At 68.0% G+C, this 40833-nt stretch carries 47 protein-coding genes, 1 tRNA gene, 3 pseudogenes and 1 riboswitch; of the genes and pseudogenes, 26 read left to right on the top strand and 25 right to left on the bottom strand.

All coding sequences use genetic code 11. The features are described from left to right. Nucleotides 1-247: 247 nt before the first annotated feature. From WMK75_RS10285 to WMK75_RS10275, 3 genes are all read right to left on the bottom strand, one after another. On the bottom strand, nt 248-895 hold the full coding sequence (locus tag WMK75_RS10285; RefSeq protein WP_347267588.1) for a pseudouridine synthase: 648 nt from the start codon (nt 893-895) through the stop codon (nt 248-250). Next, the gene (locus WMK75_RS10280) at nt 892-1518 is read right to left on the bottom strand and encodes a LysE family translocator (protein WP_347267587.1); all 627 of its coding nucleotides are present in this window, start codon (nt 1516-1518) and stop codon (nt 892-894) included. The genes WMK75_RS10285 and WMK75_RS10280 overlap by 4 nt, the downstream gene beginning before the upstream one ends. Before the next feature lie 62 nt (nt 1519-1580). Continuing rightward, nucleotides 1581-2036: a GAF domain-containing protein gene (locus WMK75_RS10275; RefSeq protein ID WP_347267586.1), complete on the bottom strand. Its 456-nt coding sequence runs from the start codon at nt 2034-2036 to the stop codon at nt 1581-1583. A gap of 160 nt (nt 2037-2196) precedes the next feature. Between WMK75_RS10275 and WMK75_RS10270 the strand changes: the two genes are divergently transcribed. Both WMK75_RS10270 and WMK75_RS10265 read left to right on the top strand, forming a co-directional pair. After that, nucleotides 2197-3252, top strand: coding sequence for an aldo/keto reductase (locus WMK75_RS10270; RefSeq protein WP_347267585.1), 1056 nt, complete (start codon nt 2197-2199; stop codon nt 3250-3252). A 77-nt stretch (nt 3253-3329) separates the two neighbouring features. After that, nucleotides 3330-4289, top strand: coding sequence for a nitronate monooxygenase family protein (locus tag WMK75_RS10265; RefSeq protein ID WP_347267584.1), 960 nt, complete (start codon nt 3330-3332; stop codon nt 4287-4289). A 6-nt stretch (nt 4290-4295) separates the two neighbouring features. Here WMK75_RS10265 and WMK75_RS10260 read toward each other — a convergent pair whose 3' ends face one another. After that, on the bottom strand, nt 4296-5099 hold the full coding sequence (locus WMK75_RS10260; RefSeq protein WP_347267583.1) for a response regulator: 804 nt from the start codon (nt 5097-5099) through the stop codon (nt 4296-4298). 94 nt (nt 5100-5193) lie between these two features. Between WMK75_RS10260 and WMK75_RS10255 the strand changes: the two genes are divergently transcribed. Genes WMK75_RS10255 through WMK75_RS10245 form a run of 3 tightly spaced genes read left to right on the top strand, consistent with a single transcriptional unit; the run spans nt 5194 to nt 7744 of the window. Beyond that, on the top strand, nt 5194-5340 hold the full coding sequence (locus WMK75_RS10255; protein WP_347267582.1) for a NepR family anti-sigma factor: 147 nt from the start codon (nt 5194-5196) through the stop codon (nt 5338-5340). 4 nt (nt 5341-5344) lie between these two features. After that, nucleotides 5345-5938, top strand: coding sequence for an RNA polymerase sigma factor (locus tag WMK75_RS10250; protein ID WP_347267581.1), 594 nt, complete (start codon nt 5345-5347; stop codon nt 5936-5938). A gap of 12 nt (nt 5939-5950) precedes the next feature. Then, entirely contained in the window at nt 5951-7744 is a 1794-nt protein-coding gene (locus tag WMK75_RS10245; protein ID WP_347267580.1) for a histidine kinase dimerization/phosphoacceptor domain -containing protein, read from the top strand. On the opposite strand, the gene WMK75_RS10240 is transcribed toward WMK75_RS10245, so the two are convergent. The 5 genes from WMK75_RS10240 to WMK75_RS10220 form a co-directional block, all read right to left on the bottom strand. Beyond that, on the bottom strand, nt 7745-8632 hold the full coding sequence (locus WMK75_RS10240; protein ID WP_347267579.1) for a YihY/virulence factor BrkB family protein: 888 nt from the start codon (nt 8630-8632) through the stop codon (nt 7745-7747). A 52-nt stretch (nt 8633-8684) separates the two neighbouring features. After that, complete coding sequence (dnaQ, locus tag WMK75_RS10235; RefSeq protein WP_347267578.1) at nt 8685-9395, bottom strand: DNA polymerase III subunit epsilon; 711 nt, start codon at nt 9393-9395, stop codon at nt 8685-8687. Next, nucleotides 9388-9984 (bottom strand): dephospho-CoA kinase, encoded by a 597-nt coding sequence (gene coaE / locus WMK75_RS10230; RefSeq protein WP_347267577.1) that lies wholly within the window; start codon nt 9982-9984, stop codon nt 9388-9390. The genes dnaQ and coaE overlap by 8 nt, the downstream gene beginning before the upstream one ends. Continuing rightward, nucleotides 9981-10832, bottom strand: coding sequence for a shikimate dehydrogenase (locus WMK75_RS10225; RefSeq protein WP_347267576.1), 852 nt, complete (start codon nt 10830-10832; stop codon nt 9981-9983). The genes coaE and WMK75_RS10225 overlap by 4 nt, the downstream gene beginning before the upstream one ends. An 83-nt stretch (nt 10833-10915) precedes the next feature. Continuing rightward, nucleotides 10916-11365 (bottom strand): Rrf2 family transcriptional regulator, encoded by a 450-nt coding sequence (locus WMK75_RS10220; protein WP_347267575.1) that lies wholly within the window; start codon nt 11363-11365, stop codon nt 10916-10918. A gap of 498 nt (nt 11366-11863) precedes the next feature. On the opposite strand from WMK75_RS10220, the gene WMK75_RS10215 reads away from it, so the two are divergent. The 7 genes from WMK75_RS10215 to WMK75_RS10185 all read left to right on the top strand — a co-directional run bounded on the left by WMK75_RS10215 (nt 11864) and on the right by WMK75_RS10185 (nt 19086). Continuing rightward, nucleotides 11864-12310 carry a CopD family protein gene (locus WMK75_RS10215; protein ID WP_347267574.1) on the top strand — a complete coding sequence of 149 codons (447 nt, stop codon included), beginning with the start codon at nt 11864-11866 and terminating at the stop codon, nt 12308-12310. 119 nt (nt 12311-12429) lie between these two features. Further along, nucleotides 12430-13701: a transcription termination factor Rho gene (gene rho, locus WMK75_RS10210; protein ID WP_347267573.1), complete on the top strand. Its 1272-nt coding sequence runs from the start codon at nt 12430-12432 to the stop codon at nt 13699-13701. A gap of 16 nt (nt 13702-13717) precedes the next feature. Next, nucleotides 13718-14977, top strand: coding sequence for a tRNA uridine-5-carboxymethylaminomethyl(34) synthesis GTPase MnmE (mnmE, locus tag WMK75_RS10205; protein WP_347267572.1), 1260 nt, complete (start codon nt 13718-13720; stop codon nt 14975-14977). A gap of 8 nt (nt 14978-14985) precedes the next feature. Continuing rightward, complete coding sequence (gene mnmG / locus WMK75_RS10200; protein ID WP_347267571.1) at nt 14986-16845, top strand: tRNA uridine-5-carboxymethylaminomethyl(34) synthesis enzyme MnmG; 1860 nt, start codon at nt 14986-14988, stop codon at nt 16843-16845. Beyond that, the gene (gene rsmG / locus WMK75_RS10195) at nt 16845-17426 is read left to right on the top strand and encodes a 16S rRNA (guanine(527)-N(7))-methyltransferase RsmG (protein WP_347267570.1); all 582 of its coding nucleotides are present in this window, start codon (nt 16845-16847) and stop codon (nt 17424-17426) included. The genes mnmG and rsmG overlap by 1 nt, the downstream gene beginning before the upstream one ends. Beyond that, nucleotides 17419-18195 carry a ParA family protein gene (locus tag WMK75_RS10190; protein WP_347267569.1) on the top strand — a complete coding sequence of 259 codons (777 nt, stop codon included), beginning with the start codon at nt 17419-17421 and terminating at the stop codon, nt 18193-18195. Before rsmG ends, WMK75_RS10190 begins: the two co-directional genes overlap by 8 nt. Nucleotides 18196-18204: 9 nt before the next feature. Beyond that, complete coding sequence (locus WMK75_RS10185; RefSeq protein ID WP_347267568.1) at nt 18205-19086, top strand: ParB/RepB/Spo0J family partition protein; 882 nt, start codon at nt 18205-18207, stop codon at nt 19084-19086. Nucleotides 19087-19164: 78 nt separating this feature from the next. Here WMK75_RS10185 and WMK75_RS10180 read toward each other — a convergent pair whose 3' ends face one another. Further along, a complete protein-coding gene (locus tag WMK75_RS10180) occupies nt 19165-19716 on the bottom strand; it encodes a nucleotide exchange factor GrpE (protein ID WP_347267567.1) in 552 nt (183 codons plus the stop codon). After that, nucleotides 19713-20768: a heat-inducible transcriptional repressor HrcA gene (gene hrcA / locus WMK75_RS10175; protein WP_347267566.1), complete on the bottom strand. Its 1056-nt coding sequence runs from the start codon at nt 20766-20768 to the stop codon at nt 19713-19715. Before hrcA ends, WMK75_RS10180 begins: the two co-directional genes overlap by 4 nt. 86 nt (nt 20769-20854) lie before the next feature. On the opposite strand from hrcA, the gene rph reads away from it, so the two are divergent. The 10 genes from rph (at nt 20855) to mobA (ending at nt 27995) form a co-directional block, all read left to right on the top strand. Continuing rightward, the gene (rph, locus tag WMK75_RS10170) at nt 20855-21568 is read left to right on the top strand and encodes a ribonuclease PH (protein WP_347267565.1); all 714 of its coding nucleotides are present in this window, start codon (nt 20855-20857) and stop codon (nt 21566-21568) included. Further along, nucleotides 21565-22170 carry an RdgB/HAM1 family non-canonical purine NTP pyrophosphatase gene (gene rdgB, locus WMK75_RS10165; RefSeq protein WP_347267564.1) on the top strand — a complete coding sequence of 202 codons (606 nt, stop codon included), beginning with the start codon at nt 21565-21567 and terminating at the stop codon, nt 22168-22170. The genes rph and rdgB overlap by 4 nt, the downstream gene beginning before the upstream one ends. After that, a complete protein-coding gene (locus WMK75_RS10160; protein WP_347267563.1) occupies nt 22163-22537 on the top strand; it encodes a RidA family protein in 375 nt (124 codons plus the stop codon). The genes rdgB and WMK75_RS10160 overlap by 8 nt, the downstream gene beginning before the upstream one ends. Nucleotides 22538-22545: 8 nt before the next feature. After that, nucleotides 22546-23730, top strand: a complete 1185-nt coding sequence (hemW, locus tag WMK75_RS10155) for a radical SAM family heme chaperone HemW (protein WP_347267562.1) — start codon at nt 22546-22548, stop codon at nt 23728-23730. Then, entirely contained in the window at nt 23731-24084 is a 354-nt protein-coding gene (locus WMK75_RS10150) for a YbaN family protein (RefSeq protein ID WP_347267561.1), read from the top strand. It begins immediately after the preceding gene. 77 nt (nt 24085-24161) lie between these two features. After that, the gene (locus tag WMK75_RS10145) at nt 24162-25289 is read left to right on the top strand and encodes an S-(hydroxymethyl)glutathione dehydrogenase/class III alcohol dehydrogenase (protein WP_347267560.1); all 1128 of its coding nucleotides are present in this window, start codon (nt 24162-24164) and stop codon (nt 25287-25289) included. An 80-nt stretch (nt 25290-25369) separates the two neighbouring features. Further along, on the top strand, nt 25370-26008 hold the full coding sequence (locus WMK75_RS10140) for an ATP-dependent Clp protease proteolytic subunit (protein ID WP_347267559.1): 639 nt from the start codon (nt 25370-25372) through the stop codon (nt 26006-26008). Then, entirely contained in the window at nt 26005-26535 is a 531-nt protein-coding gene (locus WMK75_RS10135; RefSeq protein ID WP_347267558.1) for a GNAT family N-acetyltransferase, read from the top strand. The genes WMK75_RS10140 and WMK75_RS10135 overlap by 4 nt, the downstream gene beginning before the upstream one ends. Beyond that, on the top strand, nt 26519-27358 hold the full coding sequence (gene fghA / locus WMK75_RS10130) for an S-formylglutathione hydrolase (RefSeq protein ID WP_347267557.1): 840 nt from the start codon (nt 26519-26521) through the stop codon (nt 27356-27358). The genes WMK75_RS10135 and fghA overlap by 17 nt, the downstream gene beginning before the upstream one ends. A gap of 25 nt (nt 27359-27383) precedes the next feature. Next, a complete protein-coding gene (gene mobA, locus WMK75_RS10125) occupies nt 27384-27995 on the top strand; it encodes a molybdenum cofactor guanylyltransferase MobA (protein WP_347267556.1) in 612 nt (203 codons plus the stop codon). On the opposite strand, the gene WMK75_RS10120 is transcribed toward mobA, so the two are convergent. From WMK75_RS10120 to WMK75_RS10070, 11 genes are all read right to left on the bottom strand, one after another. Beyond that, on the bottom strand, nt 27983-28714 hold the full coding sequence (locus tag WMK75_RS10120; protein ID WP_347267555.1) for an ABC transporter permease: 732 nt from the start codon (nt 28712-28714) through the stop codon (nt 27983-27985). The two genes, mobA and WMK75_RS10120, sit on opposite strands and share 13 nt — an antisense overlap. After that, entirely contained in the window at nt 28711-29496 is a 786-nt protein-coding gene (locus tag WMK75_RS10115) for an ATP-binding cassette domain-containing protein (protein WP_347267554.1), read from the bottom strand. The genes WMK75_RS10120 and WMK75_RS10115 overlap by 4 nt, the downstream gene beginning before the upstream one ends. Next, complete coding sequence (gene tenA / locus WMK75_RS10110) at nt 29493-30158, bottom strand: thiaminase II (RefSeq protein ID WP_347267553.1); 666 nt, start codon at nt 30156-30158, stop codon at nt 29493-29495. The genes WMK75_RS10115 and tenA overlap by 4 nt, the downstream gene beginning before the upstream one ends. Further along, nucleotides 30155-31093 (bottom strand): ABC transporter substrate-binding protein, encoded by a 939-nt coding sequence (locus WMK75_RS10105; RefSeq protein WP_347267552.1) that lies wholly within the window; start codon nt 31091-31093, stop codon nt 30155-30157. Before WMK75_RS10105 ends, tenA begins: the two co-directional genes overlap by 4 nt. Continuing rightward, nucleotides 31090-32049, bottom strand: coding sequence for a HesA/MoeB/ThiF family protein (locus tag WMK75_RS10100; protein WP_347267551.1), 960 nt, complete (start codon nt 32047-32049; stop codon nt 31090-31092). Before WMK75_RS10100 ends, WMK75_RS10105 begins: the two co-directional genes overlap by 4 nt. Continuing rightward, on the bottom strand, nt 32046-32642 hold the full coding sequence (locus tag WMK75_RS10095) for a thiamine phosphate synthase (protein WP_347267550.1): 597 nt from the start codon (nt 32640-32642) through the stop codon (nt 32046-32048). The genes WMK75_RS10100 and WMK75_RS10095 overlap by 4 nt, the downstream gene beginning before the upstream one ends. Further along, entirely contained in the window at nt 32639-33403 is a 765-nt protein-coding gene (locus tag WMK75_RS10090; protein ID WP_347267549.1) for a thiazole synthase, read from the bottom strand. The genes WMK75_RS10095 and WMK75_RS10090 overlap by 4 nt, the downstream gene beginning before the upstream one ends. Before the next feature lies 1 nt (nt 33404). Next, on the bottom strand, nt 33405-33602 hold the full coding sequence (gene thiS, locus WMK75_RS10085; protein WP_347267548.1) for a sulfur carrier protein ThiS: 198 nt from the start codon (nt 33600-33602) through the stop codon (nt 33405-33407). Beyond that, complete coding sequence (locus WMK75_RS10080) at nt 33586-34563, bottom strand: FAD-dependent oxidoreductase (protein ID WP_347267547.1); 978 nt, start codon at nt 34561-34563, stop codon at nt 33586-33588. Before WMK75_RS10080 ends, thiS begins: the two co-directional genes overlap by 17 nt. Beyond that, nucleotides 34560-35381 (bottom strand): bifunctional hydroxymethylpyrimidine kinase/phosphomethylpyrimidine kinase, encoded by an 822-nt coding sequence (thiD, locus tag WMK75_RS10075; protein ID WP_347267546.1) that lies wholly within the window; start codon nt 35379-35381, stop codon nt 34560-34562. The genes WMK75_RS10080 and thiD overlap by 4 nt, the downstream gene beginning before the upstream one ends. Before the next feature lie 72 nt (nt 35382-35453). Then, nucleotides 35454-35557: riboswitch (TPP riboswitch) on the bottom strand. Nucleotides 35558-35614: 57 nt separating this feature from the next. Continuing rightward, nucleotides 35615-36781 carry a nucleotide sugar dehydrogenase gene (locus WMK75_RS10070; protein ID WP_347267545.1) on the bottom strand — a complete coding sequence of 389 codons (1167 nt, stop codon included), beginning with the start codon at nt 36779-36781 and terminating at the stop codon, nt 35615-35617. Between the two features lie 127 nt (nt 36782-36908). Between WMK75_RS10070 and WMK75_RS10065 the strand changes: the two genes are divergently transcribed. The 4 genes and pseudogenes from WMK75_RS10065 to WMK75_RS10050 all read left to right on the top strand — a co-directional run bounded on the left by WMK75_RS10065 (nt 36909) and on the right by WMK75_RS10050 (nt 40178). Further along, nucleotides 36909-37535 carry an HAD family phosphatase gene (locus tag WMK75_RS10065; protein ID WP_347267544.1) on the top strand — a complete coding sequence of 209 codons (627 nt, stop codon included), beginning with the start codon at nt 36909-36911 and terminating at the stop codon, nt 37533-37535. 219 nt (nt 37536-37754) lie between these two features. Then, a pseudogene (locus tag WMK75_RS10060) lies at nt 37755-37969 on the top strand (ABC transporter ATP-binding protein); the annotation flags it as partial. Nucleotides 37970-38011: 42 nt separating this feature from the next. After that, nucleotides 38012-38209, top strand: a pseudogene (locus tag WMK75_RS10055) (transposase); the annotation flags it as partial. A 259-nt stretch (nt 38210-38468) separates the two neighbouring features. Continuing rightward, on the top strand, nt 38469-40178 hold the full coding sequence (locus tag WMK75_RS10050; protein ID WP_347267543.1) for a peptidoglycan-binding domain-containing protein: 1710 nt from the start codon (nt 38469-38471) through the stop codon (nt 40176-40178). A 76-nt stretch (nt 40179-40254) separates the two neighbouring features. On the opposite strand, the gene ykgO is transcribed toward WMK75_RS10050, so the two are convergent. The 3 genes and pseudogenes from ykgO to WMK75_RS10035 form a co-directional block, all read right to left on the bottom strand. Further along, entirely contained in the window at nt 40255-40380 is a 126-nt protein-coding gene (gene ykgO / locus WMK75_RS10045) for a type B 50S ribosomal protein L36 (RefSeq protein WP_010392221.1), read from the bottom strand. Nucleotides 40381-40463: 83 nt separating this feature from the next. Then, nucleotides 40464-40538 (bottom strand) — tRNA-Val (locus WMK75_RS10040). Between the two features lie 113 nt (nt 40539-40651). Continuing rightward, nucleotides 40652-40833, bottom strand: a pseudogene (locus WMK75_RS10035) (IS5/IS1182 family transposase); the annotation flags it as partial.

Here is a 40833-nt window from a genome sequence, read left to right as displayed (position 1 = left end):
ACAGGTTCAGAATAAGGCCGCGCAACCATTACGTCGAATGCCGATAACCGCCATCAGGATAACAACGTGTTACTCAAACGCCCACCCACCGGGACCAGGCCCACAGAGCGCAGCGCCGGCAAGAGGCCATGCGCCATGGCGCAGCGCCGGCTCAGCGTGAATGCGGCCATGGCCGTTGCCCCCTGCTGGCATCCCCAGTGCATCCCCTGCGGGCAAACACCGGCGGCGGGGTCAGGGTTCCATGCGATCAGAACGGGACGGGGGCCGACCAGCTTTGCATGATCCCGGTCTCGGGGTGCTTGAAGCGCAGGCTTTCGGCATGCAGCATCAGGCGCGGAAAATCCGCCGCCGCGCCCGAGGCATAAAGCGGATCGCCCAGGATCGGATGGCCGAGCGAGGCCATGTGCACGCGCAGCTGGTGGCTGCGCCCGGTGACCGGCATCAGCCGCACCCGGGTCTCGTCACCGCCGGCCCGGATCACCCGCCAGTCGGTCTGGGCCGGACGACCGTTCTGGTGATCGACGATCTGGCGCGGCCGGTTCGGCCAGTCCACGGCCAGCGGCAGGTCCACCCGGCCCGTCACCGGCGCCAGCCGGCCCCAGAGCCTGGCGACATAGGTCTTTTTCGTGCGCCGGTCCTCAAACTGCCGGGACAGGTGGCGCTGCGCATGCGCGGTCAGGGCAAAGACCATCACCCCCGAGGTGTCCAGGTCCAGCCGGTGCACCAGCAGCACGGTCGGAAAGGCGGCGCGCAGCCGCGCGATCAGGCAGTCGGCGCGGTCCTCGCCGCGGCCGGGCACCGACAGCAGCCCGGCCGGCTTGGCGACCACCAGCAATTCGTGATCGGCATGGATCACCTGCGGCTGTTCGGCGGTGGGCTGGTAGACAAAGCTCATTTCCACACCAGGCGCAGCGCCAGTCCGGCAAACATCAGCGCCGCGATGCGGTTGACGATGGTCAGGCGCCGGCCCAGCACCTGGCCGGCATGGCCCGCCGCCAGGCCATAGCCCATGGTGACCAGCGTCCCCGACAGCGCGAACATCAGCCCCAGCCCCAGGAACTGCTGCCAGACCGGGCCATAGGCGGCGCGGGTGAACTGCGGCAGGAAGGCCAACAGGAACAGCACCGGCTTGGGGTTCAACAGGTTCGAGAGCGCGCCGCGGCGGATGATGTTCCAGGCGCTGCGGGCGGCGCGGGCGCCGGGTGCGGTCGCGGGCGCGCGCCAGCTTTTCCAGGCAAGGATCAGCAGATAGGCGGCGCCGGCGTATTTCACCGCCGCCAGCGCCCCCGGCCAGGCAGCGACCAGCGCGCCCAGGCCCAGCGTCGCCATCAGCACATGGCAGACTACCCCCAGGCCGACGCCGAACCCGGCCAGCGCCCCGGCCCGCGGCCCGCCCTGGATGCCGCAGGCCGAGGCAAAGAACACGTCCTGCCCCGGCGCAAAGTTCAGGACCAGCGCCCCGGCCATGAAGGCGCCCAGTTCCCCGGCCGGAAAACTCGCCAGCGTGTCCCAGATCATCGCGCACCCCCGTTCCCGCCGCATATCGGCCGGCGGCGGCGCGGCGTCAACGGGCGGCGGGTTCAGACCCCGGCGAATGTGGCGTCAAGGATGGCCTGCAGCCGGATCGCGTCCTCGGGGCGGAAGGCGTCGGGGCGGTTGCTGTCGATGTCCAGCACCCCGATCAGCCGCCCGCCGGCGCCGATGACCGGGATCACCAGTTCCGAGCGCGTCGACGAGGCGCAGGCGATATGGCCGGGAAAGGCGTTCACATCGGGAACCAGCTGGACCTCGCGCGTGCGGGCCGCGGCACCGCAGACACCGCGCGCAAAGGGGATCACCAGGCAGCCGTGCCCGCCCTGATAGGGGCCGATCTTCAGCACCCCGGGCGCGGTCACCCGGTAGAACCCCGTCCAGTCGAAACGGGCGTCGGCATGGTGGATCTCGCAGGCGAGCGTCGCCATCAGCGCGATCTCGTCCGTCTCTCCCTGGGTCAGGCTGCGGATGCTGCGGGCAAGGGCGTCATAATCGGCGGTCATCGGCGCTTTCCGTGGCTCGGTCACCGCCGCGGTCGCGCCGGCTACCCCGCTAGCAGCACAGTTGCCGCGAAAGCACAAGCCGAACGCCGCCTGCGGCTTGTGCCGGGGCGGGTTTCGGCATAGCTGCGGGTTTTTCGCCGCAATCGGCATGGGGGAAGGCATGGAGAGGATCAGACTGGGCGGCAGCGGCCCCGAGGTCAGCGCGGTCAGCCTGGGCACGATGACCTTCGGCAACCAGACCCCGGCCGCAAGTGCCCATGCCCAGCTGGACCGGGCGCTGGAGGCCGGCATCACCCTGATCGACACCGCCGAGGTCTATCCGGTGAACCCGATCCGGCGCGAGACCGTCGGCTTGACCGAATCGATCATCGGCGCCTGGCTTGCCGCCCGCGGCGGCCGCGACCGCGTGCAGATCGCCACCAAGGTCACCGGCCCCAGCGACAAGGTCCGGCGCGAGGGTTTTGACGGCGCCAGCCTCGGGCAGGCGATCGACGATTCGCTGCGCCGCCTGCGCTGCGACTGCATCGACCTTTATCAGCTGCACTGGCCGCTGCGCGGCAGCTATGCCTTTCGCCAGAACTGGCGTTATGATCCGTCGGGGCAGGATCGCGACGCGACGCTGGCGCATTTCGAGGACGTGCTGGCGGCGCTGGCGCGCGCGCGGCAGGCCGGCAAGATCCGCGCCGTCGGCCTGTCGAACGAATCGGCCTGGGGCACGCTGCGCTGGCTGGACCTGGCCGGGCGCCTGGGTGCGCCGCGCATGGTCAGCATCCAGAACGAATATTCGCCGCTGCACCGCGCCTTCGACACCGACCTGGCGGAACTGGCGGTGAACGAGGCGGTGACGCTGCTGGCCTATTCGCCGCTGGCCGCCGGGCTGTTGACGGGCAAATACCGCGACGGCGCGCGCCCGGCGGGCAGCCGCATGGCGGTGGACCGCGACAGCGGCGGGCCGGGCGATCTGGGCGGGCGGCACACGCCGCGCGCCGATGCCGCGGTCGCCGCCTGGCACCGGCTGGCCGGCGATCTGGGCCATGACCCGATCCACATGGCCATCGCCTTTGTGCGCCAGCGCCCCTTCGCCAGCATCCCGATCCTGGGCGCCACCGATCTGGCACAGCTTGCGCATCTGCTGGCGGCGTTGGAACTGCGCCTGTCCGGCGAGGCGCTGGCGCAGATCGACAGGCTGCACCGCCTGCATCCGCTGCCCTTCTGAGCGCCGACGCCACGGCAGGCTTGGCAATCGCCGCCGGGGGCGCGCAAAAGGGGGGCAGCACCTGACACGAGGTTTCCATGCTGCCCCCGATCCTCGCGCATCTGCGCATTCCCGTCGTGACCTCGCCCATGTTCATCGTCTCGGGGCCGGAGCTGGTGATCGCGCAATGCAAGGCCGGCATCGTCGGCAGCTTTCCGGCGCTGAACGCGCGCGAGAAGCCGGGCGAGCCGCCGCTGCTGGAGCGCTGGCTGACCCGTATCGCCGAGGAACTTGACCGCCACAACCAGGCCAATCCGGACCTGCCGGCGGCGCCCTTTGCGGTGAACCAGATCGTGCACCGTTCGAACACCCGGCTCGAGCGCGACATCGAGATCTGCCACCGCCACCGCGTACCGATCTGGATCACCAGCCTTGGCGCCCGCCCCGAGGTGAATGCCGCCGCCCATGACTGCGGCGCCCTGGCGCTGCATGACGTGATCACCGACAGCTTTGCCCGCAAGGCCATCGCCAAGGGCGCCGACGGGCTGATCGCGGTGGCGGCCGGCGCCGGCGGCCATGCCGGGCCGCAGTCACCCTTTGCCCTGCTCCAGGAGATCCGCGCCTGGTTTCACGGACCGCTGCTATTGTCGGGGGCGATCGCCACCGGCCGCGCCGTGCTGGCGGCACAGGTCATGGGCGCGGATCTGGCCTATGTCGGCAGCCCGTTCATCGCCACCGACGAGGCCAATGCCCAGTCCGATTACAAGCGCATGATCGTCGAATGCGGCGCCGAGGACATCGTCACCTCGTCGCTGTTCACCGGCGTCTCGGGCAATTACCTTGCGCCCTCGATCCGCAGGGCCGGCCTGGACCCGGCGCATCTGGAGCCGGGCGATGCCGCGGCGATGGATTTCGCCAAGGCCAAGGCCTGGAGCCAGATCTGGGGCGCGGGCCAGGGCATCGGCGCGGTCCGTGCCCAGGTGCCGACCGCGCAGCTGGTGGCGCGGCTGGCGGCGGAATATGCACAGGCGCGCCGTGAGGTGGCGCAGCTGCCCTGAGCCGGCTCAGAGCGGGTCCAGCCCCTCGGTCGAGGCAAAGAACATCGCCTGGCTTACCGCCGAGCGCACCTGTTCCTCGGCATAGGGCTTGGAGATCAGGAAGGCCGGCTCGGGCCGGTCGCCGGTCAAGAGCCGCTCGGGGAAGGCGGTGACGAAGATCACCGGCAGCTCGCCCAGCTCGGCCAGCAGTTCGTTCACCGCGTCGATGCCCGAGGAGCCGTCGGCAAGCTGGATGTCGGCAAGGATCAGATCGGGCCGGCTCTGGCGCGCCAGGTCGACGGCGGCGGCATGGGTGCGGGCGATGCCGGTCACCTCATGGCCCATGGCCTGCACGATGCCCTTGAGATCCATGGCGATGATGGTCTCGTCCTCGATCACCATGACCTTGCCGCACAGCGCCCGCGACATCTCGGCCAGCGCGATGGCGACCAGTTCCTCGGCCTCGGCGGGCGGGCATTGCATGATCTCGGCGATCTGGTCGAAGCGCAGTTCCTCGATGGTGCGCAAGAGCAGCGCCTCGCGCGAGTTCGGCGTCAGCCCGCGCAGATGCGCCTGGGCGCGGGCCTCGCGCGGGGTGGGCGCCGCAGGATCGACCGGCTGGCCCGAGCTTTGCCAGATGGCGTGGAAGGTACGGTAAAGCGCGATGCGGCTGTCGCCGCCCGCCATCAGGCCGCGGTCGCCCAGGATCGCCTCGAGCGTGGCGGCGGCGTAATTGTCCCCGGCGGTCTGGCTGCCGGTCAGGGCGCGGGCGTAACGGCGCAGAAAGGGCAGCTCGCGGCTGATGGACTGGGCAAGATCGGCTGCGGCCATGGCTACCTCGAGAAAAGATGTCGGTCGTCGGAACCTGAACGGATACCTAGCTGTTGCACCGGGTGGACACAAGTTTCTCGGGAATAAACAATAAATGAGCACCAAGCGCGAAGAGCGCCCGCAGGGCGCCATCGAGAAACAGATCGACGAGAACCTGCGCCGCGCCTATGATCAGGACAGGTCACAGGAAATTCCTGCCCGTTTCCTTGAATTGCTTGCCAGGCTGCGCGAGCAGGAGTGAGCGCATGAGCGATCGCAAACAGGCGCAGGGCGCGCAAGCCGCCCGCCCGTCCGATCCGCGCGACGAGCTGGTCCAGCACCTGCCGGCGCTGCGCGCCTTCGCGCTGTCCCTGACGCGCGAGGGGGCCTCGGCCGACGATCTGGTGCAGGATACCATCGTCAAGGCCTGGACGCATATCGACAAGTTCCAGCCCGGCACCAATCTGCGCGCCTGGCTGTTCACCATCCTGCGCAACACCTTCTATTCCGCCCGCCGCCGCACCCGACGCGAGGTCAATGACAGCGACGGCATCCATGCCGCCCGCCAGGCGACGCGGCCCGACCATGACGGCCGCCTGGCGCTGAACGATTTCCGCGTCGCCTTTGCGAAACTGGCCGACGAACAGCGCGAGGCGCTGATCCTGGTCGGTGCCTCGGGCTTTTCCTATGAGGAGGCGGCGGCGATGACCGGGGTCGCGGTCGGCACCGTCAAGTCGCGCGCCAATCGCGGCCGGCGCCGCCTGGCCGAGCTGCTGCAGCTCGAGGCCGGCGAGGAGGTCGAGATCACCGACGCCACCACCCTGGCGGTCATGGCGCAGAACACGCCGGTCCTGCGCTGAGGGCCGGCGACCTTGCTGCTGCGCCGCTATCTGGAGGGGCTTGAGTTCACCCGGGGGCTGGGGTTCCGGCTGGCCGCCCTGCTGTCGGTGGCGATCCTGCCCATCGGCCTGATCTCGGTCATCCAGACCCTGCACCTGTCGCGCGAATACGAACGCTCGGCCGAGATCGCGCTTCTGGGGCGCACCGCGACCGCCGCTGCCGGCGAGCGCGCGCTGCTGCAAAGCGCGCTTGGCACCGCCGACGCGCTGGGACCGACGGTGCTGGAGACCATGGACCGGCCGCAGGCCTGTTCCGACATCATGCGCAGCCTGGTGCAGCGCACGGCAAATTTCGTGCATGCGGGGTTCACCCGGCTGGACGGGGTGACGGAATGCTCGTCGGTCCGGGGCGTGCATGACCTCAGCCAGGACCCGGCGTTCCAACGCTTCATCGCCAGCCCCGGCACGCTGGTCACCACCAGCCAGAAGGCGCCGCCCGAGGGCAGATCGGCGGTCGAGGTCATCCAGCCGCTGTATCGCGGGGCGGAACTGCTGGGCTTCATCTCGGTCTCGGTGTCCTATGAGCTGCTGCGCGAGACGCATCTTGCGGGCCTGGGGACCGAGGGCGCGCGCATCCTGACCTTCAACAACCATGGCGAGGTGATCTCCTCGGACCTCGAGGACGACCGCGATCCGGACGAGATCGCGCAGCTTCTGCCGCGCGACAAGACGCTGACCGCGCTGCTGGCGCGCAGCGAGACCACCTTCAGCGACTATGCCAATTCGGGCGAGCGGCGGGTGTTCAGCGTCGTGCCGGTGGTGCCGGGGCTGGTCTATGCGCTGGGGTCGTGGAACCGCGCCGAATCCGGCATCGCCGGCATAGACATCACCCGGCGCACGGCGCTGCTCTTGCCGCTGCTGCTGTGGGCGGCCTCGCTGGTGGTGGCCTATTTCGCGGTGTTCCGCCTGGTGCTGCGCCATATCCGCGAATTGCGCGGGCAGATGCGCCGCTTTGCCATCGGCGACCGCTCGATGCCGCCGCCGGTGCTTGAGGATGCCCCGGCCGAGATCGCCGATGTCAGCCAGACCTTCCACAACATGGCGCGCATCCTGATCCGCGACGAGGAGGCGATGGAGGCCGCGGTGAATGAAAAGACCGTGCTGCTGAAAGAGGTGCACCACCGGGTCAAGAACAACCTGCAGCTGATCGCCTCGATCCTGAACATGCAGATCCGGGTGATCGGCGACGAGGATGCGCGCCGGGTGCTGCGTTCGGTGCAGGACCGGGTGGCGTCGCTGGCGCTGATCTATCGCAACCTCTACCAGGCCGAGCACCTGGATTCCGTGCAGGCCGACCGGCTGATCGGCGACATCGTGAACCAGATGGCCAATGCCGGGGTCGGGCCCGGCGCCGGCCTGCGCATCGAGACGCGGCTGGCGCCCTTGGTGCTGATGCCCGACCAGGCGGTGCCGCTGACGCTGCTGGCCACCGAGGCCTTCACCAATGCGCTGAAATATGCCGGCACCCCCGAGCCCGGCGCCCAGCCCTGGGTCCGGGTCGTGCTGGCCCCCGACGGTCCCCGCCGGGCCCTGTTCGAGATCGAGAATTCGACCGGAATCCACGGCCCGGCCGAAAGCACCGGGCTGGGCAGCCAGCTGATCGAGGCCTTTGTCGCCCAGCTTGAGGCCGAATTCACCCAGGAGGCTGGCGCCGGGCGGTTCCTGCTGCGCCTGCGCTTTGCCGTGCAGAACCTGTCCAGGCGCGAGGGGACGGTGCCGCCGCGGCCGGTTCTGACCTCGGCGGCGCGGCCGGGGGCGCAGCACTGATCAGGCGCCGCCCCCATCCGCCGGTTCGCTGCCGCGCGCCGCGGCACGCGTCTTGCGCGCCGCCAGGAAACGCCGGCGCCGCGCCAGTTCCAGGTTGATCAGCGCCCCGAGCATCACCGAAAACCCGCCCAGCCAGAACCACATGAGCAGCGCGATCACCGCGCCGATCGAGCCGTAGATGCGGTTGTAGCTGTTGAAGCTGGCCAGATAGGCGGAAAAACCCCAGGAGGCCACCGCCCAGGCCAGGGCGGCAAAGATCGACCCCCAGGTGAAGATCGCCGTGCGCGGCGTCTTCACGTTCGGGCCATAGCGGTAGAGGATGCCGATCACCACGAGCACGATGACGAAGATCGTCATCCATGGCGTGGCGCCGATCAGCCACTCGCGCATCGGCACGTCGGGCAGGAAGTTGAAGGCCAGCGGCACCAGCACGATCGTCGCCAGCCCCAGTGCCACCACACCGACGATCACCAGCGTCAGCACATAGGCCAGCAGGAACCCGGTCAGCGTCGAATGCGAACGCACGCCATAGGCGGCGTTCAGCCCGCGCACCAGCCCGTCCACCCCGGCCCGCGCCGCGACGGTGGCGACGACGAAGGAAACCCCGGTGGTCCAACCGAGCTGCGTGCGCCCGGCCGCGACCAGCGGCCCGATCTGGCCATAGATGATCTCGGCGGCGCTGGTCGGGATGAAGTCGTCGGCGGCATGGACATATTGCTCGATCATCTGCGGGTCCAGCCAGAGGCCCCAGAGCGCGAAAAGCGCCGCAAGGCCCGGAAACACCGCGAACATGGCGTAGAAGGCGACACCCGCGGCAATCAGGCCGAGGTGGATCTTGTCCATCCTCTCGAAGATCGCCATCACGAACTGCCACCAGCCGCTGATCACCGTCGCGCCCTCCTGCCCGCTGCCATCCCCTGCCGCGCCTTGCGCGGTTCCGTCAGGGCCTGTCCGTCATGTCATAGCGCAGCCATAGCGCCTTTTCGCCCAGTTTCTCGACCATGGCGGCATGGGCCGCGGCCTCGGCCGCGGTGAGGCGCGGCGCCAGCGGGCGCGGACGCGGTCCGCGCGGTGCCCGGGGTCCGGCCTCACCCGCGGCAGCCGCCCCCGGCCCGGTGCTTTCCAGCACCAGCCCCGGCTGGCGGCCGCCGCGCAGCGCCAGATAGACCTCGGCCAGAAGTTCGCTGTCCAGAAGCGCGCCATGCAGCGTGCGGTTGGAATTGTCGATGCGAAAGCGCCGGCAGAGCGCGTCGAGCGAGTTCTGCGCCCCGGGAAACTGGCTGCGGGCAATCTCCAGCGTGTCGATGGCGCGCGCCGCCGGCATCACCGCCTTGCCGCAGCGCCTGAGCTCGGCATTGAGGAATTTCATGTCGAATTGCGCATTGTGGATGACCAGCCGCGCATCGCCGATGAAGGCGATGAAGCGATCTGCCACCTCGGCGAATTTCGGCTTGTCGCGCAGGAAATCGTCGCCCAGCCCATGTACCTCGAAGGCCTCCTGCGGCATCGGGCGTTCCGGGTTCAGATAGACATGGAAGCTCTGGCCGGTGGGCAGATGGTTTTGCAGCTCGAGCGCGCCGATCTCGACGATGCGGTCGCCGGTATCGGGGTCAAAGCCGGTGGTCTCGGTGTCGAGGACGATCTCACGCATCGGGGTTTTCTGCCATGATCCGGGCGCAGATGTCCATGATCGCCGCACGCGCGCCGGCCATGGTCTGCGAGGGGATCACCCAGTCCGCCCGCGCCCGTTTGTCGGCATCCGGCATCTGCCGCGCCAGAATCAGGCGGAAATTTTCCTCGGTCATGCCGGGCCGGGCCATGACGCGGGCACGCTGCAACCCGGCCGGGGCCGAGACCACCGCCACGCCGTCCATGCCCGCCTCGGCCCCGGTTTCGTAAAGCAGGGGGATGTCGAGGACCAGGATCGGCGCCTTGGGTCGCGCGGCAATGAAGGCCTGGCGATCGGCGGCCACCAGCGGATGCACGATGGCCTCGAGCCGGGCATAGGCCGCCGGGTCCCCGGCCAGCGCGCCGCGCAGCCGGGCGCGGTCGATGCCGCCGTCATGCAGCACCCCGGGAAAGGCCGCGGCGACCGGCGCCACCGCCGCGCCACCCGCGGCATAGAGCCGGTGCACGGCCTCATCCGCGTCCCAGACCGGATGGCCCAGCTCACGGAACATGGCGGCGGCGGTCGACTTGCCCATGCCGACGCTGCCGGTCAGGCCGAGCAGGAAGCTCATGCCAGCACCGCGCGGCGCAACTCGTCGTCGACCTCGGGGCGCTGGCCGAACCAGCGCTCGAAACCCGGCGCCGCCTGATGCAGCAGCATGCCGAGCCCGTCGACGACCTGGCAGCCACGCGCCGCGGCCGCGATCAGGAAGGGCGTCATCAACGGCGTATAGACAAGGTCGGTGACCAGCGCGCCCGGCGCCAGCGCCGCAAGCGACAGGGGCACCGCCGGGCTGCCATCCATGCCCATCGAGGTGGCATTGACCACGGTCAGCGCGCCGCCAAGCATGCTGTCGGCCTGCGCCCAGTCATGGACCACGACGCGGGCACCGAATTCGCGGCAGAGCTGTTCGGCGCGCAGGCGGGTGCGGTTAGCGATGCGCAGTTCCGGCACCCCCGCCTCGAGCAGCGCGACAACCACCGCCCGCGCCGCGCCCCCCGCGCCGATCAGCGCCGCCGGCCCGCGTTCCGGCGCCCAACCCGGTGCCTGCTGGCGAAGATTGGCGATGAAGCCGTGCCCGTCGGTATTGTCGGCATGGATGCGGCCATCCGCTTGAAAGACCAGGGTATTGGCCGCCCCGATCCGCGCCGCGCGTTCGGTGACGACATCGGCCAGCGCCAGCACCGCCTGCTTGTGGGGAATGGTGACATTGGCGCCGACAAAGCCCATGCGCGGCATGGCGCGCAGCACCTCGGCCAGATGTTCGGGGGCGACGGGCAGGGGGACGTAATGGCCGGCGATGCCATGGCGCCGCAGCCAGTGCCCGTGCAGGCGGGGTGAGCGGGAATGTGCCACGGGCCAGCCAAGCACCCCGGCCAGCGGGGTGTCTTTGGGCGCGGCGGAGGGGCTGTCGGTCATGGCCGGAACCTGCAAGCTGACGATCTGCACCAGAACTGCTATGAGCGGGCGGGCCGGGTCAAGCGGTCGCGCGCAGGCAGGACTTAGCCCTGACCCGGATCGGGAAGCCCGCCCCGGGCCAGCACATCCTCGAGCGTCAGCGATTCGACAAGCAGCAGATAGGACCAGAACAGCTGCCCGAACATGCGGCGCAGGCGACAGTCGGCCTCGCCTTCGCGGCAGTCCTCGCAGGGCTGGTAGGAATGGCGCGAGAGGCAGGGCAGCGGCGCGATCGGCCCGTCCACCTGGCGCAGCAGCGCACCAATCGAGATCTCGGCGGGGCGCCTGACCAGAGCGTAGCCGCCCGACCGGCCGCGGCGAGAGTCGACATGACCCATCTTGCGCAGATCCAGCATGATATGTTCGAGAAAGCGCTTGGGGGCGCCTGAACGCTGGGCGATCTCCTCGATGGTCAGGGCGCCACCTCCCGCCGCCTGCTCATCGGCCAGGACCATCAGCGCCTTGATCGCGTATTTCGTCTTTTGCGAGATCATGCGCAATCCATAGTCACCGCCCGCTTGCCGCGCAATGGCTGCGGCTGATGCGCTGGCGGCAGGACCGGGCATGGCTGGCGGTCGAGCTTCAAGGGTTGGGCACATCATCCACAGACGTTTGTGGAAAACAGGGCGCGACTCGGCGGGCGCAGGATGTGGACAGATCGGGGCGGCCCGATTCCGGTGCGTTTCCAGCCTGGCAGCGAGCCTGAGTCGCGCCCGGTTTCCCACATGTCGAGAAGTTTGCGCAAAGCATTCACATGCTGTGGAAAAGAAAAGTTCTCACAAACTTATCCACAGGTAGGTTTCTTCCAGATATTTGTTTTAGAACAGGTTTTCTGGCGAAGAACGGCTGCTGGCATTTTCTTCCCCAACCGGTTCAACCTGGGGAATGGCGCCATGAAACAGGGTTTTCCCATCATCCACAGGCCCTACCACAACAACATCATCCTTTATCTTTCTCTTTTCTTTTAAGTAATGAGGAGGCGGAGGTGCCTGATGACCGATTTCCTCGCGCTGGCTTACCCTTGGATGAAATCGCTGCATGTCATGGCGGTGATTTCCTGGATGGCCGGACTGTTCTATCTGCCCAGGCTGTTTGTCTATCACGCGGAACGCGCGGGGATCGGCCCAGAGCCGGTGGAATCGTTCAGGATCATGGAACAGAAGCTGCTGATGATGATCATGCGCCCGGCCATGGTCGCCAGCTGGATCGCGGGGCTGGCGCTGGTGCTGACGCCGGGTATCATCGACTGGTCGATGCTTTGGCCCTGGTGCAAGGCTGCGGCCATCCTCGCCATGACCTGGTTTCATTTCTGGCTGGCCGTGCAGCGCAAGGAACTGCTGGCCGGCCGCGGTCTGAGCGGGCGGCGCTACCGAGTGATGAACGAACTGCCGACGCTGCTCATGGTGATCATCGTGCTTTCGGTGATCGTGAAGTTCTGAGAATTGACTCGTGGGCGGAATCTTCCTATGTCCGCCGCATCCGCCGTCCGGTGGATTCCTTCCTGACGAATTCATTGCGCGCTCAGAAACCTCTCGGGCGCCGCAGCCATGGGCCTGACATGACCGAAGAACGCCTGAACCTTTCCGATCTGAAGGCCAAGAGCCCGGCTGATCTGCTGGCCATGGCCGAGGAATGGGAGGTCGAGAATGCCTCGACCATGCGCAAGGGCGAGATGATGTTCTCGCTGCTGAAGGAACATGCCGAGGAAGGCTATGAGATCGGCGGCGATGGCGTGCTTGAGGTGGTCCAGGACGGTTTCGGCTTCCTGCGCTCGCCCGAGGCGAACTATCTGCCCGGCCCCGACGACATCTACGTAAGTCCCGACATGATCCGGCAGCATTCGCTGCGCACGGGCGATACCGTCGAGGGCGTCATCCGCGGGCCGGGCGAGAACGAGCGCTATTTCGCGCTGACCCGCGTCGAGCGGATCAATTTCGAGGACCCCGACCGGGCGCGGCACAAGGTGGCCTTCGACAACTTGACGCCGCTTTACCCGAACGAGCGGCTGAAGATGGAGATCGAGGATCCGACGATCAAGGACCGCTCGGCACGGATCATCGATCTGGTGGCGCCGATTGGCAAGGGACAGCGTTCGCTGATTGTGGCGCCGCCGCGCACCGGCAAGACGGTGCTGCTGCAGAACATCGCGCATTCGATCGAGAAGAATCATCCCGAATGCTATCTGATCGTGCTGCTGATCGACGAGCGGCCGGAAGAGGTCACCGACATGCAGCGCTCGGTGAAGGGCGAGGTGATCTCCTCGACCTTTGACGAACCGGCCAGCCGCCATGTCGCGGTATCGGAAATGGTCATCGAGAAAGCCAAGCGGCTGGTTGAACACAAACGAGATGTTGTGATCCTTTTGGATTCGATCACAAGGCTTGGTAGGGCATTCAATACTGTGGTGCCTAGCTCGGGCAAAGTTCTGACGGGTGGTGTCGATGCCAATGCCCTGCAGCGGCCGAAGCGCTTCTTTGGTGCCGCGCGCAATATCGAGGAGGGCGGTTCGCTGACCATCATCGCCACGGCGCTGATCGACACCGGCTCGCGCATGGATGAGGTGATCTTTGAGGAGTTCAAGGGCACCGGAAACAGCGAGATCGTCCTGGATCGCAAGGTGGCCGACAAGCGCGTATTCCCGGCCATGGACATCCTGAAGTCCGGCACGCGCAAGGAAGAATTGTTGGTGCAATCCAAGGACTTGCAGAAAACTTACCTGCTGCGGCGCATCCTGAATCCGATGGGAACCACGGATGCCATCGAATTCCTGATCTCGAAGCTGAAACAGACCAAGACGAATGGCGAGTTCTTTGATTCGATGAACGCCTGACGGCGCGGAGGATGTGGTGGACACGATCTTTGCCGTGGCGACGCCTCCGGGACGCGGAGGCGTTTGTGTCGTTCGACTGAGTGGACCCGAGGCGCGAGCTGCGCTTGAATCCCTTGCCGGTCGTGTCGAGGTCCCGCGGCGCGCGAGTCTGCGCGCCTTGCGGGATGGCGAGGATCTGATCGACCATGCCCTGGTGATCCGCTTTGAGGATGGGCACAGTTTCACCGGCGAAGAGGTGGCGGAACTGCATCTGCACGGGGCGCCAATCATCGCCGAACGTCTGGCGAAAGCGCTGCTCGTCCGTGGGCTGCGGCGCGCCGAGGCCGGAGAGTTCACCCGCCGTGCCTTTCTGAACGGCCGCATCGACCTGGCCGAGGCGGAGGGTCTGGCTGATCTGCTCGCCGCCGAAACCGAAGCGCAGCGCAAGCTGGCCATGCGGGTTGCGGACGGGGAGCTTGGCCGCAAGGTCGAGGCGCTGCGGGCAGACCTGATCCGGGCGGCCGCTCTGGTCGAGGTGAGCATCGATTTTGCCGATGAGGATGTGCCAGAGGATGTGCCAGATGAGGTCTTCGACCTGATCGCACGGGTGCAGGCCGAACTGGCAGGCATGCTGACCAGCTATCCTGCGACAGAGCGGCTGCTGCATGGCTATGAGGTTGCGATCATCGGACCGCCGAACGCCGGAAAATCGACGCTGCTGAACCAGATCGGACAGCGCGAGATTGCGCTGGTGTCTGAGTTACCTGGAACCACGCGGGACATCCTGGAACTGCGCACCGACCTGCGCGGCCTGCCGGTGACCTTCCTGGATACCGCCGGTCTGCGGGACAGTTCCGATCCGATCGAGGCCATGGGTATCGCGCGTGCCCGGCAACGCGCCGAACAGGCGGACCTGCGCATCCATCTGTCCAGCGACGGAGAAGCTGCCCACGGGCTTCGCGACGATGATCTGCAGGTGCGTTCAAAGGCCGATCTGAACGAGGCTGCGGGGCTGGCGATCTCGGCACGGACCGGAAAAGGAGTCGCCGAGCTTCTCGACCTGGTCTATGATCGCTTGCGCAACAGGGCGGCGGGCTTGGGGCTGGTTGGACACAGGCGGCAAGCTGAGGCGCTGCAGCGCGCGAATGCAGCGCTTTTGTTTGATCGCGGCGCACCGCCCGAGTTTCTGGCAGAAGCGCTGCGTCAGGCCATGCAGGATCTGGCGGCGATGATTGGCAGGGTCGGGGCAGAGGACTATCTGGACGAGATCTTCAGCTCGTTCTGTATCGGGAAGTAGGGTTTCACGTGAAACAATTCGATGTCATCGTGATCGGCGGCGGGCATGCCGGAGTCGAAGCCGCGCTGGCGGCGGCCCGTATGGGCGCGGAAACGGCGCTTCTGACCATGTCTGCGGACGACATCGGCACCATGTCGTGCAACCCGGCCATTGGCGGCCTTGGCAAGGGGCATCTGGTGCGCGAAGTTGACGCATTGGACGGGGCCATGGGCCGAATCGCCGATGCCGCCGGCATTCAGTATCGCCTGCTGAACCGGCGAAAGGGGCCGGCGGTTCAAGGGCCGCGTGCGCAAGCCGATCGGCGGCTCTATCGGGCCGCGGCACAAAGAATCGTGCAAGATCAGCCCGGAGTGACCATCATCCTTGGAGAGGCGGTGGATCTGCAGCGGGATGCGGCCGGCGTCACCGGACTTCGACTTGCGAATGGCGACGAACTGCGTTCGGCGCAAGTCGTCCTGACTACCGGGACATTCCTGAACGGCCGAATCCACATTGGCGATGTCACACGGGCCGCTGGCCGCTGGGGCAATGCGGCATCATCGCAATTGGCGCAATCGCTGCGGCCGCTGAACCTGCCGCTGGGACGGCTCAAGACCGGAACGCCGCCGCGCTTGCATCGGGCCAGCATCGACTGGGATCAACTGGAACAGCAGGCCGGGGATGAGACGCCGGTCATGCTGTCTTACCTCAGCAATAGTCCGACGGTGCCGCAGGTCACATGTGCAATCACCCATACGAACCAGGCGACGCATGATCTGATTCGTGACAATCTCTCCAGGTCCGCGATGTATGGCGGCCAGATCGCGGGACGTGGTCCGCGCTATTGCCCGTCCATCGAGGACAAGGTGGTGCGGTTCGGTAACAAGATCTCGCATCAGATCTTTCTGGAGCCTGAAGGCCTGGATGCTAATCTTGTCTATCCCAACGGCATTTCGACTTCTCTGCCGGAAGACATCCAGCGCCTTTATGTGCGTTCGATCGTCGGGCTGCAGGAGGCCGAGATTGCCCAGCCAGGTTATGCGGTTGAATATGACTATGTAGATCCGCGCGCATTGACGCCGGCGCTGGAAACCAAGGCGGTGGCAGGGCTATTTCTTGCGGGGCAGATCAACGGGACCACCGGTTATGAGGAGGCTGCCGCCCAAGGCCTGGTGGCCGGATTGAATGCGGCACTGCGGGCGCAGGGACGACCGGCCCAGCATTTCAGCCGCTCACAAAGCTATATTGGCGTGATGATCGACGATCTGGTGACCCGCGGCGTCAGCGAGCCCTATCGCATGTTCACCTCTCGGGCCGAGTTTCGTCTGTCCCTGCGCGCGGATAATGCCGACCAACGCCTGACGCCGCTGGGACTGGAACTTGGCTGTATAGGACCGGAGCGTAGGGTAGCCCATACTGAAAAAATGATCCGCTATGGCGCGGCGCGGCAACATGCTGAGCGCGTCAGCTTCACGCCGTCGACTCTCGCCAAAGCGGGCATAGAGGTTCGTCAGGACGGCGTTCGCCGCAGCATTTTCGCACTGTTGGGGCAGCAAGACATCTCTCTGCAGCGGATTGTGGAAATTGATCCGGAGTTTTCCAGTTTCGACGCAGGCGCGGCCCAGCAGGTCGCCATCGACGCGCTTTATGCTCAGTACACGGAACGCCAGAGTCGCGACGCCGAGATGTTGCGGAAGGAGGAGGCGACGAGCCTGCCGCCGGATTTCGACTACGACACGCTCTCTGGCCTGTCGAGTGAGTTGAAGAGCAAGCTGACCCTGGAGCGTCCGGCGACCCTTGCTGCAGCAGCAGGGATAGAAGGCATGACGCCGGCCGCACTGACGCTGTTGCTGGCGGCTATTCGCTCTATGTCACGCCGCAGCGCCTGATGACTGTTTCACGTGAAACAGAGTTGCTGGACAGCTACGCCGAATTGCTGCGAAAATGGAATTCGTCGATCAATCTGATCGCAAAATCCACACTGCAGGAGATCGAGACCCGGCATATTGCCGACAGCCGGCGTCTGGCTGAACTAGCCCGAGCTGCGGATGGGCCATGGCTTGACCTCGGTAGCGGTGGTGGCTTTCCCGGACTCGTGCTGGCAATCCTGCGATCCGATCTTTCGGTCAGCCTGATGGAGAGCGACCAACGCAAGGCTGCGTTCCTGCGCAGCGTGATCCGCGAACTGAAATTGCCCAATGCAACCGTCATTTGTCAGCGTATCGAACATGCGCAGCCGCAACGGGTCGGGAATGTCAGTGCCCGCGCTCTTGCCCCGCTTCCGCTTCTCATGTCATATGTCACGCGGCATCTGGCCTTCGGCGGCACGGCATGGCTGATGAAGGGCCGCAACTGGCAAAAGGAAGTGGATGATGCGCGGCGTGAGTGGCGGTTCCACCTCAGGGATCATCCCAGCGCGACGGATCCCGAAGCGACAATTCTGGAGATCACGGGAATAGAACATGCATGAAACGCGCATTATTGCGGTCGCCAACCAGAAGGGTGGTGTGGGCAAGACCACGACGGCGGTCAACCTTGGTGCGGCGCTTGCCGAGCGCGGCCAGAAGGTGGTGGTCATCGATCTAGATCCGCAGGGCAATGCTTCTACCGGCCTGGGTGTGCCGCTCGAGGCGCGCGAACTGACCTCCTACGACCTGCTCGCCGGCGAACAGCAATTGGCCGATGTGCTGCGGGCGACGCCGATTGCCAATCTCAGCGTCGTGCCCTCGAACCGTGATCTTGCTTCTGCAGATTTCGAACTTTCCGGTCGCAGTGGCCGCAGCCAACTGCTGCGGCGCAAGCTGTCACTGCCATCCGGTTTCGACTTCATCCTGATCGACTGCCCGCCGGCGCTTGGTCTGCTGACCGTCAACGCCATGGTCGCGGCGCATGGCGTCCTGGTTCCCTTGCAGGCCGAATTCTATGCGCTTGAAGGCCTGTCGCAGCTGTTGATGACCGTGCGCGAGGTGCGCCAGACCGCCAATCCGGATCTGCGCATCGACGGGGTTCTGCTGACCATGTCGGACAATCGCAACAATCTGTCACAGCAGGTTGAGGCGGATGCACGCAGCACGCTGTCCGATCTGGTCTACAAGACGGTCATTCCGCGCAACGTGCGCCTGTCCGAGGCGCCGTCACACGCCATGCCGGTGTTGCAATATGATCCGAATTCCAAGGGAAGCATCGCCTATCGCGAATTGGCACAAGAATTTCTGTCCCGACATCTGGCCGCGGTCTGAGGAGGCGTCATGGCTGAAAGCAAACTCGAAAAGCGCGGCCTCGGCCGCGGCCTTTCCGCCCTGATGGCGGATGTGGATCTGATCCCGTCGGATCGGCCGGCGCCACGACAGATCCTGCCGGTCGAACAGATCACCCCCAACCCGGACCAGCCGCGACGCAGCTTTGTGCCCGAGGCGCTCCAGGAACTGGCCGATTCGTTGCGCAGCCGCGGCATGCTGCAACCGCTGATCGTCCGACCGCATCCGACCGATCGCGGGCTTTACCAGATCGTCGCCGGCGAACGGCGTTGGCGCGCGGCCCAGATCGCGCAATTGCACGAGGTTCCCGTCATTGTGCGCGAACTCAGCGACACCGAGGTGCTTGAAGTCGCGATCGTCGAGAACATCCAGCGCGCCGATCTGAACGCCATCGAGGAAGCAGCCTCCTATCGCCAGCTCATGGATCGCTTCGGCCATACACAGGAAAAGCTTGGCGAGGCCCTGAATAAAAGCCGCAGCCATATCGCCAACCTGCTGCGGCTGCTGAACCTGCCGGAACAGGTGCAGGCCTGGCTCAAGGAGGGCAAACTGACCGCCGGCCACGCAAGGGCCCTGATCACCGCGCCCAATGCCGTCGAACTGGCCCGCAAGGTGATCGAAAAGAACCTCTCCGTGCGCGAGACCGAAGACATGGTCCGCCGCCAGACCGAAGGCACGGCTGCGCGGGCTGCGCGCAAGCACGAGCCCGAGAAGGATGCCGACACCCGCGCGCTGGAAGGCGACCTGACCGCGCATCTGAAGATGAAGGTCTCGATCCGGCACGCCGGCAATGACGGCGGGCAGCTTGTCGTCAGCTATCGCGACCTCGAACAGCTCGACAGGCTTTGCCAGATCCTTGCCGGCCAGAGCTGATCTCTAAAGATAAATAATTGATTTTAAACAAAAAACCCCGGGTTCTCCCGGGGTTTCGTCATCTGGTGGCCTGTCCTGTCAGGCGGCCGGCATGGAACTCACCCCAACCTTGGCCGGGCGCAGCAGGCGGTCATGCAGCATGAAGCCGTTGTCCATGACCTGGATGATGGTGCCGGCGATCGTGCCGGGCACCGGCGCCTCGAACATCGCCTCGTGCAGCTGCGGATCGAATTTCTCGCCCATGTCCGGGGTGATGACCCGGATGCCATGCTTGGCAAAGATGTTGTTCAGCTCGCGCAGGGTCAGTTCGACCCCCTCGATCAGCGCGGCAGCGGCAAGCCGCTGCTCGTCGCCGGCGGCGTCCAGGGCGCGGCTCAGGGCGTCATGCACCGGCAGCAGATCGCGGGCCAGGCGCGAGCCGCCATATTGCTCGGCGTCACGGCGTTCCCGGTCGGCGCGCTTGCGCGCGTTCTCGGCATCGGCCAGGGCGCGCATGAAACGGTCGCGATAGTCGTCGCGCTCGGCGATCAGCGCCTCGACCTCGGGCAGGGGGCTCTCATCGGCCAGCGGGTCGATGACATCCTCGTCCAGAGGGCTGCCGTCCAGGTTTTCCTTCGTCATGTCCTTCATCCTTTCCGGCCAGAGATCATCCGGCCGACAAGCTGCGCGGTGTAGTCGACGATCGGCACGACGCGGCCATAGTTCAGTCGCGTGGGGCCGATGACTCCGACGGCACCTACAATCTTTCGGTCGGCATTCATATAGGGCGAAACGACCAGAGAGGAACCGGAAAGTGAAAAAAGCTTGTTTTCGGACCCGATGAAGATGCGCACGCCCTCGCCCTCTTCGGCCAGTTCCAGGAATTCGGCGATGTCGCGCTTGCGTTCCAGATCGTCGAACAGCGTGCGGATGCGATCGAGATCGGCCAACTCGTTCGCCAGCAGATTGGCGCGGCCGCGCACGATCAGCCGGGCATCGGCGCCCTCGCTGTCCCACATGGCAAGCCCGGCGGCGATCATCTGGCCGGCGATCTGGTCCAGCCGCTGCCGGCTGGCCTCGACCTCCTGCACGATGCCGCGGCGCAACTCGGTCAGGGTTCGACCCTCGGCAAAGGCGTTGAGGAAATTCGCCGCCTCGCGCATGGAACTGGCGGTATGGCCGGGCGGCGGGGTGAACACGCGGTTCTCGACCCGGCCATCGGCAAAGACCAGCACCACCAGCCCGCGATCCGGGGCCAGGCTGACAAACTCGATGTGACGGACGGGCGCCTCCTGCTTGGGCATCAAGACCAGCGAGGCGCCATGGGTCAGCGCCGACAGCGCGGTGCTGACACGGTCCAGCATGGCGCCGGTATCACCGCTTTCGTCGCTGACGGTCTCGGCGATCATCTCGCGGTCGCTGGCCGAGACCGGCCCGGTCTCCATCAACCCGTCCACGAACAGGCGCAGCCCCAGCTGCGTGGGCAGCCGCCCGGCCGAGACATGCGGATGGTCCAGCAGGCCCAGATGTTCCAGATCCTGCATGACGTTGCGGATGGTGGCGGCGCTGATCCGCTCGCTCATGTCGCGGGTCAGTGTGCGCGAGCCGACCGGATCGCCGGTTGCCAGATAGGATTCGACCACGCGGCGAAACACCTCGCGCGAGCGGTCGTTCAGATCGGAGAGCAGGGCGTTCATGGACATTGCACTGGGGTCGGGGCGTTCTCGGGTTGCGGTCGGGGGGCGTGAACCTGTATCTGGACGGCAAGAACCCCCGAAAGGAATGACAGATGCGCCCCTCTGGCCGGAATTTAAGTGATATGCGCCCGATTTCAATCGAAACGGGCATCATGCGCCATGCCGAAGGGTCCTGCCTGATTTCCTGCGGCGACACGCGCGTGCTGTGCGCGGCCACGATCGAGGAGAAGGCGCCGCCATTCCTCAAGGGCTCGGGGCAGGGCTGGGTGACGGCGGAATACGGCATGTTGCCGCGTGCCACCAATTCGCGCAACCGGCGCGAGGCGGCGGCGGGCAAGCAATCGGGCCGGACCCAGGAGATCCAGCGCCTGATCGGCCGCGCCCTGCGCGCCGGCGTCGACCGCCGCGCCCTTGGGGAACGCCAGATCGTCATCGACTGCGACGTGATCCAGGCCGACGGCGGCACCCGCTGCGCCGCGATCACCGGTGGCTGGGTGGCGCTGCGCCTGGCGGTGAACAAGCTGCTCAAGGCCGGGATCATCGGTTCGGATCCGATTACCGACCATGTCGCCGCCGTGTCCTGCGGCATCTATGCCGGGCAGGCGCTGCTGGATCTGGACTATGCCGAGGACAGCGAGGCCGGCACCGACGGCAATTTCATCATGACCGGGGCGGGGCGGCTGATCGAGGTGCAGATGTCGGCCGAGGGCGCCACCTTCTCGCGCCCCGAGATGATCCAGCTGCTGGACCTGGCCGAGACCGGCATTGCGGAACTGGTGCGGGCGCAAGAGGAATCCCTCGCATGAGGACGTTCGGCGAAAGGCGGCTGCTGGTCGCCACCCACAACCGGGGCAAGCTGGACGAGATCCGCGCCATGCTGGCGCCCCATGGCATCGAGGTCACCTCGGCCGGCGAAATGGGCCTGCCCGAGCCGGCCGAGACCGAACAAAGCTTCGTCGGCAATGCCCGCATCAAGGCGCGCGCCGCCATGCAGGCCACCGGCCTGCCGGTGCTGGCCGATGACAGCGGCATCTGCGTCGACGGGCTGGACGGCGCGCCGGGTGTCCATACCGCCGACTGGGCCGAGACCCCCTCGGGGCGCGACTTCATGCAGGCGATGACCCGCACCTGGAACGAACTCGACGCCCGCAATGTCCCCGAGCCGCGCCTGGCGCAGTTCCGCGCCACGCTGCTGCTGATGTGGCCCGACGGCCACGAAGAGATCTTCGAGGGTGTCGCCCCGGGCCGCCTGGTCTGGCCACCGCGCGGTGCCCTGGGCCACGGCTATGACCCCATGTTCATCCCCGATGACCATGAGCGCACCTATGCCGAGATGAGCGCCGCGGAAAAGAACGCCATCAGCCACCGCGCCCGCGCCTTTGCCGGGCTGGAGCGCGCGCTTGCCTAGGATCTCGGGCGGATCGCCCTTCGAGACGGCCTTCGGCTACAGCCGCGCGCTGGTCAGGGGGCCGTGGTGCTTCGTCTCGGGCACCACCGGCTATGACTATGGCCGTATGCGCATGCCCGAGAGCGCCGCCGATCAGGCGCGCGCCGCCTTTGCCACCATCTTCGCCGTGTTGGAACAGGCGGGCTTTGCGCCCGCCGACATCGTGCGGGTGCAATATACCGTCATCGATGCGGCGCTGGTCGATGAAATCGCGCCGGTGCTGGCTACGGCGCTGCGCGACGTGCTGCCCGCCGCGACCATGGTTGTCGCAGGCCTCATCCGCCCCGAAATGAAGATCGAGATCGAAGTCACCGCGTTCAGGGAATGACAGCCGACATGCCCCTTGCCACCGCCCTTGCCCCACCGCTCGCCGAGGACTGGCGGGCGGGCGGTTTCGGGCTTTATGTCCATTGGCCGTTCTGCGCCGCGAAATGCCCCTATTGCGATTTCAACAGCCATGTTGCGGCGGCGATCGACCAGCAGCGCTGGCTGGCCGCCTATCGCACCGAGATCGCGCGGCTTGGCGCGGAACTGCCCGGACGGGTGCTGAACAGCATCTTCCTTGGCGGCGGCACACCCAGCCTGATGGCCCCCGAGACCGTCTTCGGGGTGATCGAGGCCGCCCGCGCCGCCTGGTCCTTTGCCAATGACATCGAGATCACCCTCGAGGCCAACCCCACCAGCGTCGAGACCGGGCGTTTGCGCGCCTATGCCGCGGCCGGGGTGAACCGCGTCTCGATGGGGGTGCAGGCACTGAATGACGACGATCTGCGCCGCCTCGGTCGCATGCATTCCGCCGCCGACGCCCGCGCCGCCTTCGACATCGCCCGCGACTGTTTCACCCGCGTCAGCTTCGATCTGATCTATGCAAGGCAGGATCAGGATCGCGCGCATTGGCGCCAGGAACTGCGCCAGGCGCTTGCCATGGCGGTCGATCACCTCTCGGCCTATCAGCTGACCATCGAGCCGGGCACCGCCTTCGGTGCCCGCCACGCCAGGGGCGGCCTCAGGGGCCTGCCCGACGACGATCTGTCGGCCGACATGTATCTGGATACCCAGGAAATCTGCGCCCATGCCGGATTGCCGGCCTATGAGATCTCGAACCATGCCCGCCCCGGCGCCGAAAGCCGGCACAATCTGCTCTATTGGCGGCAGGGCGACTGGGCGGCGGTCGGCCCCGGCGCGCATGGCCGCCTGACGCTGGCCACGGGCCGCTGGGCCAGCGAGGCGCATCGCGCCCCCGGCGCCTGGCTCGAGGCGGTCGAGACCGGCGGCAGCGGCGATTGCGGGCGCGAACTGCTGACGCTTTCGGACCGGGCGCTGGAATATCTGCTGATGTCGCTGCGCCTGGTCGAGGGCATGCAGATCTCCCGCTATCAGGCGCATGGCGCCAGGCTGCCCGGGCAGCGGATCGACGATCTGGCGGGGCTTGGGCTGATCACGCGCCAGGGCGACCGGCTGGCGGCGACCGCCACCGGCCGCCCGGTGCTGAACGCCATCCTGCGCGAACTGGCCGAATAGATGCGCTACCTGCTGTTGACCCTGGGCTGGTTCTCGCTGGCGATCGGCCTCATCGGGGCGTTCCTGCCGGTCCTGCCCACGGTGCCCTTCCTTCTGCTGGCGGTCTGGGCCTTCGCGCAATCCTCGCCGCGCATCAGCGCGCGCATCATGCGCCACCCGACATTCGGCCCGCCGATCCGCGCCTGGCGCCGGCGTGGCGTGGTCAGCCGCAAGGCCAAGGTCTGGGCGGTGGCGGCCATGGCTTGCGGCGTCCTGTGGGCGCTGTGGCTGGGCCTGCCGCCGCTGATCATCGTCCTGCAGGCCAGCGTCTGCACCGGCATCGGTGCCTGGCTGGTGACCCGCCCCGAGTCCTGAGCGCCACCGCGGCTTGCCCGCGGCGCAGCCGCGGGGCATGATGCCCGCCTGATGCCGTCATCCAGGGGAGGGAAGACATGAAAACCCGCGCCGCCGTCGCGCTTGCCGCCGGCCAGCCGCTCGAGGTCATGGAAGTCAATCTCGAAGGCCCGAAGGCCGGCGAAGTGCTGGTCGAGATCAAGGCCACCGGCATCTGCCACACCGACGAATTCACCCGCTCGGGCGACGACCCCGAAGGGATCTTCCCCGCCATCCTCGGCCATGAGGGCGCGGGCGTGGTGGTCGAGGTCGGCCCCGGCGTGACCAGCGTGAAGCCCGGCGATCACGTGATCCCGCTTTACACCCCCGAATGCCGGCAATGCCCGTCCTGCCTGTCGCGCAAGACCAATCTCTGCACTGCGATCCGCGCCACCCAGGGCCAGGGGCTGATGCCGGACGGGACCTCGCGCTTCTCGATGCTCGATGGCACGCCGATCCACCATTACATGGGCTGCTCGACCTTCTCGAACTTTACCGTGCTGCCCGAGATCGCTCTGGCCAAGGTGCGCGAGGACGCGCCCTTCGACAAGATCTGCTATATCGGCTGCGGCGTCACCACCGGCATCGGCGCGGTGATCAACACCGCCAGGGTGGAAATCGGCGCCAAGGCCGTGGTCTTTGGTCTCGGCGGCATCGGCCTCAACGTCATCCAGGGCCTGCGCCTGGCGGGCGCCGACATGATCATCGGCGTCGATCTGAACGACGACAAGAAACCCATGGCCGAGCGTTTTGGCATGACGCATTTCGTCAATCCGAAGCATTGCGACAACGTGGTGCAGGAAATCGTCAACCTGACGAAGACCCCCTTCGACCAGATCGGTGGCGCCGATTACAGCTTTGACGCCACCGGCAATGTCCGGGTGATGCGCGACGCGCTGGAATGCACGCATCGCGGCTGGGGCCAGTCGATCATCATCGGCGTGGCCCCCGCCGGGGCCGAGATCAGCACCCGCCCGTTCCAGCTGGTCACCGGCCGGGTCTGGAAGGGCACGGCCTTTGGCGGCGCGCGCGGGCGCACCGATGTGCCGCAGATCGTCGACTGGTATATGCAGGGCAAGATCGAGATCGACCCGATGATCACCCACACCATGGCCCTTGAGGACATCAACAAGGGGTTCGAACTGATGCACACGGGCGAGTCGATCCGCTCGGTCGTGCTTTACTGATCGTCAACCGCTGCTTAGGTAAAAGACCGGCGGGGCCGCGGGTCCCGCCGTCGCCATGAGGAACAAGAAGGAGCAGACCGATGCGCCACCAGTGGCTGGGACAGGACGACGACGATGATGACGACGACGATCGTCCGCAGAAGGCCGACAAGGACGAGGGCCTGGGCCTGCCCGAAGGCGACAAGATCGGCAAGCTCTACTTCAAGTCGCGCACGGTGATCGTCGCCGGGCCGATCAACGACAAGCTGGCACAGCGCACCGTGGCGCATCTTCTGGCGCTCGCCGAGGACAGCGAAGCGCCGATCAACATGCTGATCTCCTCGCCCGGCGGGCATGTGGAATCGGGCGACATGATCCATGACGTGATCAAGTTCATCCGCCCCACGGTGCGCACCATCGGCTCGGGCTGGGTGGCCTCGGCCGGCGCGCTGATCTTTGTCGCGGCGAAAAAGGAAAACCGCTACTGCCTGCCCAATACCCGCTTCCTGATCCACCAGCCCTCGGGCGGCATCGGCGGCACCTCGACCGACATGATGATTCAGGCCGAGCAGGTGCGGCTGATGCGCGACCGCCTGAACCAGATCTTTGCCGAGGCCACCGGCCAGAGCATCGAGCGCATCGAGAAGGACACGCAGCGCGACTTCTGGCTGAACACGCAAGAGGCGCTGGACTACGGCCTTCTGGGCCAGATCATCCGCAGCGTGGATGAGCTGAAATGACCCCGGGCGGGGTCGCGATCCGTCCCGCCACGCGCGACGACGATGCGGCGATCTGGAAGGTCCTGCAGCCGGTCTATCGCGCGGGCGAGACCTATTGCATCCCGCCCGACATCACCCGGGACGAGGCGCTGGCGGATTGGTTCGCCGCGCCTTTCTCGGCCTTCGTCGCGGAACTGGACGGGCAGGTGCTGGGCACCAGCCATGTCGGGCGCAACCGCCCCGGCCCGGCCAGCCATGTCGCCAATGCGAGTTTCGCCACCCGCCCCGATGCGCGCGGCCGCGGCGTCGCCCAGGCGCTGCTCGCCCATGCCCAGGCCTGGGCGCGCGCGCAGGGCTTTCGCGCCATGCAGTTCAATTTCGTCGTCGCCAGCAACACTGACGCCGTGCATGCCTGGCAGAAGGCCGGCTTTGCCATCGTCGGCCGGCTGCCTGCGGCCTTTCTTCACCCCCGGCATGGCTATGTCGATGCATTGGTCATGTTCAAGGATCTGCAAGCAGAGGAGCCCAGCCATGTCCCAGCCCCATGAGACCGTCTCGGAATGCCGCAGCTTCGGCGGCACCCAGGGCGTCTATCGTCACGCCTCGCAGGCGACGGGCACCGAGATGACCTTTGCCCTGTATCTGCCGCCCGATGCCCGCCACCACCGGGTGCCGGTGCTGTGGTTCCTGGCCGGGCTGACCTGCACGCATGAAAACGCCATGGTCAAGGCCGGGGCGCAGGAATGGGCCGCGGAATACGGCATCGCCCTGGTCTTTCCCGACACCTCGCCGCGCGGTGAGGGCGTGGCCGATGACGCGGCCTTCGATCTCGGCCAGGGCGCCGGTTTCTATGTCGATGCCACGCAGGCGCCCTGGGCGCCGCATTTCCGCATGTGGCACTATGTGACGCATGAGCTGCCGGAACTGGTCTTCGGCAATTTCCCCCTGGAGCGCGAGGCCCAGGGCATCACCGGCCATTCCATGGGCGGGCACGGGGCGCTGACCATCGCCATGACCTTCCCCGAGCGCTACCGCTCGCTCTCGGCCTTTGCGCCGATCGCGCATCCGACGCAGTCGGACTGGGGCCGCAAGCAGTTCACCGCCTATCTGGGCGCCGACCAGGGGCCCTGGGCCGGGCATGACGCGACGCTGCTCATGCGCGAGCGCGGCTATCCGGGCGAGGTGCTGATCGACCAGGGGGCGAGCGATCCCTATCTGGAACTGCTCAAGCCCGAGGCGCTGGCCGGCGCCATGGCTGCGCGCCGCCAGCCCGGCGCCTTCCGCACGCATGCGGGCTATGACCACAGCTATTTCTTCGTGCAAAGCTTCATGGCCGAACATATCCGCTGGCACGCCGAGCGGCTGGGCTGAGCGCGCCGGCACGAGGGTATCAGCCATGGAGGCACCCCCCGCCGTGATCCTTGCCGGCGGCCTGTCCAGGCGCATGGGCGGCGGCAACAAGGGCCAGCGGCTTCTGGCCGGCGAGACCCTTCTGGCCCGCATCATCCGCCGGCTGCGCCCGCAATGCGGGGCGCTGGCGATCAATGCCAATGGCGATGCCGCGGCCTTTGACGAATACGGCCTGCCGGTGATCGCCGATGGCATCGCGGGCTTTGCCGGACCGCTGGCGGGGGTGCTGGCGGGCATGGACTGGGCGGCGGGCCTTGGTGCGGCCAGCGTCGTCACCGTCAGCGTGGACACGCCCTTCATTCCCGGGGATCTCGTGCATCGCCTGCGCGAGGCGCGGGGGCGCTCGGGCCTTGCCATCGCAGCCAGTCCTGACCCCGAGGGGCTGCTGCGCGACCATCCGACCTGCGCGCTGTGGCCGGTGGCGCTGGCCGGCGGGCTGCGCGCGGCGCTCGACGCGGGCCAGCACCGCGCCGGGCAGTTCGCCGCCACGCATGCGCCGGGCAGGGCGGTGTTCGACAGCCAGCCGTTCGATCCGTTCCTGAACCTGAACACGCCCGAGGATCTGGCCCGCGCCGCGCGGCTGCTTCAGACGCCGTAGCGCTGCCAGAGCCGGTGCAGCGCCACGGCGACCAGCCTGGCGAACACCACCGTGATCACCGACAGGACCAGCAGTGCGGCAAAGACCAGATCGACCTTCATGCGGCCATTGGCATGGATCATCAGCGCCCCGAGGCCGCGCGCGCCGCCGACCCATTCGCCGATCACCGCGCCGATCGGCGCATAGACCGCCGCCAGCCGCAGCCCGGTCGCCAGATGCGGCAGCGCCGCGGGGATGCGCAGATGCCGCATGATGCGTGTGCGGCTGGCGCCCATGACCCGCGCCAGGTCCAGCGCCGCCTGCGGCGTGCGCATCAGCCCGTCCAGAAAGGCCGAGGCCACCGGAAAGAACACGATCAGCACGGTGACCGCGATCTTTGGCGCCATGCCGAAACCCAGCCACAGCGTCAGGATCGGTGCCAGGGCAAAGACCGGGATGGTCTGGCTGAAGGTCAGGATCGGCCGCAGCACCGCCGTCAGCCGCTCGGAAAACCCCATCGCCACCGCCAGCGCCGCGCCGACCCCGGCCCCCAGGCCAAAGCCCAGCACCACCTCGGCCAGGGTAAAGCCGGCGTGCCGCAGCAGCTCGGCCCGGTTCAGCCACAGCGCCTGCGCCACCGCGGCGGGCGAAGGCAGCAGGAAGGCCGGCATCCCGGCCAGCCAGACCAGCCCCTGCCACAAGGCCAGAACGACAAGGATCAACGGCAGCACGGTCCTCATGCCATCATCCTGCGCATCAGATCGGATTGCAGCGCCAGCACTTCGGGCGCGTCATAGGGGCGGGCGGCCGCGGGTGGTCGCGGGCTGGCGATTGGGCATTCGCTCAGCCCCTCCTCGCGCAAAAGCAGGATGCGGTCGCCCAGGCGCGCGGCCTCGGCCGGGTCATGGGTGACCAGCAGCACCGTGCGCCCGGCCAGCAGCCGTGCTGCAAGATCCTGCATCTGCGCGCGCGTGCGCGCATCCAGCGCCGAGAAAGGCTCATCGAGCAGCACCAGCGGCCGGTCCTCGAACAGGGTGCGCGCCAGGGCCACGCGCTGGCGCTGGCCGCCCGAGAGATTGGCGGGCAGGTGGTCGCGGCGGTCGTCGAGGCCCACGGCCTCGATCAGCATCGCCGCCCGCCCGCCCGGGGCCTCGGCCCCGCGCCGGGGCGGGCCCTCAATGGGGCCGGCCCGGCGTCCCCCCGGTTGGGGTTCCGACAGCAGGGCCGAGGGCAATTCGCCGCGCAGCCGCGCGCCCAGGGTGACATTGCCGGTCACGTCCAGCCAGGGGATCAGGCCGGGGTCCTGCGCCATCAGCGCCACCGGCGGGTGACAATGCACCCGACCCTCAAAGCGGGCGCCGGTGTCCAGCCCGGCGATCAGGCGCAGGATGGTGGACTTGCCGACGCCGGACGGACCCAGAAGGCAGGTCCAGCCGCCCTCGTCCAGCACCAGATCGACCGGTGCGAACAGCGGCACCTCGCCGACCCAGGCCTGGCCGTGCATGGCGGCGACCGCGGTCACGTCCCCAGTCCCCAGAAGGCGACCTCAAGCCGGGTGGCGGTGGCAAAGCGCGATTCCAGCGCCGACCAGCGGGGGCTGGTCTCGGGCACCGTGCCCAGCCGATTGTCGATGGCGCTGTCCAGAAGCGCGCCGGCGTCAATGCAGGCCTGCTGGTATTGCGCGCCACCATAGGTCTCGATCCAGTCGCGATAGGGGTTGTCGGGCGCGGCCTCGCGCAGCAGGCGGGCGCCGATCTCGCCATAGCCCAGCACGCAGGGCATCAGGGCGGCCAGCAGGTCAAGGAAGTCGCCGGCCAGTCCCGCGTCCAGCACATAGCGCGTATAGGCGATATTGGTGATCGCCTCGGGGGTCGAGAGCATCGCCTTCGTGTCGATGCCGGCGGCGGCGCAGCTCTGCACATGCAGGCCCATCTCATGGTCGAGCAGCGTGTGCACAGTGGCGGCGGCGGCGCGCATCTCCTCCAGATCGCCGGCCTTGACCACGGCCAGCGCCCAGGCGCGGCTGAACTGGATCAGGAACAGATAGTCCTGCACCAGATAGTTCAGGAAGGCCGCGCGCGGCAGGCTGCCATCGCCCAGCCCCTGGACGAAGGGGTGATGCGTATAGGCGTGCCAGGCCGGCGCCGCCTGGCGCAGACGCTCAAAGGCGTGGCCATAGCTCATGGCTTGGCCCCCACATCCACGGCCAGGGCGCCGACCGGCAGCACCTCGTCCACCAGGCCCGCCTCTTTCAGGAACTGCTCGAAGCGCAGGTAGCGGCCCTGGTCCAGCGCCGCCGGGCTTTGCGAAAAGCGCGGCAGCGTCTCTTTCCAGGCTTCGGCGTTCAGCTCGTCCGCAAGGTCGGGGGCGGTGGCGGAAAACAGCGTCCAGGCCTCCTCGGGGTGGTTGACCATGTATTGCGCGCCGCGCTCGACCGCGGCCAGCATCCGCCGGGTCCGGTCCCGGTCCAGCGTTTGCGGATTGGCGACGAAGATCAGTTCGTCATAGGTCGGAACGCCCTGTTCCTCGACGAAAAAGCAGCGGCCCTCGGCGCCTTCAAGGCGCATCTGTGTCAGCTCGAAATTGCGATAGGCACCGATGGTGGCATCGACCTGGCCGGTGATCAGTGCCGGCGACAGCGACCAGTTCACATTGACCATCTCGACATCGTCCATGGACAGGCCGGCGTGCTTCAGGATCTGCGCCACCAGCGCGCTTTCCACCCCCGAGACGGAATAGCCGATCTTCTTGCCCTTCAGCTCTGCCACCGTCTGCGGCCCGTCGGCCTTGACCATCAGGCAGTTCAGCGGCGTGGCGACCAGCGTGCCGACGCGGACCAGCGGCAGGCCCTCATGCACCTGCAGATGCAGCTGCGGCTGATAGCTGATGGCGTAATCGGCCTTGCCGGCGGCGACCAGCTTCGGCGGATCGGCGGGGTCGGCGGGGGCGACGATCTCGACCTCCAGCCCTTCCTCGGCGAAAAAGCCCTTTTCCTGCGCCAGGATGATCGGCGCGTGATCGGGGTTCACGAACCAGTCCAGCATCAGCGTGACCTTGTCGGCGGCCAGTGCCGGCTGCGCCAGCAGGGCCAGGGTGGCGGCAAGGGTGAAATGTCTCATCTCTCGTCTCCCAGGGCAAGAAGGGTGATGTCGCCGTCAAAGCGGCGGGAAAGGGCCTCGGCGGCGCGCCAGGCGCGCAACCCCGAGCGGCAGGCCAGCACCACGCGCTGCCCTGGCGCCGGCAGCGGGCCGGCGGCGCCGTAGCCGGGCGCGCGCAGCGCTTCGGGGGTGGCCTTGCGCGGCGCCTCGTCCTCGGGGCGCAGGTCGATGACCAGATCCCCGGGCGCGATCTCCTCGGCCGCGATGAAGCGCGGTCCGGGGCATTCCGACGCTCCGTCAAAGCGGAACTGGCCAATGCGCCCGCGGTCGCAGCGGATCAGCTCGCCCAGCGGCGAGGGGGTGAGGCCAAGGATCAGCCGCAGCGCCATCTGCGCCTGCAGGCAGCCCAGCATGCCCACCACCGGCCCCAGCACCCCGGCGCTGGCGCAGGTCTGGCCGCTGTCGGGCGGATCGGGGAACAGCGCGCGCAGGCTGGGCGCACCGCCGCAAAAGCCGCCGACATAGCCCGAAAGCCCCAGCGCCGAGGCCGAGATCAGCGGCCGTCCCGCGGCAAGGCAGGCATCCGACAGCGTATAGCTGGCGGCATGGCTGTCGGCGCAGTCCAGCACCACGCCCGCCGCCGCCACCAGCGCCGGGGCATTGGCGGGCGTCAGCCGCGCCGCCATGGGCGCCAGCGCGACCTCGGGGTTCAGCCGCGCCAGCGCCCTGGCGGCGGCGCGCACCTTGGGCTGGCCCAGGTCCTCCATGCCGTAAAGCGGCTGGCGGTGCAGGTTGCCTTCCTCGACCGTGTCGGGGTCGATCAGGGTGATGCGGCCGATGCCGGCGCCGACCAGATATTGCAGCGCCGGCGCGCCCAGCCCGCCGGCGCCGACCACCAGCACATGCGCGGCCGCAATGCGCTCCTGCCCCGCGACGCCCACCTCGGGCAGCACCATCTGGCGCAGATAGCGGCTCATGGCGCCACCTGCAGCCATTCGCGCATGCGGGCCTCGGGATCGGGGTTCAGCGTGATGTCGGTGACCGCCGAGATCGTGTCGGCGCCCGCGGCCAGCGCCAGAACGGCGCGTTCCGGGGTCATGCCGCCGATGGCGACCAGCGGCACCGCCCCGGCCAGCCGGCGCCATTCGCCGACCCGCTCCAGCCCCTGCTGTTGCCATTTCATCCTTTTCAGGATGGTGGGCCAGACCGGGCCAAGGGCGATGTAATCCGGGGCCAGCGCCAGGGCGCGGTCCAGTTCCGCATGGTCATGGGTCGAGATCCCCAGCCGCAGTCCGGCGCGGCGGATGGCGGGCAGGTCGGCCGCGTCCAGATCCTCCTGCCCCAGATGCAGAAAGTCGCAGCCCAGATCGATCGCCACCTGCCAGTGGTCGTTCACCACCAGCGTGGCGCCGTGGCCGCGGCACAGGTCGCGGCACAGTGCCAGCTCGGCCGTCAGTTCCGGGGCCGGGCGGTCCTTGATGCGGATCTGCACCAGCCTCACCCCCAGGGGCAGGGCGCGGCGCAGCCAGTCGGCGCTGTCGAAGACCGGATAGAAGACCGGCAGCCTCATGCCAGCACCGCCATGCCCAGCATCGGCGTCGAGGGCGCCGCCATGTCGCGGGCCGCGATCGGATTGGCGCCATGGGCGATCTGCCCGGCCTCGACGGCCAGCGCCATGGCGCGCGCCATGGCCACGGCATCGCCGGCGCGGGCGACGGCGGTATTCAGCAGCACCGCGTCGAAACCCAGCTCCATCGCCTGCGCCGCGTGGCTGGGCAGGCCGATGCCGGCGTCGACCACCAGTGTCACATCGGGAAAATGCGCGCGCAGGCTGCGCAGCCCGTAGGGGTTGTTCAGCCCGCGCCCCGAGCCGATGGGCGCCCCCCAGGGCATCAGCACCCGGCAGCCCGCATCCACCAGCCGGTCGCAGACCGACAGATCCTCGGTGCAATAGGGAAAGACCTGGAACCCGTCCGCCGCAAGGATGCGCGCCGCTTCGGCCAGGGCGATCACGTCGGGGCAAAGCGTGTCGTCGTCGCGGATGACCTCCAGCTTGATCCAGGGGGTCTCGAACAACTCGCGCGCCATTTGGGCGGTGGTCACCGCCTCGCGCACCGTGTGGCAGCCGGCGGTATTGGGCAGGACCGGGATGCCGAGGCCCCTGACCAGGGCGTGGAAATCCTGGCCCGCCCCGCGCTCGCGTCGCAGCGACACGGTGGCGATGCCGGCGCCCGAGGCGCGGAACGCCTCGGCCATGATGGCGGGCGAGGGGTAAAGCGCCGTGCCCAGCAGCAGCGGGCTGGCCACCGCGGTTTCGTAAAATACCGGCATCTCAGCCCCCCTGCATCGGCGCCACGACTTCCAGCGCGTCGCCATCCTTCAGCATGGTGTCGCCGCGGGCGGCGGCGGGCAGGAAGGTGCCGTTCAGCGCCGTCGCCACCCGGGCCGCGGCCAGGCCGATCTCGGCCAGCGCCTCCGCAACACTGGTTCCCGCCAGGTCGTGGGCCTGGCCGTTAAGGGTGATCTTCATCCATGAACTCCGGTCTGCTGCCTGTGGTGATGTGATCGGCGGCCATGGCCGCCACGGCCGGGGCCAGAAGATAGCCGTGCCGGTAGAGCCCGTTGGCATAAAGCCGGTTCCCGCGCCGGCGCAGGCGCGGCAGGTTGTCGGGAAATGCCGGGCGCGCGTCCGAGCCAAGCTCCATGATTTCGGCCTCGGCAAAGCCCGGATGCAGGGTATGGGCGGCGCTGAGCATCTCGACCACCGAACGCGCCGTGGCGCGGTATTTGCCGCCGGTCTCCAGCATGGTGGCGCCGATCATGTAGATGCCCTCGCCGCGCGGCACGACGTATAGCGGGATGCGCGGATGCAGCAGCCGGATGGTGCGGGTCAGCACCACCTCGGGGCAGCGCAGGACCAGCATCTCGCCGCGCACGCCGCGCAGGTCGGGCAATTCGTCGCGCGCCGCCAGCCCGCGGGCGTCGACCACCAGCCCCGAGGGCTCGCCCGCGGTCTCGATGGCGATGCCACGCGCGGCCAGGCGGTCGCGCAGGGCCAGAAGTGCGGCGCGCGGGTTCAGATGCGCCTCCTCGGCGAAGAACAGCCCGCGCGGAAAGCGGCCCGCAAGCTCGGGTTCGAGCGCGGCGATCTCCTCGGACCCAAGCGCGGCATGGCCCCGGGTCAGCCGGGCAAAGCGGTCAAGCTCGGTCAGATCGCGCGCGGGCGCCAGTACCAGCGTGCCGCGCCAGGTCACCTCGGCGCCCTGCGCCTGCCACCAGGCGGCGGCGCTGCTGCCCAGGCGCAGTACCGCCGGCTCGGCCGATTCGGCCTCGCACCAGGGGGCCAGCATGCCGCCGGCGCGCCAGCTGCAGGCCTGCTGGCCGGGCTTGCCGGCCGGGTCGATGATGCGCGGCGTCAGACCGCGCGCCGCCAGTTCCGTGGCGATGCTCAGCCCCATGACGCCGGCGCCGAGAATGGTGATTTCAGTCATTGCTGTCCCCAGAATGCGTGGAAATGATGCACCGGCCCATGGCCGAGGCCGATGCCCAGGGCGTCGGCGCCGGCGATGGCGCCCTGCAGCCAGCCATGCGCGCGGCGCACCGCCTTGGGCAGGTCCAGCCCCTGCGCCAGTCCGGCGGCGATCGCCGAGGACAGCGAGCAGCCGGTGCCATGGGTGTTGCGCGTGGCCTGGCGCGGCGCGGCAAGGCGCAGCGGCTCGGGCCCCAGCAGCAGGTCGATGCAGATCTCGCCCGCGCCGTGCCCGCCCTTCATCAGCACCTGCGCCGCGCCCATGGCGCGCAGGGCCTCGCCCTGGCGGGCCATCTCGGCCTCGGTCGTGGCGGGGGGGCAATCCAGCAGCCGCGCCGCCTCGGGCAGGTTCGGCGTCAGCAGCGTCGCCAGCGGCAGCAGCCGCTCGCGCAGCGCCGCCACCGCCGCCTCGGCCAGCAGCGCGTCGCCGGATTTCGCCACCATCACCGGGTCCAGCACCACCGGCACCGGCCGCGCCGCCAGCGCCTGCGCCAGCCGCCCGGCCACGGCCGCGATCACCTCGGCGCTGCCCAGCATGCCGATCTTGACCGCCCGCACCCGCAGATCCTCGAAGACCGCGTCGATCTGCGCCGCGACCATGGCCGGGCTGACCGCCTCGACAGCGGCGACGCGGCGGGTGTTCTGCGCCGTGATCGCGGTGACCACCGAGGCGCCATAGACGCCAAGCGCGGAAAAGCTTTTCAGATCCGCCTGGATGCCGGCGCCGCCGCCGCTGTCGGACCCGGCGATGGTCAGCGCAATGGGATGAGCCTCGGGCATGTGCCCCGCCTTTCAGTCTTGCGGGTGCACGGGCATGGTTCGGGGATGAATGGCGGCGGGAAGGAGAACCTGCCGCGGCACTCTACCCTTCCCTACGCCGGTATGACCCGGATCAGGTTCGATGGGTCGGTGCAAGGCACCTCTCAGCCCCGGATGGGGCACCCCAAGTGTATGAGTCGTCGCGTGACCATAAGGCCCCGGCCGGTGATCCGCAAGGGATGGAATGTCGCGGCTCAGTCCCGGCCGAACAGGTCGCGGGTGTAGAGCTTGTGCGCCACATCCGCCAGTTCCGGCGCCTGGCGGTTGGCGATGATCAGATCGGCCTGCTGCTTGAAGGCGCGCAGGTCGCGCACCACCGGGCTGTTGAAGAAATGCGTGTCATTCAGCACCGGCTCATAGACGATGCAGGGAATGCCCTTGGCCTTGATCCGCTTCATGATGCCCTGGATCGAGCTGTCGCGGATATTGTCCGAGCCGGTCTTCATCACCAGCCGGTGGACGCCGACCAGCTTCGGGCGGCGGGCGATGATCTCGTCGGCGATGAAATCCTTGCGGGTGCGGTTGCTCTCGACCACGGCGGCGATCAGGTTCTGCGGCACCTGGTCGTAATTGGCCAGCAACTGCTTGGTGTCCTTGGGCAGGCAATAGCCGCCATAGCCGAAGCTGGGGTTGTGATAGTGGTCGCCGATGCGCGGATCAAGGCCGACGCCCTGGATGATGCCGCGCGAATCGAGGCCGCGCGCCAGGGCATAGCTGTCCAGCTCGTTGAAATAGGCGACGCGCATGGCAAGGAAGGTATTGGAAAACAGCTTGATCGCCTCGGCCTCGGTGGCGCCGGTGAACAGCACCGGCATGTCCTTGCGGATCGCGCCCTCGGCCAGCAGATCGGCCAGGCGCCGCGCCGCCGGGCCGTGATCGCCCACCACGATGCGCGAGGGATGCAGGTTGTCGTGCAGCGCCCGGCCCTCGCGCAGGAATTCGGGCGCGAAGATGATGCCCTCATACCCGGTCTCGGCGCGCATGCGGGCGGTAAAGCCCACCGGCACCGTGGATTTGATGACGATGCAGGCGGCGGGCGCCAGCCGGCGGGTCTCGGCGATCACCGCCTCGACGCTGGAGGTGTCGAAGCGGTTGCTGCGCGTGTCGTAATTCGTCGGCGTGGCGATGATGACGAATTCCGCCCCGGGCAGCGCCTCGCCGGCCTCGGTGGTGGCAACCAGGTCCAGCGGGCGCTGCGCCAGCCAGGCGCTGATCTCGGCATCCTCGATGGGCGAGCGGCGGGCATTGACCTGCGCCACGCGTCCCGCATCCACATCCAGCGCCATTACCCGGTTGTGCTGCGCCAGCAGCACGGCCATCGACATGCCCACATAGCCCAGCCCGGCCACTGCAATTACCATCACCACCTCCTGTTGTCGGCCCGCCTTAGCATGCTGCCGCCGCGAGCCAAAGCGACCGCCGCCGCGCTTGCGATCGGGGCCGGGCTTCGGGCATATGGTCGCGCGGACGGGCAATGGAAGGGGCGCCATGAAAAGCGTGATCTTTGATCTGGGGGCGGTGCTGATCGACTGGGATCCGGCGCTGGCCTTCGCCGATGTCTTCGTCAGCCGCGAAGCTGCCGAGGCCTGGATGCAAAGCATCGGCTTTGCCGAGTGGAACCGGCTGCAGGACGGCGGGCGCAGCTTTGCCGAGGGGCTGGCCGCGGCGCGCGCCGATCATGGCGACGGCGCAAGGCATCTTGCCGGCTATCTGGCGGCCTTCCCGGTCACCATCGAAAGGCGGGTGCCCGGCAGCTGGGAAATCGCCGAGGCGCTGCTGGCGCGCGGCGTGCCGCTTTATGCGCTGACGAACTGGGCGGCCGAGACCTGGCCCGCGGCGCTGGAGCTGCATCCGCGGCTGTCGGCGCTGTTTGCCGATATCGTCGTCTCGGGGCAGGTGCAGCGGCTCAAGCCCGATGCCGGCATCTATCGCTTGCTCATGGACCGCAACGGGCTGCGGCCCGAGGATTGCATCTTCGTCGACGACAGCCCGACCAATGTCGAGGGTGCCCGGGCGCTGGGCATCGACGCGATACGCTTCACCGATGCCGCGGCGCTGGGCGCGGAGCTGGCGCGGCGCGGGCTGTTTCAGCCCGGTCCGGCCGGAAAGACCTAGCCGGAGCTGCGGGGCCTGATCCGCGCCCGTAGGTGGAGGCGGTGCTCCGGACTGCCCGGACGGGTTGCCCGTGGCACGACCTGTGGCCAGAATTCGGCAAGTGAAACGGTCTTCAAGCGGTTTTGCCGATGGGCGCGGAAGGTGTCGTCAGCCTCGGTCAGCAGCAGGTTCCTGGCGCTTGGTCAGGGTGATGTCGGTATGAACCGCGATCCGGTCGCCCTGCGACAGCGGTGCGCCCCCGACCGGGATCGAGCGGCCGACGGCGGCGCGATCCTGGACCTGAAGGCCATTCCCCTGCGCCCTGGCAGGGTCACCGCGATCGACCTATCAGCTTTGACATCCGCGCCATCATCGGCCCGAATGGTGCCGGCAAGTCCTCGAAGCTGAGCGCGATCCCGAGTTTCTGCTTGCCGCAGGAAGACGAGATCTTTTTCTGATGCCGAGAACGCGGCCCGATGAAGCCCTGTGAGGTGGCGCGGCTGAACCGCGAGGTGAAGCGGCGGGCGGATGTCATCGGCATCTTCCCGAACGATGAAGCCATCATCCGCCTCGTCGGCGCGCTGATGCTCGAGACAAACGACGAATGGGCGGTCGCGCGGCGCTACATGTCGCCTGAGACCCTCGCCCGCGTGACCGACAATGCCACCGTCAGGCTGCCCGCCGTGGCCGCCTGATCAGGCCCTGACCTCTCCGAGGGTCGGCGCTCCTGCACCACGCCGTGGGGCACTATCGCGGGTGATGGGGATGTGATGACGGTGACGCTGGAAACCGGGGCGAAAGTTGCGGCAAGATGCGAGGGAAGGGTGTTGGATACACTGACACTTCGTGGCCGGGTCAAACCGGTTGCGCCGGAATCGCTGGCCAGTGACGGCAAGCTGATCGGGGACCGGCGCAGCTGCGAACAGGACCGGGCCCTGCTGCAATGGGGTCGCGATGCGCCTGGCAATCGTCCTGCTCGCCGGTCTGGCCGGCGCAGCCCCGGCCCTGGCCGAGGATCGGGCGCTGGTGATCGGCAATGCCGATTACCGGAATGTGCCGGATCTGGCTGGCTCGGACACCGCGGCCCTGGCGCGCGGGCTGCGCGAGGCGGGATTCGTCACCCTGGACGGCATCGACATCGCCGCGGCGCCGCTGTGGCGCATGGCCGAGTCGCTGGCCCGCGCCGATGACGCCCCCGGCGCCCGCATCGTGGTGCTGAATGGCCGCTTCCTGAACGACGGCCGCGAGACCTGGTTCATGGGCAGCGATGTCGAATCACCCGCCTCGGGGGGGCAGGGCCTGCCGCTGTCGCTGGTCATGCGGCTGATGGCCACCGGCCCGCAGGGTGGCGTGCTGATCCTGGGCACCGATGGCCAGCAGATGCCGCTGCGGCCCGGGCTGCACAACGGCATCGGCCCGCTGCCGGCCGAGAGCCCGGGGCTGCGCATCATCACCGGAACGCCCGAGGCCGGCGCCCGCGCCGTGGCGGCACTGGCGCACGGGGCGTCGCTGGGGCAGGCGGTGGCGGCGGATGCCGAACTGCGCCTGGTGGGCGACGCGCCGCCGGCGCCCGGCCCCTGGCGTCCCGGCCCGCAGGGCGCCGTCCCGGCGCAGGTTGCCGACCGTGAGCTTTGGGCGGCGGCGGCGCTCTCGGACGGGCCGCAGGCCTATGAAGCCTATCTGGCGCGCTTTCCCGAAGGCGTGCATGCCGGCGCCGCGCGGCAGCGGCTTGCGCAGCTGGCCTGGCCCGCGGCGCGGCAGCAGGCCGACCGCGACGCCTGGATCGCGGCGGCGGCGACGGACACGCCGGCCGGCTACCGCGACTATCTGGCGCGATTCGCCGACGGCCGCTTTGCCGCCCTGGCGCAAGTGCTGGTCAAGCAATCGGCGCCCGCCGATCCGGCCAGCCAGCGCCAGGCGGCGGCCCTGGCCGAACAGTCGCTTGCGCTCGAGGCCAGCGACCGGGCGGCGATCCAGCGCCATCTTGCACGGCTGGGCCTGGACCCCGGCCTGATCGACGGCGTGTTCGGCGCCAGCACCCGCGAGGCGATCGCGACCTGGCAGCGCGACAACGGCCTTGCGGTGACCGGCTATCTGACCCGCAGGCAGGCGCGGCAGATCGAGCGCCAGAGCCTGGCCCCGGCCGCCGAGCCGCCCTCGCCCGAGGCCGCGACCGGTCAGCGGCTTGCCAGCGCCGCCCCCGGCAAGGGCGGCACCCGCAGCCTCGCCCCGGCGCCCGACCCCGCGGTGACGCCGGGACGGGGGACGGCCGGCACGCGCGGCGACGATCTGGCGACCTGGCGCTGGGCGCTGCGCCAGGATTCGGCGGCGGGCTACGAGATCTATCTCGAGCGCTTTCCCTTTGGTGCCCGCACCGCCGAGGCCGAGACGCGACTGCGCACCCTGCGCGCCGCCACCGAGGCCGCGCGCCGCGAGGAGGAGGCGCTGGAACTGCAGCCGGCGCAGCGCAAGCTGGTCGAGACCCGGCTACATCTGATCGGCATGCGGCCAGGCAAGGTGGACGGCGAATTCACCGCCGAGACCCGGGCGGCGCTGCGCCGCTATCAGGCGGCGCGCAACCTGCGGGTGACGGGCTATGTCACGCAGCAGACTTTCGCCAGCCTGCTGGCCCCCGCGCCCGCGCGCCAGGCCCCGACGCGCTAGCCCGACGTTCCGGCACACGAAAACGCCCGCAGGCCAGTGCGCAGCGGGCGTTGCCGGTCAGGCGATTCGCGACGTCTCAGCCCTGGCGGGCCTTGAAGCGCGGGTTGGTCTTGTTGATGATGTAGATGCGGCCCTTGCGGCGCACGATCTGGCAGTCACGGTGGCGGCTCTTCAGCGAGCGGAGCGAATTGCGAACCTTCATCGGTCTTCTCCCATCGCGGCGCATCGCAAGTCGCGCCCTGGAAACGAAAGACCCCCGGTTAAGTCCCGGGGGCACGAAAGAAATGGTGGGCGGTACTGGGATCGAACCAGTGGCCACTACGATGTCAACGTAGTGCTCTACCGCTGAGCTAACCGCCCCCTGACAGGTGATTCCGTCAGCTTTCGCTGCCAGATCGCCTTGGTCGGCGTGTCTATATCCACCTCCTGCGGGGGTTTCAAGCCCTCAATCGACAGCTAGGGCCCGTGGACATTCATTTCGCGGCGAGGATGGTCGCCACGAGGTGCCAGTTGGCGGCGTAACTGCATGCGGTCTTTCCGTAGCGCGTGGCGATGGCTCGGAACTCCTTGATCTTCGCGAAGAAATTCTCGATCAGATGTCGCCATTCATAGGCATGCCGGTCGTGGTCGCGCCTGATCTTGCGGTTCGCTTTCG

It is taken from the genome of Paracoccus sp. (in: a-proteobacteria) (assembly GCF_039808215.1).
In the GTDB taxonomy this organism is placed as follows: Bacteria; Pseudomonadota; Alphaproteobacteria; order Rhodobacterales; family Rhodobacteraceae; genus Paracoccus.
The sequence above is the reverse complement of the archived record's forward strand: the minus strand, read 5'-3'. Positions and strand labels throughout refer to the sequence as shown.

What these genes read in the sequence shown, in the direction of transcription:
- WMK75_RS10190 (WP_347267569.1), top strand. Translation starts at nt 17,419, where the DNA reads ATGCATGAAACGCGCATTATTGCGGTCGCCAACCAGAAGGGTGGTGTG.
- coaE (WP_347267577.1), bottom strand. Translation starts at nt 9,984, where the DNA reads ATGAGCTTCCTGCTCGGCCTGACCGGCAGCGTCGGCATGGGCAAGTCG.
- thiD (WP_347267546.1), bottom strand. Translation starts at nt 35,381, where the DNA reads ATGCCCGAGGCTCATCCCATTGCGCTGACCATCGCCGGGTCCGACAGC.
- WMK75_RS10270 (WP_347267585.1), top strand. Translation starts at nt 2,197, where the DNA reads ATGGAGAGGATCAGACTGGGCGGCAGCGGCCCCGAGGTCAGCGCGGTC.
- WMK75_RS10225 (WP_347267576.1), bottom strand. Translation starts at nt 10,832, where the DNA reads ATGACCGACAGCCCCTCCGCCGCGCCCAAAGACACCCCGCTGGCCGGG.
- WMK75_RS10150 (WP_347267561.1), top strand. Translation starts at nt 23,731, where the DNA reads ATGCGCTACCTGCTGTTGACCCTGGGCTGGTTCTCGCTGGCGATCGGC.
- hrcA (WP_347267566.1), bottom strand. Translation starts at nt 20,768, where the DNA reads ATGTCCATGAACGCCCTGCTCTCCGATCTGAACGACCGCTCGCGCGAG.
- WMK75_RS10120 (WP_347267555.1), bottom strand. Translation starts at nt 28,714, where the DNA reads ATGAGGACCGTGCTGCCGTTGATCCTTGTCGTTCTGGCCTTGTGGCAG.
- rsmG (WP_347267570.1), top strand. Translation starts at nt 16,845, where the DNA reads ATGACTGTTTCACGTGAAACAGAGTTGCTGGACAGCTACGCCGAATTG.
- WMK75_RS10065 (WP_347267544.1), top strand. Translation starts at nt 36,909, where the DNA reads ATGAAAAGCGTGATCTTTGATCTGGGGGCGGTGCTGATCGACTGGGAT.
- thiS (WP_347267548.1), bottom strand. Translation starts at nt 33,602, where the DNA reads ATGAAGATCACCCTTAACGGCCAGGCCCACGACCTGGCGGGAACCAGT.
- fghA (WP_347267557.1), top strand. Translation starts at nt 26,519, where the DNA reads ATGTCCCAGCCCCATGAGACCGTCTCGGAATGCCGCAGCTTCGGCGGC.
- dnaQ (WP_347267578.1), bottom strand. Translation starts at nt 9,395, where the DNA reads ATGCGTGAGATCGTCCTCGACACCGAGACCACCGGCTTTGACCCCGAT.
- WMK75_RS10095 (WP_347267550.1), bottom strand. Translation starts at nt 32,642, where the DNA reads ATGAGGCTGCCGGTCTTCTATCCGGTCTTCGACAGCGCCGACTGGCTG.
- WMK75_RS10275 (WP_347267586.1), bottom strand. Translation starts at nt 2,036, where the DNA reads ATGACCGCCGATTATGACGCCCTTGCCCGCAGCATCCGCAGCCTGACC.
- WMK75_RS10180 (WP_347267567.1), bottom strand. Translation starts at nt 19,716, where the DNA reads ATGAAGGACATGACGAAGGAAAACCTGGACGGCAGCCCTCTGGACGAG.
- rph (WP_347267565.1), top strand. Translation starts at nt 20,855, where the DNA reads ATGCGCCCCTCTGGCCGGAATTTAAGTGATATGCGCCCGATTTCAATC.
- WMK75_RS10105 (WP_347267552.1), bottom strand. Translation starts at nt 31,093, where the DNA reads ATGAGACATTTCACCCTTGCCGCCACCCTGGCCCTGCTGGCGCAGCCG.
- WMK75_RS10145 (WP_347267560.1), top strand. Translation starts at nt 24,162, where the DNA reads ATGAAAACCCGCGCCGCCGTCGCGCTTGCCGCCGGCCAGCCGCTCGAG.
- WMK75_RS10185 (WP_347267568.1), top strand. Translation starts at nt 18,205, where the DNA reads ATGGCTGAAAGCAAACTCGAAAAGCGCGGCCTCGGCCGCGGCCTTTCC.
- hemW (WP_347267562.1), top strand. Translation starts at nt 22,546, where the DNA reads ATGCCCCTTGCCACCGCCCTTGCCCCACCGCTCGCCGAGGACTGGCGG.
- WMK75_RS10215 (WP_347267574.1), top strand. Translation starts at nt 11,864, where the DNA reads ATGACCGATTTCCTCGCGCTGGCTTACCCTTGGATGAAATCGCTGCAT.
- WMK75_RS10050 (WP_347267543.1), top strand. Translation starts at nt 38,469, where the DNA reads ATGCGCCTGGCAATCGTCCTGCTCGCCGGTCTGGCCGGCGCAGCCCCG.
- WMK75_RS10080 (WP_347267547.1), bottom strand. Translation starts at nt 34,563, where the DNA reads ATGACTGAAATCACCATTCTCGGCGCCGGCGTCATGGGGCTGAGCATC.
- WMK75_RS10100 (WP_347267551.1), bottom strand. Translation starts at nt 32,049, where the DNA reads ATGAGCCGCTATCTGCGCCAGATGGTGCTGCCCGAGGTGGGCGTCGCG.
- WMK75_RS10255 (WP_347267582.1), top strand. Translation starts at nt 5,194, where the DNA reads ATGAGCACCAAGCGCGAAGAGCGCCCGCAGGGCGCCATCGAGAAACAG.
- WMK75_RS10280 (WP_347267587.1), bottom strand. Translation starts at nt 1,518, where the DNA reads ATGATCTGGGACACGCTGGCGAGTTTTCCGGCCGGGGAACTGGGCGCC.
- WMK75_RS10265 (WP_347267584.1), top strand. Translation starts at nt 3,330, where the DNA reads ATGCTGCCCCCGATCCTCGCGCATCTGCGCATTCCCGTCGTGACCTCG.
- WMK75_RS10250 (WP_347267581.1), top strand. Translation starts at nt 5,345, where the DNA reads ATGAGCGATCGCAAACAGGCGCAGGGCGCGCAAGCCGCCCGCCCGTCC.
- WMK75_RS10220 (WP_347267575.1), bottom strand. Translation starts at nt 11,365, where the DNA reads ATGATCTCGCAAAAGACGAAATACGCGATCAAGGCGCTGATGGTCCTG.
- WMK75_RS10140 (WP_347267559.1), top strand. Translation starts at nt 25,370, where the DNA reads ATGCGCCACCAGTGGCTGGGACAGGACGACGACGATGATGACGACGAC.
- WMK75_RS10260 (WP_347267583.1), bottom strand. Translation starts at nt 5,099, where the DNA reads ATGGCCGCAGCCGATCTTGCCCAGTCCATCAGCCGCGAGCTGCCCTTT.
- ykgO (WP_010392221.1), bottom strand. Translation starts at nt 40,380, where the DNA reads ATGAAGGTTCGCAATTCGCTCCGCTCGCTGAAGAGCCGCCACCGTGAC.
- mobA (WP_347267556.1), top strand. Translation starts at nt 27,384, where the DNA reads ATGGAGGCACCCCCCGCCGTGATCCTTGCCGGCGGCCTGTCCAGGCGC.
- tenA (WP_347267553.1), bottom strand. Translation starts at nt 30,158, where the DNA reads ATGAGCTATGGCCACGCCTTTGAGCGTCTGCGCCAGGCGGCGCCGGCC.
- rho (WP_347267573.1), top strand. Translation starts at nt 12,430, where the DNA reads ATGACCGAAGAACGCCTGAACCTTTCCGATCTGAAGGCCAAGAGCCCG.
- WMK75_RS10090 (WP_347267549.1), bottom strand. Translation starts at nt 33,403, where the DNA reads ATGCCGGTATTTTACGAAACCGCGGTGGCCAGCCCGCTGCTGCTGGGC.
- WMK75_RS10070 (WP_347267545.1), bottom strand. Translation starts at nt 36,781, where the DNA reads ATGGTAATTGCAGTGGCCGGGCTGGGCTATGTGGGCATGTCGATGGCC.
- WMK75_RS10135 (WP_347267558.1), top strand. Translation starts at nt 26,005, where the DNA reads ATGACCCCGGGCGGGGTCGCGATCCGTCCCGCCACGCGCGACGACGAT.
- WMK75_RS10285 (WP_347267588.1), bottom strand. Translation starts at nt 895, where the DNA reads ATGAGCTTTGTCTACCAGCCCACCGCCGAACAGCCGCAGGTGATCCAT.
- rdgB (WP_347267564.1), top strand. Translation starts at nt 21,565, where the DNA reads ATGAGGACGTTCGGCGAAAGGCGGCTGCTGGTCGCCACCCACAACCGG.